Here is a 57,671-nt window from a genome sequence, read left to right as displayed (position 1 = left end):
GTAGCCGGCCCCGGTTTCATCAACATCAGTCTGGACTCGGCTTCGGCCGCCGCTGTGGTCGACACCGTTCTCAGTGAGGGTAGGTCCTATGGGGCCAACAACCATCTACAGGGTCGGACCCTGAACCTGGAATTCGTCTCCGCGAATCCCACCGGCCCCATCCACATCGGTGGAACCCGCTGGGCTGCGGTCGGCGATTCCATGGCCCGGGTCCTGGAGGCCAACGGAGCCAAGGTGGTACGTGAGTATTACTTCAACGACCATGGCACGCAAATCGACCGATTCGCCCGTTCCCTGGTTGCTGCGGCACATCATGAGCCCGTACCTGCCGATGGATACAAGGGTGCCTACATCGATGAGATCGCCCAGAGGGTGGTGGACCAGGCCAAGGCCGATGGACTGGATGTACTGGCTCTGCCCCGGGTCAGGGATGAGGACGGTGCCGAGGGCGACAGCGAGCAGCGCGAGGCCTTCCGCAGTCGGGCCGTTCCGATGATGTTCGACGAGATACGAAGGTCCATGCAGGACTTCCGCGTTGATTTCGACGTCTGGTTCCACGAGAACAGCCTGTATGAGTCGGGTCAGGTTCAGGAGGCCATCGAAGAACTGCGCACCCGTGATGACATCTATGAGAAGGACGGAGCCACCTGGTTCCGGTCGAGCAGGTATGGCGATGACAAGGACCGCGTGGTCGTCAAATCCGACGGGAACGCCGCCTATGTGGCTGCCGACATCGCCTACTATCTGAATAAGCGCCGGCGGGAGAAGGACCCCTGTGATGAGGCCATCTACATGCTTGGGGCGGACCATCATGGCTACATCGGCAGGATGATGGCCATCTGCGCCGCATTCGGCGATACGCCGGGCGTCAACATGCAGATCCTGATTGGACAGCTGGTCAATGTGCTCAAGGACGGTCAGACCGTGCGGATGAGCAAGCGGGCAGGCAACGTGGTCACCATCGATGACCTGGTCGAGGCCGTCGGGGTGGATGCGGCCCGGTACTCCCTGGCCCGTACCGACTACAACCAGACCGTCGACATCGACCTTGACCTCCTGGCCTCCCATACCAATGAGAACCCGGTCTATTATGTCCAGTACGCCCACGCCCGGTCCAAAAACGTCGACCGGAACGCGGCCGATGCGGGCATCGATTCAGCCAAGGCCGATTTGTCCCTCCTGGACACCGAGGCGGACAACGAGGTTCTGGCCACCCTGGCCCTCTATCCAAATGTTGTGCAGACCGCCGGCGATCAGAAGGCTCCCCACCGGGTGGCCCACTACCTTGAGCAACTGGCGGGTGTGTACCATCGCTGGTACAACCTGGAGCGGGTGGTTCCCATGGAGTTGACCGGGGCGGATGATCCGGCCCGGCAGACGGACAAGAATCCCGAACCGGCCCGCGCCGCTGCCAGACTCAGGCTCAACGATGCGGTCCAGCAGGTCATTGCCAACGGTCTCGACCTCCTGGGTGTCTGCGCGCCGGACAGGATGTGATCCGAACGTCCACAGGGAGAACACGCTGCCAAGGAGGGGTGCCGTGAGTCAACGGAAAGAAGAGGGGGCGGCCCTGGGTGATATCTGGCCGTCCGCTGTCAGGCGGGATGATGCCGGTGCAGTGGATGTCCGGAGCATCCCGGTAGAGGATCTGGCTGAGCGGTACGGCACCCCGCTCTATCTGATGGACACCTCCTTCATGGCCGACCGGGCCAGGATTTTCAGGGAGACCGCCAGCCGCAGTCTTCCCACAGCCACCACCCAGGTCAGCTACGCAGGCAAGGCCTTCCTGAGCAAGGAAGTCGTCCGGATCATGCTGGACAGGGGCCTCAACATCGATACCTGTACCCTGGGCGAGATGCTGATTGCCAAGGCAGCCGGTGCCCCCGGACGCCGCCTGGTGCTGCACGGCAACAACAAGTCCGATCGGGAGATATCCCTTGCCATAGAGGAGGGGTATGGGAAGATCGTCATCGATGCGGCCGATGAGCCGGAGCGTATAGCGGCCATAGCCCATGGCCTGGGCAGGCGGGCCCGGGTCATGCTCAGGGTCACGGTGGGGGTCCATGCCGGTGGGCACGAGTACATCTCCACATCGCATGAGGACCAGAAGTTCGGCGTCCCCATGCTGGCCCCAGGGGCTGATGCCAGTCCACTTGATCGATTTGGCGCCGGCGACGGGCAGGAATCAATGTCCCGAACAGCGGAGGTTGGCAACGGGGTCTTGTCCGCGAACTCCTCCGACCTTTTCCAAGCAGGTGCCGATGGGGCTCCGATCAATCCGGTCCTGGCCGCCGCCTTGGATACTCTGGCCAACGGTCCCGCCATCAGGGTTCTGAAGGATATCCAGGCCCATGCAGGCGACCTGGAACTGGTGGGAATCCATACCCACATCGGATCACAGATTCACGGTGACTCGGCCTTCGGGCAGGCAGCCAATCGGATGATGTTGCTCAGACGGACCTTCTGGGAGACCGACGGTTTCCTGCTGCCCGAGGTGGATTTGGGTGGCGGTTTCTCCGTTCCCTACCTGCCGGACGAGGATCGGATGGACCTGTCGGGTGCTCTTGGCGACCTGGGTCTGGCCATCGGCAGGATAAACGACCGGCTTGGTATGCCCATGCCCATCATCTCCTTCGAACCTGGCCGGTGGATTGCAGGCCCCAGCGGCATGACCCTGTATCGGGTGGGGACGGTCAAGCCTGTACCCCTCTCGGACGGGACCGTGCGGACTTACGTGTCAGTGGATGGCGGCATGAGTGACAATATCCGCCCGGCGCTTTACGGGGCGGACTACACGGCTGTTCTGGCCAATAGGAGGGGCAGTTCGGAGACCATTCGCGCCCGGGTGGTCGGCAAGCACTGTGAGTCGGGCGATATCATCGTGCGCGATGTTTCCCTGCCCAAGGACATCCGCCGGGGGGACCTCCTCCTGGTGCCGGTGACCGGGGCCTACGGGCGGACCATGGCCAACAACTACAACCAGGTTCTGATACCGCCGGTCGTGGCGGTGGACGGGGCTGGTGACCACCTGATGCTGCGGGGGCAGGCCATGGACGACCTGCTCGAACTGGATCAGGGCTAGAATCACACGAGCCGGAAGGCAAGGAGAACGATCATGGATGTTCGCCAGGAGTTCCTGAGGATCATGGACACGCAAAAGCTCATGGCCCTGGCCACCAGTGTCGATGGGCAGCCTGATGTGAGGATGATCGGTTTCGTCTACGACAAGGTCAACAAGGTCATCTACTTCGTCACTTATCCGAAATCGGCGAAGGTGGAACAGATCAGGCAGAACGACAAGGTGGCTTTCACCACCCTCCCCGCGGAGCGGATCGAGTGTGTGCGGGGCGAGGGAGTGGCCAGGCCCAGTTCCCGGACCCTTGAGGAGGTGGCGCCGGTCCTTGAGGAGAAGCGGCCGGGATACATGGAGCACATCAAGCGGGTCCGAGACAGGGTGGCCCTCTTTGAAATCGTCGTCGATGAGGTCAGGGTGGTCCTGTCGGATAAGAAAGACCATCTGCTTCGGGTCTGAGGTTCCGTTCATGACCGTTCCGGACCAGCAGGAGGCGGCTCAGGATGGTGGATTCCGGGGGGTGGAATCATCCCCGCAGGTGTCGGATTGATTCTTTAGGATGAGGAATCACAGCACCCGGTGCCTCGGGTGCAAGCTTAAGGAGCGCACATGTCCGCGAAGCCCGAAGTCGAGTCCGATAAACCCATCCGCATAGCCCTTCTGGGGGCCGGAACCGTAGGCTCGCAGACGGCACGCCTGCTGGTAGAAGAATGCGATGACCTGGCCAGAAGGGTCGGGCGCCCACTCGAATTGGTCGGCATTGCCGTGCTGGATCCCTCCAAGGTCACGGCGGATTGGATCGACCGTTCCCTTCTGACCACCGATTCGGAGGGCCTGGTCACCCGGGCCGATATCGTCATCGAGTTGATTGGCGGCATCGAGCCGGCCAGGACCCTCCTTCTCAAGGCCATCGAATCCGGTGCCTCCGTGGTCACGGCCAACAAGGCCCTTCTTGCCCAGCACGGGCCGGAACTCTACCGGGCCGCCCAGGACCATGGTGTGGATATCTACTTCGAGGCGGCCGTTGGTGGTGCCATTCCCATCGTCCGTCCTCTGCGTGAGTCCCTGGTGGGCGACAGGATCACCAGTCTGGTGGGAATCGTCAATGGAACCACCAACTACATTCTCGACGAAATGACCACCAAGGGCCTCCAGTTCGAGGAGGCGCTGAGCGATGCCCAGGCCAAGGGGTTCGCGGAGGCCGATCCCACGGCCGATGTGGACGGTCTGGATGCGGCGGCCAAGGCCGCCATCATGGCCACATTGGCCTTCCATCGGGATGTGAGGATGGATGACGTTCCGGTTGAGGGAATCAGGTCAATCACGGCGGACGACATCGCTGCGGCCAAGGCCGAGCGTCGGGTCATCAAACTTCTTGTCGTGGCGGAGCGGACGGACCAAGGCATCTCCGCCAGGGTCTACCCGGCCCTGATTCCGGACACCCACCCGCTGGCTTCCGTCCGGGGCAGCTTCAATGCGGTCTTCGTCACCGCGGAGGCGGCCGACGACCTGATGCTCTACGGACGTGGTGCCGGTGGTGCCCCTACGGCCTCCGCCGTGGTTGGTGATGTGGTCACCGAGGCAAGGCACATAGCCCAGCAGGGGATGGGACCAATCATTCCCATGTACGCCCGGATTCCCATGGCCCCGCTTGAGGCTTCGCGGGCGGCCTTCGCGGTTCGTTTCCTCATCCATGACAAGCCCGGCGTCCTGGCTGCCATCGCCCAGGTCTTCTCCCGGGAGGGAATATCCATCAACGGGGTCAACCAGGACATCAAACCCACCATGCACGATCCGGGCTACAGCGGGGAGATCCAGCAGCTCAGGGTCGTCACCCACCTCTGTGATGAAGTGACCCTGCGCCGAGTGGTCAAGCAGGTTTCCACCTTCGATTCGGTGACCGGTCAGGCATCCGTCCTGCGTGTCTTTGACCAGGATGCCCTCTGATGGGCGCGGACCGTCCCTGCGCGCGGACCGTCCGGATACGGGTGCCGGCGACCAGCGCCAACCTGGGTTCGGGATTCGATACCGTGGGCCTGGCGCTGGATTATCACGACGAGATCGTTTTCACCCGGTCGGACGACCCGGCCGACACGGGTGTCAAGGTCATCATCGAAGGGGAGGGAGAGGACACCCTTCCCAGGGATGAGACCCACCTGGTCGTCTCCGCATTCCGAAAGGCCTGCCAGGTTTTTGGCCTACCCAGGTTCGGCTTCCTCATGACTGCCCGCAATCGAATCCCGCAGGCCAGGGGCCTCGGATCCAGCGCCGAGGCCATCGTGGCCGGAATCAGCGCGGCTGCAGCCTTCGCCCACCCGGGAGGATTCTCCAGGGATGCGGTCTTCGATCTGGCTGCACAGATCGAGGGGCACCCCGACAATGTGGCGCCGGCGGTCTATGGGGGCTTGACCGTCTCCTACGATCTCACCACTGATGAGGGGGTGGGGTCACTGCCCATAGCGGGAGGGACACCCTTGACCCCCGGTTTCCATAGTCTGCGCTACCAGGTTGACCCTGCCATCAGGGCCACGGTCTTTGTGCCCGACTTCCGACTGTCCACCCAGAAGGCCCGACAGGCCCTGCCCGACCGGGTGCCTTACGCCGATGCCATTCACAACCTGTCCAGGGTCGCCCTGATACCGGGAGCATTGAACCCTTCAGGCATGGCCGACATGGGGAGTGGTCAATTCGATGGCCAGGGGAATCTCGCTGCCAGGGCCAACGCGCTCCTGTTCGCGGCCACGCAGGACCGGCTCCACCAGCCTTACCGGGCGGGACTGATGCCACCTGCGACCGATCTGATCGGCCTTTTCCGCCGGCACGGGTATGCCGCGGCGGTCTCGGGTGCCGGTCCCTGTGTCATCGTCCTTCACTACGGGGATGCTTCGGAGGACTTGAAAACCCTGGCCAAGGGTGAGCTCGAATCGGGGCATTGGCAGGTTCTGCAATTGGATGTGGACCGTAATGGGGTCCAGGTGGAGAGTGACGAGGAAGGTGACCTGATTGGCAGTTGAAACCCGGAAACCAATGGCGGCAGTACGAACCGGAGGCAACGGGGAACACGTCCCCTTCATTCTGGCCTCCCAGTCCCCTTCCCGCCAGGCGCTCCTGGTCAAGGCGGGAATCAGCCCGGTGATTCGCAAGTCCCACCTTGACGAGCCCAGGGCCTTGGAGGACGCTGCCCGGTCGCGGGGATTGAAGGCGACGGACCTGTCCATAGAGGACCGGGTCTCTGTTCTGGCAGCAGGCAAGGCGGATCTGATTCTGCATACCCTGCAGTCGGTTGTCGAAACCGAGCATCGGGTCCAGGGAGACCTGGTTGTGGTTCGGCCCCTTGATGGGCAGGCCGCTTGCCCTGCGCAGGTTCGACCCATGCAGCAGGCCGTCAGGTCCTGGTCGGGTATGGCACAGGCCAAGGTTGGCCCCCTGCTGTTGGGATGCGACTCGCTTTTCACCCTGGACGGGCGAATTCTTGGAAAGCCCCACAGGCCGGAGATTGCCATGGAGCGGCTCATGGCCATGCGGGGCCGCACCGGCACATTGGTCACCGGACACTGTCTGATTGATGTGGCTACAGGGCGTCGGGTTCAGGGTGTCAGCCGGGCCAAGGTCTCATTCGGGCACTATGACCAGGCCGACATGGAGGCCTATATCGCCAGTAGAGAGCCCTTGGAGGTGGCTGGTTCCTTTACCTTGGAGGGCCTTGGGGGTGCTTTCATCACCGGAATCGAGGGTGACCCCAGCGGGGTCATGGGGCTGAGCATGCCCACCCTGCGTTCCATGGTCGAGGAATTGGGATTGCACTGGGCCGACCTCTGGGATCCCGTCCTGGTCGGGGCCGAGGAGCCGGTGGAAACCTGTGCCGATCCGGCCGGTGTAGTCCCACCCGAGGGGAATGTCCACCAACCGGGAGACGGGTGGGTGAAGTGTGCCTGCGGAAAGCAGCATTGGGGGCTGAATGGGGCGGCCGGTGTTCTCCTGGCCAGGCGTGACAAGCAAACCGGTACGGTGACCGATGTCCTCCTTCAGCACCGAGCCAAGTGGAGCGCCGAGGGTGGCACCTGGGGTGTGCCGGGCGGTGCCATATCCGATGGGGAGAACCCCCTGGAGGGTGGCCTGCGTGAGAGCTATGAGGAGGCCGATATCCATCCGGAGGATATCCAGGTGGTCGGTTCCCATTGTGAGGATCACGGTCCGTGGGGGTACACAACCATCCTGGCCTTCGAACGGCCCGGACATTGGGTGAGTCCGCATATGAACGATGACGAGAGCATTGAATTGGCCTGGGTTCCGGTCGACCAGGTCGATTCGCGTCCCCTCCTGGGTGCCTTTGGCCGGGACTGGCCCAACTTCCGTCGCCGACTCGAAGGGCTGGCTGCCCGGAACTGAACCGGTCCAGGACCCTCTACGGACTCCCGGTCGGTCTTAGCCGAGAACGATGGCGATCAGGGCGATGACAACCGGCGAGGTTACCGTGCTGACCAGGATTCCGTCCCGGGCAAAGGTGGTGCCCACGTTATACCTGGCCGCGTAGTTGTAGACGTTCTGACCGGTGGGCAACGCGGCAAGAACCACGCACCCGTAGAGCTCGGCACCGCGGAAGCCCATGACGAACCAGGCCAGGAAAAAGGCGATGAGGGGCATGACCAGGTTCTTGAGGATGACCACGGTCAGAGTGGCCCGACGGTTGGTTTCCTTGCCGAATGGTCTGGAGCCGCGCAGGGACATACCGAAGGCCATCAGGATCATGGGGACGGCCGAGGCGCCGATCATGTCGATGGGCTTGAAAACGAAGTCGGGGATGACGTAGTGCCCGACACCGGCACTGATGGCCGAGACCAGGATGCCTCCCAAAGAACCGATCAGGATTGGTTGTTTCAACGGCTGCTTGGCGATGGTCTTCAGGGAGAGCCTCCCGGTGGTCGACGCGTCCAGCACGGTCAGGCTGATGGGGGTGAAGATGGCCTGCTGCATGACCAGGATGGGGGCGACCAGGGTGGGATTGCCCAGGATGTAGGTGGCAACCGGCAGGCCGATGTTGTTGGAGTTCAGGTACAGCGAATTCAGGACTCCGATTGTGGTGTTCGCCGCATCCATATGAAGGGAGACGGCATTGATGATGACGAAGACGAGTCCCACGGCCGCCGCCGAGAAGAAGGCCACAATGATGCTGGGATGGAAGATGACGCTGATCCGCTGTTTGGAGAGGATGGCGAACATCAGGCAGGGGGTGGAGACGAAGAAGGAGAACTTGTTCAGCACCATCTGAGCCGAGGGGCCTCCGATATGGAAACGAGCCGCCACGTAGCCTACGGCGATGACGACACCGATGATGAAGAAGCCTTCCATGGCGCTGAGCAGACCGGGCATCTTTATCTTTCACCAACTCCCAAAATCGTGGTCGTGCGGACGATGGCAGGCAGAGGCTGCGCCACCGGGCACACCTATTCTGCCACCTGGGCGCCCTGTTCGTTCAGGATGTTCCACGGACCAAAGGCCATCCAAGGCTTGGAAGTTCATTCCGCCCTCGGAGCCATCTGCCTATAGCATGGTCGTATGAATACGATCCCGCAGGATAAGACACCCCACCAGTTCGGTTCACAGGTGGAGGGGCTCCTGGACGGCACCGCAAACCTGCCTCGGCAAGAGGCCCTGGCCCTGATACTGGAGCGGATGGTGGCCACGGCCTCGGTCAGCGATGAGGAGGGCACTCTGGCGGACGCGGTCCAGTCCGCGCTCGCGACCTGCCCTGGTTGGCGGGTCGACAGGCTGGGAGACACGGTAGTGGCGAGGACCGACCTGGGTAGGGACCACAGGATCGTCATGGCCGGGCATCTGGACACGGTCCCCATCAATGCGAATATGCCTCCGCGGTGGCTGGAGCCCGGGGATTCTGAAATCAGACCCGACGTGGCCGAAGCCCACCCGGATTCCCGGGTGCTCTGGGGGAGGGGCACCGCAGATATGAAGGCCTCGGATGCGGTCATGCTCCACCTGGCCGCCACAATCGACAATCCGGACTACGACCTGACCCTGGTCTTCTATGACCATGAAGAGGTGGCGGCCGAGAAGAATGGCCTGGGCAGGGTGGTGTCCGCCCACCCCGACTGGGTTCGAGGAGACTTCGCCATCATCGGTGAGCCGACCAATTGCGGAATCGAAGCGGGATGCAACGGGACCATGCGCTTCGACGTGGTAACCCACGGGGTGGCCGCCCACTCAGCCAGGGCGTGGATGGGCAGCAATGCCATCCATGCCGCGGCCCCCATCCTGGCGAGGCTTGAGTCCTACCGGCCCCGGACCGTCACCGTGGATGGACTGGACTACCGGGAAGGCCTCAACGCCACAATGATCAGCGGGGGGACCGGAACCAACGTCATACCTGACTCATGCCGGGTTCACGTCAATTACAGGTTCGCGCCCGATAAGAGTCTGGCCGAGGCCAAGGCCATGATGATGGGTGCCGCTGCGGGGGCCGAACTGGGCAACGGTGAGCACCGGGCAACCGGAGGGGTCTTTGAGGGGTTCGATATCGAGATGCGCGACGAATCCCCGGCCGCCCGTCCCGGGCTTGCTTCTCCTTGGGCCCGCTCCCTGACGGACCTGATTGCCGGGGCCAATGGATCAACTCCCCGGCCCAAGCTGGGGTGGACCGATGTGGCCAGGTTCTCCGCCCTGGGTATTCCCGCCGTCAACCTGGGTGCCGGGGACCCCCTTCTTGCCCATAAGGCCGATGAGCAGGTTCCCCTCGATGATTTGGTTTCACTGGAGTCAATCCTGGTCTCCTGGCTCAAAGAACGCGATTAGTTTAGTTTTGTGTCATACTAGATAGCGGTGGTTCTGCCTGACCACTTGAAGCGTAGGCGTTGATCCCCCTGCTTGGATCCTTCCGAATCCATGCAGGCGATGGTGTCCGCCCACGCCAGGAAGACTTTTTTCGAAGGCGTACCGACCTGCGCACCCCCGGGGTGGGCGGCCACAGTGAGAGTGTGGCGTGACAGGGTGTCGGAGCCGTGAGCGCGGTTCGAGTCAGCGTGCCGCAAGGAGCATAGTGCCCAGGAACAAGAACGAGGACAGTCAGGAAGACTCCTCAGCAAACTCAATGCAGACCAGTCAGCAGGCGTCCGACCAGCCTCAAGCCGAAAAGGGAACAACTCGGCGCCGCCGCAGTGGCAGGCGCGTGGTGCGCGTGGCCGGTGCGGCCGGTGCCCATGTGCCCGTCCAGGTCGAGGCCGATGAGCATGAGGAGGCGGCCTCCGACAAGGGGCGTCGTCGCCGTGTCAAGGTCCAGGACGATGGTGGGGATACCCGTTCGGAGTCCGTTTCCCGTCGCCGGTCACACAGGAATGATCCGGAACAGGAACCGGGCCTGAGTGAATCGCAGGCTTTGGACAGGGATGTGACCGAAGAGGACGCGGAGGCACCTACCTCCCGGCGCCGTAAGGTGCAGACCAGGTCCCGCAGGTCAAACCGCGCCAAGGCCTCGGAATCGACTGAATCCGGTTCCCGCAGCCGTTCCGGCGCTGGCCGTGATGTCGAAGACGAGCGGGATGACCGCCAGGAACGTGCTCTGGAGGCCGTGGAATCCCTGACCGGTACCGATCCGGGGGATGATGATCAGGACCGCAAGTCCAGGTCGACCAGGTCCCGGTCCCGTTCGTCTCGTTCCGGTTCGTCCCAGTCGGCACCGGCCCGGCCCATGACCTCCCTCCTCTTCCAGGAGCCGGTGATTCCGGTGGTGCAGGATGACGATGACGAGCCCGTCATGGAGGATGACGAAGAACCGGCGCCCACCAGGTCATCCCGCAGATCCAGGAGCCGCCGCTCCCGCAATGCCATCGACCGTGAGTCTCTGGCAGAGGACGAGGAGCGTTCCGAATCGGGATCCCGTCGGTCGCGAAGGCTTAACGCCGAGGAGCGTCGTGCCGCCGATGAGGTGGAGCAGATCGAGGAGGACCTCGACCATGAGGGCATCACCTTCATCAACGATGAGGACGAGAGTGAGGAGGAGGTCACCTCCCGCTCTTCCAGGCGACGTCGTCGCAGCAAGGGTGAGCGCACCCATGAGGACGAAACCGAGAAGTCCGGTTCTCGTCGCAATCGCCGCTCGCGCGACCATGAGAGTGAAGAGGAGGAAGAAGGGGGGCTGACCCGTCGACGCAGGCGGAGGCGCGGCTCCAAGTCTTCCGATTCCGAAAGCGAGGAGACCGGCGGTACGCGGCGCTCCCGCAAGCAGCAGTACATCGACGAAATCACGGATATCGAGGGGTCCACCCGCCTGGAGGCCAAGAAGCAGCGCCGCCGCGACAACCGTCGTGAGCGTTCGCGCCAGTCCCAGCTGGTGGAGCAGGACTTCCTGGCCCGCCGTGAGAGCGTAAACCGGCTCATGGTGGTGCGTGAAAAGGAACAGCACACACAGATCTCGGTCATCGAGGACGACATCCTGGTGGAGCACTATGTCTCCGACATACAGGAGGTCTCCACGGTCGGCAACGTCTACCTGGGGCGGGTTCAGAACGTCCTGCCCAGCATGGAGGCGGCCTTTGTCGATATCGGACAGGCCCGCAACGGCGTTCTCTACGCGGGTGAGGTCAACTGGGACACCACCCGTCTGGAGGGGCAGCCTCGACGTATCGAGCTGGCCTTCAAGTCCGGTGATCCGGTCCTGGTCCAGGTCACCAAGGATCCGATCGGGCATAAGGGTGCCCGTCTGACCTCCCAGGTGACCCTGGCCGGACGTTTCCTGGTCCTGGTGCCCTCCGGGGGCATGACCGGCGTCAGCCGTAAGCTGGCCGACCATGAGCGCTCCCGTCTGAAGGGAATCATCTCACGTATCGCCCCCAAGGACATGGGGGTCATCATCCGCACCGCGGCCGATGGTGCCAGCGAGGAGGCCCTGACCAAGGACCTGGAGAACCTCCAACGCCAGTGGGAGGAGATCGAGTCCAAGCGCAAGGAGTTCCTGCACGGCAAGCGGCCCAAGCTCCTTCAGGGCGAACCCGATGTTGCCATCCGTGTGGTGCGGGATATCTTCAACGATGATTTCGCCAGTCTTGTCGTCCAGGGCGATCGGGTCTATGACCGGGTCGAGAACTACCTGGACACCATGGCCCCCGATCTCAGGGACAAACTGGTGGGGTGGGACCCGTCCGAGCATGAAGGCAAGGACGTGTTCGACAAGTGGGGCATCGACAGCCAGCTGCGCAAGGGAATGGAGCGTCAGGTCTACCTGCCCTCCGGCGGTTCCCTGGTCATCGACCGTACCGAGGCCATGACCACCATCGATGTCAACACAGGACGATTCATCGGCAGGGGCAAGTCCTTGGAAGAGACCGTGACCAGGTGCAACCTGGAGGCCTCCGAGGAGATTGCCCGCCAGCTGCGTCTGCGCGACATCGGCGGCATGATCATGATCGACTACGTGGATATGGTCATGCCGGCCAACCGCGACCTGGTGCTTCGCCGTCTGGTGGAGTGCCTGGCCCGGGATCGCACCAAGCACCAGGTGGCCGAGGTCACCTCTCTGGGTCTGGTCCAGATGACCCGCAAGCGGGTGGGCCAGGGCCTGGTCGAAGCCTTCTCCGAGGAGTGCCCCACCTGCCATGGGCGCGGGTTCATCCTCCATGATGAACCGACCATCTCCGCCTCCTACGACGACCCCTATGCCGTCAAGGGCGGGGATCCCTTCGTCAAGACCAATAAGCACAGCCACAATGCGCCGGCCAAGGAGAGCACGACCACCGGTTCCACCCCCGCTGTCAAGGCCAAGCTGGCCAGGATCGCGGCAGCCGCCCAGGCCGCTGCAGACGAGGACGTGCAGGACGATGACGAGATGGAGGCCACGAATCCGCTGGATGTCGACAAGGAGTCGTAAGCTGAAACCCGTTTTGCGATCGGGTGAACGCATTTGACGATGCAGAGTGTTTGATTATATAGTAGTTAGCTGGTGTTCGGACTGAGGTTGCGGGCACGCTCAGCTTTAGACAAACAGGCAAGGTAGGGTTATGTACGCGATTGTGAAGGCCGGAGGCCATCAGGAGAAGGTCCAGGTCGGTGACCTGATCGAGGTCAACCGTCTGGGCGCCAAGAAGGGCGAGTCGGTCGAGTTCCCGGTCGCGCTGGTCGTCGATGGAGCCAAGGTGACCATGGCCGCCAAGGATCTGGCCAAGATCTCCGTCAAGGGCGAGATTGTGGACGATGAGGCCAAGGGCCCCAAGATCAACATTCAGAAGTTCAAGAACAAGACCGGTGTTGCACGCCGCAAGGGTCACCGTCAGAAGCTGTCCGTGGTCAAGATCACGGCCATTGCCTGATTAGGGTCGAAGAGCTTAGGAAAGGAATCCAGACATGGCACATAAGAAGGGCGCGTCCAGCTCTCGGAACGGGCGCGATTCGAATCCTCAGTACCTGGGTGTCAAGAAGTTCGGCGGCGAGGCCGTCGTGGCGGGCAACATCATCGTCCGTCAGCGTGGCACCAAGTTCCACCCCGGTCAGAATGTGGGTCTGGGCAAGGACCACACCCTCTTCGCACTGGTGGATGGCGAGGTCAGGTTTGCCGAGCGTCGTGACCGCAAGGTCGTTGACGTCGTCACGGCCTGAGCTGGCTTCAAGACTTCAGCCGCGCCCGGTAAGGACGCGGCTTTTTTCATTATTCGGACGGCGACCGCTTGGTCGGAGAGCATAGAGGTTGGTTGGAATGAGTGCATTCGTGGATCGTGTCACCGTCCATGTCAAGGGTGGCGACGGCGGGAATGGGGCGTCCTCCATACGTCGTGAGAAGTACAAGCCACTGGCGGGACCTGACGGTGGCGACGGCGGGCATGGTGGATCGGTCATTCTGGAGGCCGATACCAATGCCACCAGCCTTTTGGACTACCGCTTCCTTCCCCACCGCAAGGCCGACTCGGGCACCATGGGTCTCGGCGGCGACAAGGACGGCAGCCGTGGCCAGGACCTGATTCTGCCGGTTCCGGTGGGCACGGTGGTGTTCACCGCCGAAGGACGCGAGGGTGAAACCAAACTTCCCGGCAAACGACTGGCCGACCTGAATCATCCGGGAGACCGGTTCGTTGCCGCCCAGGGCGGCATCGGCGGCCTGGGTAATCGGTCACTCGCCAATAAGGCCCGGCGCGCACCCGGATTCGCCCTCCTGGGTGAACCTGGTCAGGACAGGGACCTGGTCCTGGAACTCAAGTCGATAGCGGATGTGGCCCTGGTGGGCTTCCCCAGTGCCGGCAAGTCCAGCCTGGTGGCAGCCATGAGCTCGGCAAAGCCCAAAATCGCCGATTACCCCTTCACCACCCTGGTTCCCAATCTGGGTGTGGTCCAGGCCGGGGATGAGCGTTTCACCATGGCCGATGTTCCCGGGCTGATACCCGGTGCCTCGCAGGGCAAGGGTCTGGGCCTGGAGTTCCTTCGCCACATTGAGCGAACCGAGATCATCGCCCATGTGATTGACTGCGCCACCCTGGAGTCGGACAGGGACCCGATCAGCGACTACCGCGCTCTGGAGGACGAGCTTGCCAAGTACGCTGATCAGCTGGAGCTGCCCTTGGGGGTTATCCCTATCGAGAAGCGCCCCCGGGTGGTCATTCTCAACAAGGCCGACCTGCCCGAGGCCCGGGAGTTGGCGGAGTTTGTCCGCCCTGAATTCGAGCGCATGGGGTTGAAGGTCTTCGTGGTCTCCACCGCCTCCCACCAAGGGCTCAACGAACTGGGCTACTACCTGGCCGCCCTGGTGGCCCACCTGCGTGGCAAGCTCAAGGCCCAGGCCGCTGAGGAGGAGGCCAGGGTGGTCATTCGCCCCCTGGAAACCCATAAGGGCCGCAGGGGTGACGCCAACGGTGCATTCACCGTGGAGCGGAAGCAGAACCGCAACGGGGAGCACTGGTTCCAGGTTCGTGGTGAGAAGCCGGAACGCTGGGTCCGTCAGACCAACTTCGACAACGAGGAGGCTGTGGGCTTCCTGGCCGACCGCCTGGCCGGTCTGGGAGTCGAGGACGCACTGCGGCGTGAAGGCGCCCGGCCCGGTGATGAGGTCAGGATTGGACCCGGGGATGACGCCATGGCCTTCGATTGGGACCCGACCATCGCAGCCGGTGCCGAGATGTTGGACGGTACTCCCCAGATCGCCCGAGGCAAGGATATTCGCCTGGAGGAGACCGAGGGGCGCACCCGACGCCGGACCAACAGCCAGCGACGCGAAGAGTACCACCGGATGATGGATGCCCGCCAGGCCGTGCGTGAAGTGATGGATCAGGAGCGCAAGGCCGGTCACTGGGCTGACCCCTCCGTGGCCGACGATCCCCACGATCTGGAAGGGCTCCTGGGTCGGCCTGGAGCCGACGATCGGGCGGACCAGGCCGAGGAAGAGGACTGAGCAGCCATGGCCGCGCCCAGTCAGGATGAAATCCGGGCCAGGGTGGCCCAGGCCTGCACGATAGTGGTCAAGGTGGGTTCCAGCTCCTTGACCACCCCCGATGGGCACCTGGACCCCACCCGCCTGGATGCGCTGGTCGGGGCCCTGGCATCGGCCGCCAATGATGGGGCCAGGCTGGTCCTGGTGACCTCTGGAGCCATCGCAGCCGGGTTCGGGCCCCTGGGTTTCCGCTCGCGGCCCGATGATGTGGCCACCCAGCAGGCCACAGCCTCGGTGGGCCAGGGACTCCTCATGGCCCGGTACGAGGCCGCCTTTGCCAGACGGGGACTGAAGGTCGGTCAGATTCTGATTACGGCCCGCGATACCACCCTGGCCGTTCAATACCGCAACGCCCGGCGGACCCTCTGCCGCCTGCTTGATTTGGGGGTCATCCCCGTAATCAACGAAAACGATGCTCTTGCCAGCAACGAGATCCGATTCGGTGACAATGACCGCCTTTCGGCGTTGATCGCCAACATCGTCAGTGCCGACGCCCTGGTTCTGCTGACCGATGTGGATGCGCTGTATACCGCTCCTCCGAGTCATCCGGAGGCCAGACGGATCGAATTCGTCCCCGATGTGGACGAGGCCATGAATCAGGTTGATGCGGCTGGGTCCTCCTCGGGCCTGGGCACAGGAGGGATGACCACCAAACTGGATGCCGCCAGAATGGCCGCTTCCTCGGGAATCCCCGTGGTCCTGGCCAGGGCCGACCAGGCCGGGCCGGCCCTGGCCGGGGATCGTGTAGGCACCCTCTTCGCTCCGATACATCGACGGGGGTCTTCGAACAGACTCTGGATTAAGTACGCATCCCTCCCTCAGGGGGGGTATGTGGTGGATGCGGGCGCGGCCGAGGCAATTCGTGGTGGTCGTGCCAGTCTCCTGGCAGCGGGAACGGTCAGTATCAGAGGCGGTTTTTCGGCCGGCGACCCGGTCTGGATATGGGACCGGTCCGGTACCCGGCTGGCAAAGGGGCTCTCAGGATACGACTCCGAGGAGGCGGAGGAGATGCTGGGCATGACCACAGCGGACCTTCGAAGAAGGCAGGGGGCGCATTTCGCCCACCCCTTGGTCCACCGGGATTCCCTGGTCCTTATCTGAGGAAACCGCGGCTCCGGCGGTACCATGGGAACCATGAGCATGGCTGAATGGCAGACCCTAAGCAACCGTATCGATTCCGTGGCGCCCAGTGCCACCCTGGCCGTGGACTCCAAGGCCAAGGCCATGAAGGCCCAGGGAATCGATGTAATCAGCTTCGGGGCGGGCGAGCCCGACTTCCCCACTCCGGACTTCATTGCCCGTGCCGCCTCGCAGGCCTGCCTGGACCCGCGCAATCACCGGTACACACCCACGGCAGGCCTGCCTGAACTTCGTCAGGCCATAGCCGACAAGACTGAACGCGACTCGGGTTATGCCGTGACGCCCGACCAGGTGGTGGTCACCAACGGCGGCAAGCAGGCCGTCTACGAGACCTTCCAGATACTGCTCAATCCGGGAGACCAGGTCATCATCCCCGCCCCCTATTGGACCAGCTACCCCGAAATGGTCACCCTGGCCGGTGGGGAGCCGGTACCGGTCCTGAGCGGAGCCGATCAGGGCTACCTTCCCTCCCTGGATGCACTGGAGGCGGCGAGGACCGAGCGAACCAAGGCCATCATCGTCAATACCCCTTCCAACCCCACGGGGGTCGTTTGGGATGATGATCTGGTCAGGGCCATAGGCCAGTGGGCCCTGGAACATCACATATGGGTCGTCAGTGATGAAATCTACGAGCACCTGACCTACGATGGCGCTCACACTCCTTATCCGGGTGCCTTGGTGCCGGAGCTGCGTGACCAGTTGATTGTCCTGAACGGGGTGGCAAAGACCTACGCCATGACCGGATGGCGTGTCGGGTGGATGGTGGCCCCGACCGCGGTATCCAAGGCGGCAGGCAAGCTCCAGGGGCACATGACCTCCAACGTGGCCAATGTCTCCCAGCGAGCCGCCCTGGCAGCCATTCAGGGTCCCATGGACGCGGTGGAGACCATGGGCAGGGCCTTTGCCCACCGCCGGAAGTCCATCATGGTCGCCCTGAATCAGGTGCCGGGGGTCGAGTGCCCTGAGCCCAAGGGCGCCTTCTATGCCTTCCCTGATGTAACAGGTCTCCTGAACCGCCCGCTTGGGCCTCATGGGACCATCAGCCGGACCTCGTCCGACCTGGCCGCCGCAATCCTGGAGGAGACCCATGTGGCCGCAGTGCCTGGAGAGGCTTTCGGGGCCCCGGGCCATCTGCGTTTCTCCTATGCCCTGTCCGACCAGGATCTGGCCGAGGGGATGCGACGGTTCCAGGCGTGGATCGGAGCTTGATTCGGGGTCTTGCCGGTACGATGACGGCACGCGGTTGGACTCAGGCCACCCTTTGGGCTAAACTAGCGATTTGGCGGTTTTTCTCCCAATAGAGGAGGCGGTTTCGTCTCCTTCGAGTACTGTTGAGAGAAGTTCCGATAGGGAAGTGGCGCAATTGGTAGCGCAACGGTCTCCAAAACCGTAGGTTGTGGGTTCGAGTCCCGCCTTCCCTGCTAAGTGTTGCAGCCGGCAGTGCACGACAGTGAAGGACAGTAGACCATGGCAAAGAAAGAAGACAAGCCAAACTTCTTCATGCGTATCGGTCTGTTCATCAAACAGGTCATCGATGAGATTCGCAAGGTGGTCGCGCCTACCGGGAAAGAGCTCCTGGGCTGGTCCGTGGCGGTCTTCATCTTCGTCCTCCTGCTCATGCTCTTCGTGACTGCTCTGGACTTCGGACTGGGTAAACTGGTCTTCCTCATATTCGGCTGAAGCGAAACAAGGTAGAAGGTGGAGTAATCCATGAGTGATGATCTGACGACTGAGGGTCTGGGCGACGATTTGGCCCAGGAACCGCAGGATACGGTCCCGGCCGTTGCCGAGGGGGAGAGTGCTGCCCCGATTCAGGATCAGCCTGTCGACCAGTCGGCTCAGGATGATGCCGCCCCCGCCACCGACCAGGCCCAGGGTGGCCAGGCCGATGAATCGGCGCCGGAGTCCGCGGACGCGGATACCGCCGATCAGGAGGATGCCGGGCAGAAGGCCGTTGATGAGTTCTCCAAGAAGCTGCGCACGCTCGAAGGCAAGTGGTACGTTCTCCACACCTATTCCGGGTATGAGAAGCGGGTAAAGGCCAACGTCGAGTCCCGTATCGTGTCCTTCGGTCTTGAAGACCAGATCTTCCAGGTTGAGATTCCCATGGAAGAGGTCGAGAAGCACACCGACAAGGGCAAGAAGGTCGTCACCCGCGTCAGGGTTCCCGGGTACGTGCTCATCCGTATGTGGCCTGACGAGAACGCCCGCCGCATCATTCGTGATACCGAAGGTGTCACCGGATTCGTCGGCCCCAGCAAGGAGCCTGCGCCTCTGTCCCGCAAGGAAGTCGTGCGTATGATGGCCCCGATGATTGCCTCCGAGGCCCTGAAGGCTGCAGGCGACAAGCCCGAGGCCGCCAAGAAGCGTACCGTGGAGGTCTCCTACGCCGTGGGCGACCAGGTCACCGTCACCGACGGACCCTTCGCCACCATGGCCGCAGTGGTCTCCGATGTGGAGCCGACCACACAGAAGCTGACCGTGCTGGTCTCGATCTTCGGTCGTGACACCCCGGTTGAGTTGGGCTTCGATCAGGTCGAGAAGATCTCCTGACCGCAATGTCGGCCCTGACCGGTTGCGGTCGTCGGTACGTGTCATAATCAACAAGCTTGTGTGCCCCGTAGGGGGTGCATGTGGAAAGAACAAGTTGCGGGAGGAGGCTCAGGCCTCCGACATCACCGCTCCATAGAAAGAAGAACCAGCAATGGCTGCAAAGAAGAAAGTCACCGCGCTGATCAAGGTGCAGATTGAGGCCGGCAAGGCCAATCCTGCTCCGCCGCTGGGTCCTGCACTGGGTTCCCATGGCGTTAATATCATGGACTTCTGCAAGCAGTACAACGATGCCACCAAGGACAAGATGGGTCAGGTCATCCCCTGCATCATCAGCGTCTATGAGGATCGTTCCTTCACCTTCATCACCAAGACCCCGCCGGCTGCGGACCTGCTCCGCAAGGCCGCTGGCGTGGCCAAGGGTGCCGGCAACCCGCTGACCACCAAGGTGGGATCCGTCACCAAGGCCCAGGTCCGCGAGATTGCCGAGACCAAGATGGAGGATCTCTCGGCTCGCGATATCGAGGCCGGTATGAAGATCATCGAAGGCACCGCCCGTTCCATGGGCATCACCGTCACCGACTGAAATTGTTGTGAGCGGTAGGGCATACGCTTGCCCGCACCGCGACTGCTGATAGGAGAAGCAGATGACCAAGCGTTCCAAGAAGTATCGCGAAGCGGCCGAGAAGGTCGATCGTACCAACCTGTACAGCCCCGAAGAGGGTCTGGCCCTGCTCAAGGGCATGCCCAAGCGTGGGTTTGACGAGACCGTCGAGGCCGTCTACCGGCTGAACGTCGATCCCCGTAAGGCCGATCAGCTGGTCCGTGGCACCGTGAGCCTGCCCAACGGCACCGGCAAGACCGTTCGTGTTCTGGTCTTCGCCCGTGGCCCCCAGGCAACTGCTGCCACCGAGGCCGGTGCCGACGTGGTCGGCGATGACGAGTTGGTGACCAAGGTCGCCGGCGGCTTCCTCGACTTTGATGCCGTGGTGGCCACCCCCGACATGATGGGCAAGGTCGGCCGCCTGGGCCGCGTCCTCGGTCCCCGTGGCCTTATGCCCAACCCCAAGACCGGCACCGTCACCATGGATGTGGCCAAGGCCGTCTCCGAGATCAAGGCCGGACGTATCGAGTTCCGCGTCGACAAGAACGGCAACCTGAGCTTCCCCGTGGGCAAGGTCTCCTTCGACGAGAAGGCCCTGGCCGAGAACTTCCACGCCGTTGATGAGGAAGTCAAGCGCATGAAGCCGGCCACCGTCAAGGGCCGCTACATCACCAAGGCCACCCTGACCACGACCATGGGCCCCGGTGTTCCCCTGGACATCGCCCTGCTCTGAGTCGGGTGCTCGGGGCGTGTTCCCGGCATAGATATCGTAAGGACGGAAGGCTGTACGGCCTTCCGTCCTTTTTGTTGCCCGCCGTGTGTTTTCCGGCTCCGACCTCATCTGCTTCCGGTTGCCGACCGTGCTCGGGTGCTGACACCTGCTGTTTTGCCGAGGACTTCAGAAGGTTCACCACGGTCCTGGTGCCAAGGCGGTTAGTTCCTCCGAGTTCCTTCCCGGTCCGGAGAGCAATCGTCCTGATTGGCTCCGGTAAGGACGTGTCGGCGTTCGCAGGACATGGCCAGTATCAGGAATGGTACGACCATGGCCACAGGAAGCATGTGGCGTTCGAAATTGTTGGCCGGTGCCGTGACCATGACCCCCATGATTAGCAGGAGGGGAAGGAACTCGAGGAGGTGGCGCCATCGCCCGGCGCTCAGCCAGGCGGCAATCAGAATCAGAGCCAGAGTCACCCAGAAATTCCCCTGGGCTATCCAGCCCAGTACGGGTATGCTGGCCCAGGTTCTGGCTGCACCAGTGACACCGTTCCTCCAATCGCGGCACCAGTACTGAATCCAGGTGCTGGACTCCTGGACGTAGGAGTTGTTCAGGTAATACGACATGGCCACATAGGCCGAATCGTTGACGTCGAAGTAGCCGTAGCACTCGGCCATGAGGGCATCCAGGTAGGGAACGGCGTGCCCCTTGGCCAGGTTGAGCCAGGCCTTGTTGAACTTCTTCATCTGGTCGTCCGTGACCGTGCGCCACTTGTAGACAATCAGTTTGGGCTGGTTCCCGGATGACTTGACCCGGTCGGCCTCCCAGGGTGTGTAGTTGGAAGCGGCCGAATCCAGGTCAAGGATGGGGTCCAGGTCCTGTCTGGTCTGACTGTCGATGCCAGACGGGTCCACTCTGGCTACTCTGGCCACCTGCTGGAGCTGGATGCTCTTACTCTCTATCGGGTCGCCCTTGATGACGTGCCCGGCCCCTTCCAGGCCACTGACCAGGGCCGTGAAGGCCATGGCGGGCAGGAGGAGGCAGATCAGATAGGTCTTCCAGTACCGGCGGAGCATAATCAAGGCCAGCGCAATCTGGGCGATGACAATGTAGATGCCGTACTTGGCGCTGATCAGCATAATCAGGGTACTGACAGCCAGACCGACAAGTGTTCTGGGGCTGGCGAAGGGGTGGTTGCCGGCCCCGTCCTGTCTGATGGTCTGGTACCAGATGCCGAACCACCAGACGAAGGAGAATGCGAAGAGGGGGGACTTCGTCAGGCTGATTGAGCTGAAGACGTTGAAGGGGCAAACAAGGAAGAAGAGGATGACCAGGGTCCGGGCCAGGGGTCCCGCCCGGTAGGCACCGGGTTCCGTCACTGCCGAGGTCATATGGCAGCTGCTGTCGTCCGGGTGCCCTCCTGTGAAGAACCGGTCGGCTGTGACGGAACAGCAGAAGGCCCCGAAAACGAGTTGCAGGCCTGCCAGGAGAACGATTCCCGCATCATATGAACCAGTGAGTCGCTGGGAGGCCAGGGCCGTCATCCCGTAAAAGAAGGTCAGGACCAGGTTGTGCTGGTCGGTCAGGAAGGTCGGCTCGGACGGCCAAAGGTAGTGGCCGATGGGGTAGACGTCCATCTGGGTGAAGGCGTTGCCACCATATTGGGGCACGTCACCGCGCAACTGCAGAATCCAGTTGGAGCATTCGGCAATCTGGGCATAGAGGTCGGCTCCGTAGGCTGCCAGCAGGGTCACCAGGGCCCAGGACCATCCGATGACCAGGAGGCACATGATGGGTTTCCATCCCCGGGTCTGCCGCATGATAAAAGACCGGTAGGCCCTGCCTGCGGACCGAAGTCGCTTCCGTCCCGAGAGGGAGTCTCGGACTGTTCTGATGGCCTTTCCAACGGCTCCATCCGATCTCCTCAACATGGACAGGGGAGACTCACCGCCGTAGAGAAGGTGTCTGACCAAGGCGACGAGGCCCAGGCAAACGGCCAAAGCGCACAGGAGAATCAGGGCATTCTGCCAGCCGAACTCGGCCATGGATCCGCTGCGGCGGTAGATAGGACCCACCGAGGTGCACCAGGCTATCCAGAGACAGATGAGAAAGGCCAGCACCCGGCCCAGAATGGTGCCGGGAGAATTCCGATGGTCACGCAGAGAGTTGGCGCTGGTGCCTGTGTCTGCTGCCAAGTGGTCCCCCTTGTGGATGGAGCGTGTGGTTTGAACCATGCAATTCTACCTTTGGACCACAATCCTGAGATGGTGGTGTCTCCCGTCGGTACGATTTGCTCAAAAGGACACATGATTTGTGAAAAAAGTATCAAATTGAATGACCGGTTTTGTTGATTCCCGGTTTCCGGTGACCGTGCATGACTTATAGTTAGGGATGCGCCTCATCAGAATACCGAGTGGCAACCATCGGCATCGCTGCGCAGTGGTGTTGTGTCTTTTATCGCGGTGCTCGATACCGTTGATTCGACCAATACCCCTCTGGCCCATGCTCTGGGAACCTGTCTGTATTCAGACGCGCGCCAACGGGTGGAGAAGCCGTTTGGGGACGACACGTCCACAACAGACGCGGGGACGGCGAAGGGGTTTGTAGTTCCTGGCACACGAGGGAAAGCCGAAGATATGCCTCGAAACGATGCCCGCGAGGGCATTGCTACGGCTGAGAGATATGAGGGAAGAGCCGCAAGTAGAGGTACTCGGCGATGGCCCGGCACCGGGCCTTGTAATCCGCCACGTAGTGTGGTTGTTGATGTACAGGTTCGGTGCCGCGGTCGTCTCGACCGTGACAGGGGCAATCGGGCTGGTTATCCTTTTCCCCGTAATCCGTGACTCTCCCTGTCCCTCCAATACTTCTAACCTGGATGCCAGACCATGCGTCTATGTCCATTTCGACAAGGTCTGAACGGTTCAGGAGGTAGGGAAGAAAAACTTGTAGGAGCAGGTACCTCATCTGGTTAAAGGAGAGATACTCCCAATTGCATACCCAGGGAGGTTGATACAATATCCGACGGTGAGAAGGGAAGTGCATATGGTGACAGAATCCGAGGAATCATCCTCTGGCCGGGTTCGAGGTTCATCGGGCGAAGTCCGGAACTCCAGCTTCGAGCTGTTGCGCCTCCTTGCCATGTACATGATAATCCTGCACCATTATGTGGTTCACAACCCCTTTCCCGTATATGACGAGCCCGCTTCGGTCAGCCAGTTCATATATACCTGCTTCTTGCCCTTGGGCAAGGTCGGTGTGGACATCTTCTTCGGCATATCAGCCTGGTTTCTCTGTCAAAACCGTGATTTGAGCCCCAGGAAATCCCTAAAGCGCATTTGGGTGCTGGAGCGGCAGATGCTCTTCTACAGTCTTCTGCTGATGCTTGGGCTCGTCCTGTTCGACCGCAAGGACATCTCCCGGTCGCAGATTGTCTACTCCGTCTTCCCCCTGATTTCGAATCTGTGGTGGTATCCGACCAATTACGCTCTCTTCCTCCTCTTCTATCCGTTTGTGACTGTGGGGCTGCGCAAGATGGGGCAACGTATGCACGGCTACCTGGCGGTGATTCTGCTGGTGGTCTGGGGTCTTATCTATGGACTGACACCCAATGATTACGTTGGTTTCCTGGCTTCTACATTTGTGAGTTTCATCTACCAATACCTGCTTATCTCGTACTATCGGTGGTATTTGAAAAAGGCATCGAAAACACTGGGCTGGTCAATGGTCGGCCTTGGGTCCGCGGCGGTCCTTGGCCTGATTTTGTTTGGTGATTGGATGCGGACGTTCACCCATGGCGGGTTTCCTCCGATGATTTTCGATTACATCAATCGGGAGAGCAAGCTGCCCCTCCTGCTTATCGCTTTTGGGGCGCTTCTGGTTGCGGATCGCATCCACATCAGGAGTCGGTTGATTAACTATCTCGCCAAGGGCACCTTCGGGGTTTACCTCATGCATGACTACCCGCCGGTCAGGGCTCTGCTCTGGGGGCGCTTCGATATTCGGAAGGTATGGGGGCAAGACGCTGCCGTGGTTTACTCCCTGGCTTTGGTTCTTTTGATTTTCATGGTCTGCCTGGCCATCGATCTTATCCGCGACCGCCTATTCGCCCTCACCATCGATCGTCATAAGGGACGCTGGTTCGAGCTCCTTGCCGATCGGATCCAGTCAAGTCATGCCGCACGTAGGTGCAAACAGTATCTGTTGAGCATCCACCGGGGCGCTTTGGAATGAGTGAAACCTGATTCTGCCCCCGCTCGGGTGTGGTAGCACCATCGCCGCCTTTCCTGGTCATATCATGGTGCCTAGATGGGCCGCTCAGACGTTCGGCGGCTCTAGGAGAGAGGGGTAGAACATGAGTGAACAAGATGAAAAAGACCAGGTCAGGAACCCGGAAACGGTGCAGAAGGAGACCGTGGTCGTCAAGGAGGAAACCGAGAAGCACCCCGTCAGTTCCATGGCCATCATCAGTCTGGTGCTGGGCGTGATCAGTCTCCTGGCATCGGTCTTCAAGGAGCTTGACCTGGTGGCCCTGTGTCTTGGTGCCCTGGGTGTGCTCTGTTCCCTGATAGGTTTCTTCACGGCCCGGAGTACAGGGCGGCACCGGGGTAAGTCCCTGGTTATCGTTGGCCTGGTCCTGAGCCTTCTGGCCATTGTCGTCGCCTTCTTCATGCATGGCGGCATCAACCAGCCCTTCGTGGTTCCCAGCATCAAGTTCTGAAGGACCTGATTCGGGGTGTTTCGGTTCTGGGTCGGCGGTCGTCATCTGCATCGCCGAGTGCTCGGTCACCGAACACCCCGACGAAACCGTATACCTGGATACTGGGCGCGTTCACCAAAAAGCCGGCGCATAGGCTTCACTGATGCGGATACGCAGTCTAGGCCCTGCTACGGGCAGTGAGCCGCGCCCACTTCCACGGATACGACTTTTTGCAGGCAGCGGTTGCATTCAGGTGCGTAGTTTGGCCGGAATATGGTTTCTCTCGATAGATGTCAGCGATATCCCTCAGTGAGTAGCCGCCGATGCCATTGGTGCAAAGGAGTCATGTTGCTTCAGGCTTACCTGATATAGGGAACCCAGGGGTATGCAGGTTGCAGAATCACGAGAGACAATTCCCAATACCCACAGGTTGAATCAAAAGGTGGGTCCAAGTGGAGCGGGCGACGGGAATCGAACCCGCGTAATCAGTTTGGAAGACTGAGGCTCTACCATTGAGCTACGCCCGCAAAGCCGTCGGCTCGTTACAGAGCATACCACATGGCCGGACAGGGGAGGACCTTGCCGTGTTCAGCGGGGCGAAGCTGCGGCGGGTGAGAGTGTCTTGATCCTGCTTCTGGTTCGGCCCGTATCCCCGGTCGCGGCTGGGTCCGGCGCCACCCGCTGTACTCGATTGCGCAGGTCGGTATAAGCTGTGTGACAGTGAATCTGTAAATGAGCGGGCTTTGGGATACGGGTGGACATGACGGAGCACAATCGGCGAGATGTTGAGACAACCTCGGGGAAGGCGGACCGATCTTCGGTTTCTTCCGCGTCTTCGACCACCATTCCGACCGCCGAACAGCGTCGCTTGGCTCACCTGGATGGTCCCGAGTCCAGTAATCCGGCTTCGGCCCACCCCGAGGCCACCATCGCCGAGTCGGAGTACTCCCTGGCGGACATCGAGCGGAAAAAGGCGCGGCCCATACGCTGGGTCATTTTCGCGCTGGCCATACTCCTGGCAATCATCCTGCCCTATGGATACGGGCGCTCGCTGGCAATCAACCACACGCAGGGGGTCCTGCACTATGCCTCGGTCATGGATCCGCGCGGCATAGCCCTGATTGCCTGGATGGTCACGGTCCTGGCCTTCATGGGGATCGGCATGTCGATCATCGAATCGCAATCCTGGTTCTGGCGGGTGGTCTTTGTGCTGGGGCTGGCCGCCGAACAGCTCATCGCCGGACTCTGCCTCCTGAAGATGAACTTCTGGTACGGTACCTTCGTCATCTACCAGCACCAGGCCGTCCTGGCCAACGCGGCCAATCTCGGCATCATCGCGGCCGGTCTTGGTGTGGCCGTCTTCGCCATCCTCTTCGTCGCCATCCTGGTCTGTGTCAAGAAGGACTCTCCTTGGAACGCCCTGACCCATAGCTGGTCGGCCCTGTCCATGTTCTTCATCATTGAACTGGTCGCCATAGCCGTCGTTCTCTTCGGGGGTATCATCACCGCGGTCTGAGGCTGCTTCGGTTGCGTCTGCCGTACATCGGTGCCGAGTGCTGCTCCTCATGAGGTCGGCGAAGTGTGTATAATTGCTCTTTGGCGTGTTTCGCCCGCGGATTCAGAGCGCTTCGGCATAGGGCCGGTGCACCGCGTAACGGAAGAAACAGAGGAGGAGCCGTGGCTCTTACGACTGAGCAGAAGCAGGCAATCGTCAAGGAATATGCGACGCACGAGGGCGACACGGGTTCTCCCGAGGTTCAGGTGGCCTTGCTGAGCAAGCGCATTGCCGACCTGACCGAGCATCTCAAGGAGCACAAGCACGACCACCATTCGCGTCGTGGCCTCCTGCTCATGGTTGGTCAGCGTCGCCGGTTGCTGGACTACCTCAAGAAGGTTGATATCAACCGCTATCGCTCCCTGGTGGAGCGTCTTGGACTGCGCCACTGAAATACACTTCCGCCCGGGCCTTGGTGCTCGGGCGCTTTTGCATGTTGGAAATGAGGATTGAAAACCGAGATGTGGATGAAACGGTCCCAGGATGGGATCGTGACCCGGGTAACGGGCTGAGTCCAATCGGGAGCCCCACAGGATGAAACAGTGCTGGACAGGGTCCGGCAGGGGAGTCCCGGTCAGCGCGATCAGGTATATCGCGTACGGCATGCACGAGAATGATGAAGTCAGTTGATAATCAGGTAATAGGAAGTAAACAAAGGAGGAACCCTATGGAGGGTCCCGAAATCACGGCTGTAGAAGCCACGATTGACAATGGTTCATATGGCAGGCGCACGGTGCGCTTCGAGACGGGTCGTCTCGCCCAGCAGGCGGATGGGGCAGTTGCCGCCTACCTCGATGACGATTCGATGGTCCTGTCGACCACCACCGCCGGATCCAGCCCCAAGGAGAACTACGACTTCTTCCCGCTCACCGTCGATGTGGAAGAGAAGATGTACGCCGCGGGCAAGATTCCCGGCTCCTTCTTCCGTCGTGAAGGTCGTCCCTCGACTGAGGCCATCCTGGCCTGCCGGTTGATCGACCGTCCCCTGCGCCCCCTCTTCCCGCATACTCTGCGTAACGAGGTCCAGGTTGTTGAGACCATCCTGGCCCTCAACCCCGAGGATTCATACGATGTGCTGGCTTTGAACGCCGCATCCGCCTCGACCCTGATTTCCGGACTGCCCTTCGAGGGGCCGGTCTCGGGTCTGCGTCTGGCCCTCATCGACGGCCAGTGGGTGGCCTTCCCCCGCTGGAGCGAGCGTGAGCGCGCGGTCTTCGAGCTGGTTGTGGCCGGTCGTGTGGTTGAGGACGGCGATGTCGCCATCGCCATGATCGAGGCTGGTGCCGGCAAGAACGCCTGGACCCTTATCTATGACGAGGGTCAGATCAAGCCTGATGAGGAGGTCGTGGCCCAGGGACTGGAAGCCGCCAAGCCCTTCATCAAGGTCCTGTGCGAGGCGCAGGGTGAGCTCAAGGCCAAGGCGGCCAAGCCCACCAAGGAGTTCCAGCTCTTCCCCGAGTACACCGAAGAGCTCTACACCCGTATCGATCAGATTGCCCACGCTGACCTGGATGAGGCCCTCTCCATCGCGGAGAAGCTGCCCCGTCAGGACCGCATCCATGAAATCAAGGAGAAGGTCCGCGAGGTCCTGGCCAATGAGTTCGTCGAGATGGATGAGGCCGAGAAGGAGAAGGAGCTGGGCAACGCCTTCAAGGAGCTCCAGCGCCAGATCGTCCGTCGTCGTATCCTGACCCAGGATTACCGCATCGACGGCCGCGGCCTGCGCGATATCCGTACCCTGTCCGCCGAGGTGGACGTGGTGCCCCGGGTGCACGGTTCGGCCCTGTTCCAGCGCGGTGAAACCCAGATCCTGGGTGTCACCACCCTGAACATGCTCAAGATGGAGCAGACCATCGACGCCCTGTCGGGTCCCTCCACCAAGCGCTACATGCACAATTACGAGATGCCGCCCTATTCGACCGGTGAGACCGGCCGTGTGGGTTCCCCCAAGCGTCGCGAGGTGGGCCACGGCAACCTGGCCGAGCGTGCCTTGATCCCGGTCCTGCCCAGCCGTGATGACTTCCCCTATGCCATCCGTCAGGTCTCCGAGGCCCTCGGTTCCAACGGATCGACATCCATGGGTTCGGTCTGCGCCTCCACCATGTCCATGCTGGCCGCCGGCGTGCCCCTGAAGGCCCCGGTCGCAGGCATCGCCATGGGTCTGGTCACCGGTGAGGTGGACGGCAGGCCCACCTACAAGACCCTGACCGATATCCTGGGCGCCGAGGATGCCTTCGGCGACATGGACTTCAAGGTTGCTGGCACCTCCGAGTTCATCACCTCCCTCCAGCTCGACACCAAGCTGGACGGTATTCCTGCCGATATCCTGGCCGCCGCCCTGCAGCAGGCCAAGGAGGCCCGCGCCACCATCCTGGACGTGATTGACGAGTGCATCGACGGTCCGGCTGAGATGAGCCCCTACGCACCGCGGATCATCACCACCAAGGTTCCTGTTGACAAGATCGGTGAGGTCATCGGGCCCAAGGGCAAGATGATCAACCAGATCCAGGAGGATACCGGTGCCGATGTCTCCATCGAGGACGACGGTACGGTCTACATCGCCTCCGAGGGTGGCGAGGCAGCGGCCAAGGCCAAGGAGGTCATCGACCAGATCGCCAACCCGCACGTTCCCGAGGCGGGCGAGACCTTCAACGGCAAGGTCGTGAAGACGACCAGCTTTGGCGCCTTTGTCAATCTGACCCCGGGCACGGACGGCCTTCTGCATATCTCGCAGATTCGCAACCTGGCCAATGGTGAGCGCATCGATGCCGTAGAGGACGTGCTCAAGGAGGGCGATACCGTCGAGGTCATCGTCCAGGGAGTGGACGACCGCGGCAAGATCTCTTTGGCCGTTCCAGGATTTGAGGACCAGGAGTCCGGTGCGGGTCGGGACCGCGGTGGCCGTGGAGACCGTCGCGATCGTGGAGGCCGCTCCGACAGGGGAGAGCGCCGTGAGCGTTCCGACCGCGGTGAGCGTCGCGAACGTCGCGATCATCATGACCACGTCGAGCGCCCCGAGCGCGAAGATGACGACCGGTACCCGTCGCGCAGGGCCTCCAGGCCCGAGCGTGAGGACCGTTACTTCGACGAGGACGACCGCGGGGAAGCCCCCCGTCGCCGCCGTCCCCGCCGTGACAGTGGATTCGAGGGTGACGACTGGTCGGAGGACGAGGATGGTGCCTCCCGTTATGACCGTCGCCGCCGCACCGGGCGTGATGACGAGGAGGAGCGTGGTGAGCGTTCCGGACGCCGCCACTCCGATCGCCGTGAGCGTTCCGACCGTGGAGATCGCGGAGACCGTGGCGGTGAGCGCTCCGGTCGTCGTGAGCACCGTTCCTCGGGTCGTGGTGGATACCGTGGCCGCAGGGAGAACCCCCGCTATGCCGCCGATGAGCATTACGACGAGTACCGTGCCGACCGCGAAGAGCGCTCCGAGCGTCCCCGCCGTCGGGTTCGCAGGGACTTCGATCCCTTCGACAGCGAGGACTGATACAGGCGACTACAGGTCGCTGAGCCCTTCCGAGGGCTAATCGCCTTAGGGTCCCGCCTCCGGGCGGGGCCCTTTTCCATGGTCGGGGCGTTAGAATCGTCTGGACAGGAAAACGGAACATCATATTCAAGCAATACCGAGGAGTGGATGATGGCATCATCGATGAGAGTACTGGGGCCTTTTACGACCACGTCGGTCGGTCTGGGCTGCATGGGTCTTTCCATAGAGGGGAAGCCCGATGAGCAGACCGGAATCGAGACCATCCATACCGCTCTTGACGCAGGGTGCCGACAGCTGGATACGGCCTGGGCCTACTATGAGTCGGGCGGCCCGGAGCAAACCAACGAGCGGCTTGTCCGTGCAGCTCTGGAATCCTGGAAGGGACCCCGTGAGGAGGTCCTGGTGGCAACCAAGGTGGGGCACTACCGTAACTTCACCGATGGTAAGCCCACTTGGGCCGTCGATGGCCGCCCCGAGAGCCTGATCAGGCATGCCAAGGAATCGGCCCAGGCGCTGGGTGTCGACACCATCGACCTTCTTTACTTCCACCGTCCCGATCCCCAGGTGCCCTACCGCGAATCCCTGGAGGCCATGGAATCCCTGGTTCAGGAGGGTGTGGCCCGGACACTGGGCGTCTCCAACGCCAACCGTGAGCAGATTGATATGGCCAGGGAAGTGATGGGTGGAGATCTGGTTGCCGTCCAGAACCAGTTCTCTCCCACGTTCACCTCCAGCAGGGATGAGCTGGAGTACGTCTCTGACCTGGGGCTGGCCTTCGTCTGCTGGAGCCCCCTGGGTGGCTTCCGCAAGGCCAAGGATGAAACAAAATACGATCTCTTCCGCAAGGTGGCCGAGGACCGGGGTGTGTCCTACCAGTCAGTGGTCCTCGCCTGGGAACTGGCGAAGAGCGAGCATGTGTTCGTCATTCCGGGGGCCCATAGGGCGTCCACCATCGTGGATTCCCTGACGGCGGCCCGGCTTGAGCTGAGCCCAGAGGAGCTGGCGGTTCTGGGGTAGTCCGGTCTTCAAATCCGGTGTTGGTTTCCAAACCTCCAAACGGTTTGGATGACGATAAAAGGAGTGAATCCAGTATGACCAAAGGGGCGGTGGAACCCGGGTTCGAAACGGCCGATCAGTGGTCCGATACCCACGAGGTGGTGGACAGCTCAGCCATTGCCACCCATGATGTGGACGGGGCACCCATCCCCGTCACCATCCCCGTCAACCTGGCACCGGGTGTCAAGGTGGTGTACACCACCCGTCTGGGTGGAGTCTCGCGAGGCGGCTATGCATCGCTCAACCTGGGGTCCAAGGGCAATGACGATCCCGCTGCGGTGGAAGCGAACCGCCGTGGCCTGGTCCGGGAGCTGGGGAAGCCGCTTCGCCTGGTCTCCCAGGTCCATTCGGCCCAGGTCGTGGATGCGGATGGACCGAACCCCCTCGATGCCGGCATGGAAGCCTCTCCTGGCGATGCCCAGGTGACAACCCGTACCGACCAGGCACTGGGTGTGTTCGCAGCCGACTGCCTGCCCGTCCTTCTCGCCGACCCGGAGGCAGGCGTCATCGGCGCAGCCCATTGTGGAAGGAAGGGGCTGATGGCCGGGGTCATCGCCTCGGTGGTGGATGGCATGGTGTCCAAGGGGGCGGTCCGGAACAGGATCGTGGCCACCCTGGGTCCCTGCATCTGCCCGGATTGCTATCAGGTCGACGAGGAACTTGCCCACTCCTTCGATCAGCGCTTCCCGGGTACGGCAGGGGTGAGCCGGTTCGGAGGGGCATCCATCGATATCGCCATGGCGGCCCGGATGGATCTTCAGGAGGCCGGTGTTTCCGTGGTGGTCGATTCCGGTCCGCGTGTGGCCGCCGCCACACACTATCTGAAGGACGACCAGGAATTGGAAGCCATCCACAAGATGGACGATGGGGCCAAACAGGCCCGCGACATCCGTGTCGACCAGGCGGGGCATTGGCTCTGCACCGTCGAGAATCCACTCTGGTTCTCGCACCGCCGATCCGTCCTGGCAGGTACCGGGGACGAGGGCCGAATGCTGGCCTTGATCATGCGCGAAGGCTGAGCGTGCATAAGTTCAGTGCAGAAATTCTATCCCCGCTGATTTCATCCACAAGGGCCGATAGCGTGTGACTATGAGCGAGATAAGAGAACCTGAGGATGGAGTGCGTGCGGATGCCCCCCGGTCCTCCGCACCGGTCGTGGCAGTGATTTTGGCCGCGGGTCTGGGCGTCCGATTCGATACGGACAATCCCAAGCAGCTGTTCAAGGTGGGCGGCAAGCCGATAGTGGCCTGGTCCATCGAGGCCTTTGAGGCCAATCCGGGCGTCACCGATATCCTGCTGGTTGTCAATGACAAGGTGCGCTCGCCGATTGAAGCGATTGTGGCCGAAAATGCCTACCCCAAGGTCCGGATGGTCATCACGGGGGGTGCGGAGCGCGCTGACAGCACAGAGGCCGCCCTGCAAACCCTGGCCGAGGCCGGTATACCGAGCGATGCCAAGGTGCTGATTCACGATGCGGTCCGTCCCTTCGTCAGCCAGGAGTCCATTACGGGGTGCATCGAGGCCCTGGACGGTTTCAAGGCCGTGACGGTTGCAGTCCCCTCGACCGATACGATCCTCTATGCTCACGACCTGGGTGACCGCAAGGTGGTCCGTGACGTGCCGGACCGGGCTGATATGTTCCGCGCACAGACCCCACAGGCCTTCCGTTTCGATACCCTCCGCCTCGCCTATGCCAAGGCTGCCAGCGATCCTGAGTTCCATCCGACCGATGACACCCGCGTGGTGGTGGACTACCTGCCTGACGTGCCGGTGGCCATCGTGGCCGGCAGTGAGACCAACCTCAAGATCACCCTTGCCTCGGATATCCCCATCGCCGAGTGGATGGCACGCTCCTTCCAAGGGAAGTGAGGGGAGACCAACCCTACCTGACCTGTGTACCATGGATGGCATGGAGCAGATCAAGGTCATCGTCACCGGATACGACCGTTATCAGGGGGTTGACGTCAACCCCTCCTATCTGGTTCCCCAGGCCCTGGCGGACCGTGGCGTGGGTGGGCTGAACCGAGGCGGCACCCGGCTGGAGGATCCCCTTCTGGGAGTGGATCTGGACATCACAGCCGTCACCCTGCCCGTCAGCTTTGCCAAGGCATGGCCCATACTCCACCAGGCCATTGAGCGGGTGGAGCCCGACCTGGTCATCTCCACCGGACTGAAACGTCACGCCCGTGGCATATCCATGGAGAGGTGTGCGGTCAACGTCAAGGCGGTTGGCGATGACCGTGCCCGCCAGGAGGGAAGCGGACATGGGCTTACCGAGCCCGTCGATCCGGATGGGCCTGCCGCCTATTGGACCCGGCTTCCCCTCCGTGCCATCCTTCAGGAATTCGGCCACTGCGGGATTCCCGCCACGCTGAGCTCGGACGCCGGCACCTACGTCTGCAACGCCCTTTTCTACAACCTGCTGGGGTGGGCCACCAAGCATCCGGAAGTGCTGGCCGGGTTCGTCAGCCTGCCCCTGGCCAATGAAAACGACCGCCAGGGGCTGGGTCTGCCCATCGAACAGCAGATCCGGGCCGTCCAGGAGGTGGTGAGGGAGACCGTGCGGTACTATCGCCAGCCCTCGTCCAGTCCCATCCTTATCGCCTGACCACAGGATCGATGTCCTTGGCGAAAGAGCCAAGCCTGCAGTGAATGCGGCGCCGACCATGCACGGAATGCGGCCGGAACAGAGTAAAGTCAAAAGGGTCCGCCCTTGGCTTCAGCCTGGGCGGGTGCAGGTACGTTTTGGTGGCAAAGAGGAGTGAATCCATGGCCGAAGATCAGTTTCCGGTGGTTCTGCGCGGGTATGACAAGGAACGGGTCGACCAGGCCCTGGCGGTCTCGCGAGAGAACCTTGGCCGCCTCCGTCAGCAAATCAAAGCTGATGATGACCGCATACTGAAGCTTGAGGCCGAGCTTCAGGAGGTCAAGGCCCGCAAGGCCGCAGTCCCTGCGGGAAACTCCTTCGCCTCCCTGGGAGCCAATGCCCAGCAGCTCCTGGCCTCGGCCGAACAGACCAGCACCGAGCTGCTGAACCGGGCCAAGCAGGATGCTGCTTCCACCAGGACCTCTGCCCAGGAGAAGGCCACGACACTGGTCAATGAGGCCAAAATCGACGCCCAGCACATTGTGGATGATGCCGAAGCCAAGGCCAAGGCCATCATCGAAGCCGCCAATGACGAGGCACGGACCGTGGCTACCACGGCCAAGCAGCAGACGGAGCAGGACAAGTCCTCCTCTGCCAGGGTGATCGCGGAGCGCAGGCAGGCTCTGGACCTGGAGCTGCAGAACTCGCGCGAGGAGCATGAGAAGCGCCTTGCGACGGAGAAGGCCGCCCATGAGCGTGAGCTGGCCGATGCGAAGGCTGCGGCAACCGAGGAGATTGCCGACAAGCGCCGGAAGAACGACCAGGAGATGGCCAAGCTCAAGGCCGAAGCCAACGACCAGATTCAACAGGCCCTGGCCGAGGCCAACAAGAAATTGGCCGATGTGCGTGAGCAGGTCTCCCAGACCCTGAATGGTGCCCGTCGCCAGGCCGGGGAGATTACCGACAAGGCCAAGGCGGAAGCCCAGCGAATCGTCGATGAGGCCAACGTGACCAGCGCTCAGACCATGGCGAAGGTCCAGTCAGAGGCCGAGCAGATTCGTGCCGATATCTCCAACCAGCAGGATGAGGCCACAGCCAAGGTGAGTGCCTTGTTGAAGAGCCTGGAAGACCGGCGCGAGCAGACCGAGAGGGAATCCCAGGAACTGATAGAACAGGCCAAGGCCGCCCGGAAGGATGCCGACTCCTTCGCCTCCTTCAAGCGGGAGGAGTCCGAGCGGAAGGCCGCCGAGATTTTGGAAGAAGGCAAGGAGCGGGCCCGGGCCGAGGTGGAGAAGCGCCGTGAGGCGGCGCAGTCCGAGCTGGACGGCCTTAAGGAGCAGATAACCAAGCTCCAGCATCGTGAAGCCGCCATTACGGCCCGTGTCGATGAGCTACGGTCCATCTTTGCCAAGTCCTTCGGCCAGTTCGACGGATTCCACGATGAAGATGCCATCCGGGACCGGGATGACACCCCGGCTCCAAGTGTGCCCGTGGTCAACGCGGTGCCGGTGGAGACGGTTGAACCGCCGGTGATGGATCCGGTCACCCCTGTCGCCCAGTCTGTAACGGAACTGATGGGAGGCAATGAGTCGGCTACCGTCACCCCCGAGACGAAGCCGGAGGTCCAGTCCGTCGACGATTCAGCCGAAGAGCCAATTCCGTCCCAGGTGACGGATGGGGCAACGACTGTCGAAAGCGGACACGAGGGCGACTCCGACGCCGTCCTTGAAGGCGACGGGGTGACTGATGGCTTGCCGTCTGTAACGGCCTCGTCCCCGAGTATCGATGACCAGGAAACAACCGTGATTCCCCCGATTTCGCAAGCAGGTCCATCTTCCGGGGTTGACCGGTAAGGAACTGGGGATACGGCTTTTCGACCGGCCCGGCAGGAGGGATTCCTGCCGGGCCGGTTTTCTTTTGCCGGGTCCGGGTTTCGCTGCGGTCCCTCACCCTGTTCCAGGCATAGAGTCAGTGGTACTACAGGCAAGAGAGGTGGGGCGAAATGAGCAGGGAATCAGTGCAGGACGATTCATCCGGGAAGGAGTCGGTCCATTCTGATGGATGGTCCGAGTCGGGTGGCGGGTCTCAATCGGGTGCGTATCTGCATTCGAGGAGACGGTATCGGTCGGGAGCGGAGTCCCGGCCGGAAACGTCGGACCGGTCAGGAGGTCAGGTCGGTTCCGGTTCCTGGGCCACCCGGGTCAGGAGAGCCGTCAACGAGCAGGGGTTCTATGCCCTGGTCTATCTGATTCTGGCCAACCTGATCATCTTCGTTCTGAACCTTCCGCAGGTTTCGCGATTCCTGGGGACTGCCGGTGTTCCCGGGCTCAATGATGCAATCAGTGAAGTGCTTCTGTTCCTCTTCCTCCTTGCCACCAGGTTCGACGAGGTGACCGGCAGGCGGGAGGATGGCGTTGGCTACCATTCATCCAAGGCGCCGGGGGTCCTCTTCCTGGTGGGTGCCTTCATCCTGATGATCTTCTTCGGGAGCCTGGAGACCGGACTGACCGGTCTGGTCGACCGGGGTTCGCATGCACTGGGGTTGGTCTACAGATCCACCACAGCCCAGATAGAGGCCACCCAGTTCGGCATCTGGGCCCCGCTCGACACGGCCATACTGGTTCCGATCGTCGAAGAGCTTCTCCTTCGCGGCGTGGTCATGGCCAGGCTTAAGCCCTATGGGCGAACCTTTGCCATCATCACCTCAGCTTTCATCTTCGCCTGTATGCATGGCGACCTGACCCAGGGTGTCTTCACCTTCCTCCTGGGACTCCTCCTGGGCTATGTGGCCATGGAGTACTCCCTGACCTGGTCCATCATTCTCCACGTTGCCAATAACCTGATTCTGGCGGACGGAGTGATGTGGCTGACCCAGGCTCTCTCGACACCAACGGGGGATATGGTCAACCGGATTATCGCAATATTCGGTCTGGTTGCCGGTCTGGTCGTCCTCCTCATCTGGAGGCGCCCCCTGGTCGAATATGTCAGGACCCACCGCGCAGCGAAGGGATCCTATAAGGGCTGGCTGGCCCTTGGACTGATTCTCCTCGTTCTCCTGGCCCTGGTCAGTGCGGCACAACGCTTCTCTATGGCATGATCCCCGGTCGTTCCTGCCTGAGTCCGGGCCGAATCAGGAGGTGGACCGGATTTCGGCCTGGGCTGACCGGTCCTGTCATGCAGGCTTCCCACTATGCTGGAAAATGGTGAACGTACATATCGATGAAAGGAATCAGGGATACCCCGTATGACATCAGCATTGACACCCCTTGATCAGTCGCAGTTGAACGACCTGGGCACCGCCTTCGACCAGCGCGAGGCCAACCGTATCGCCATGAACGCCGTCACCCAGGCCGGCATCGACCAGGTGGCCCACAACTATGACCGGTCCCGTCTGGTCCAGCACCGCTTCTCCGTCAGTGTCGACAACGGCAAGGTGACCTCCCAGGCCCACTCCGGTCGCTGCTGGCTCTTCAGCTCCCTGAATGTGGCCCGGTTCGTGGCACGCAAGGCCCTGAACATCGATGCCTCCAGCCCGGCCAACCCCATGGGCGACTTCGAGTTCTCGCAGAACTACGCCATGTACTACGACAAGCTTGAGCGGGTCAACTACTTCCTCCGCGACATGGCCGCCCTGGTCCGTGCCGGGGAGCCGACCGATTCCCAGCTCATGCAGTTCCTCCTGGGTGATGTCATGGGAGATGGCGGCCAGTGGATCATGGCCATGAACATCTACAAGAAGTACGGTGCCGTCCCCAAGCAGTTCTACCCGGAGACCGCCTCCTCCCAGAACACGGGAGAGATGGATCACCAGCTGCGTCGTCTTCTCCATCAGGCTGTGGCCCATATGGTGGCTGACCCCTCCAAGATTGATCAGATCATCGCCGAGACCACCCAGGCCGGGCACCGCATCCTGACCATCCACCTGGGCACCCCGCCCACCAGCTTCGACTGGGAGTGGACCGACAAGGACGGTGTCTTCCACCGCGATGGACGGATCACCCCCCAGGAGTTCTGGAAGAAGTACGTCGATGCCGGGCTCGAGGACTACGTCTGCCTGGTCGACGATCCCCGCCGCGAACACCCCAAGGGGACCAAGATCGGTATCGAGCATCTGGGCAACGTGGCCGGTGGCGACCCCACCGAGTACCTGAACGTGCCCATGGACTTCATGAAGGACTGCGCTCGCAGGCTCATGGCCGAGCAGGGTCTGCCGGTCTGGTTCGGCGCCGACTGCCATCCGATGATGGACCGCAAGGCCGGACAGTGGGCCACCGACCTCTTCGAGTACGGCAGGGTCTACGATGTGGACTTCGACATGGACAAGGAGGAGCGCGTGCGCTTCGGCGATTCCGCCCAGAACCACGCCATGGCCTTCGTGGGTGTCGATGTGGCCGACGACGGCACCACCACCAACCGGTGGAGGGTCGAGAACTCCTGGGGTGGCGATATCGCCAACAAGGGCTACTTCACGATGAGTGATGACTGGTTCACCGAGTACGTGTACGAGGTGGCCGTACCCAAGTCCATGCTGCCTGAGGAGTACCGCAAGGCCTTCGACCAGCCGGCCCTCATGCTGCCGGCCTGGGATCCGATGGGCGCCCTGGCCTGAGCCGATAGAGAACGGCATCCGCCGCCTTCCTGCCCACATAGGGACATGGGGGCGGCGGATTCGTACCTGCCCGGGTACAGTGTGACCAATAGAGAGAAGCCCGATATGTGGTCGGGGAGGAGAACGCGATGGCAGTGATCAAGGGGCCTGGTAGCGGTCAGGACAAGGAGAGGCACAGGCTGGGGGATGAGGCCGTCTATCCAGAGACCGTCGATGTCAACATCAGCCAACTTGATCCCATCCCGGCTCCGCGTCACTTCATCAAATCCCTGCCCCTGAATGCCGAACAGACGAGGTTGGTACTTGAGTCGCGCCAGGCCATCAAGGATGTTCTCCATGGCCGTGACGACCGGCTCCTGGTGATTGTGGGGCCCTGCTCCATTCATGACCCCAAGGCGGCCCAGGAGTATGCCCGACGTCTGGCGGCAGTGAATCGGGAGCTCAATGACCGTCTGGTCATCGTCATGCGGGTCTACTTCGAGAAGCCGCGTACCACAGTGGGATGGAAGGGTCTCATCAACGACCCCGACCTGGATGGCTCCTTCGATATACGAAAAGGTATCTGGCAGGCGCGGAAGGTCTTGACCGACGTACTGTCCGCCGGTGTTCCCGCGGCCACCGAGTGGCTGGACCCCATCACCCCGCAGTATCTCTGTGATGCGGTGAGCTGGGGGGCCATAGGGGCCAGGAACACGGAAAGCCAGGTCCATCGCGAGCTCGCCTCGGGCATGTCCATGCCAATCGGCTTCAAGAACTCCACGGACGGGAATGTGGATGTGGCCGCGGACTCTTGCTATGCCGCCGCTTTTGACCACCATTTCCTCTCCATCAACCTGGACGGGCATGTCATTTCGGCTGAGACCAAGGGGAACCCGGACTGCCATCTGATTATGCGGGGGTCCTCCAAGGGCCCCAACTATGATCGGGATTCGATTCGCCAGGCCCTGGAAGAGCTGGCCAAGTCCAAGGCAGGTCCCGATGCCTGCCCCGGACTTATGGTTGACGCCGCCCACGGCAACTGCGGCAAGGACCCGGATCGGGAGGTCGGAGTGGTCGAGGATCTGGCTGCCCGCATCGGCGGGGGAGAACGCGGCATCCTGGGCATCATGATGGAGAGTTTCATCGAAGGCGGTCGGCAGGATCCCGCCCCATTGAACCAGCTGGTCTTCGGCAAGTCCGTGACCGATGCCTGCATCGCCTGGGACAGGACCGAGGAGCTTCTGCATACCCTGGCTGATGCCATCGACCGCCGCCGTTCGTCCCGGGAAGGTGGCGTGCATCGTGAGCGGTAAGGACAGGGAAACAAGGGAAATTCCCGCGGATTCACTCAACGGGTTGCAGGATCCACCTCTGCGTAAACCGCGCAAGGCATACGAGGTGGAGCTCCTCCACAAGGCCATTGCTGAGGGGGTGGATCCCCTCAAGTCCGGGGCCGTGCCCCGGTGGGAGGATGAGGTCGGCATCGGGCGCATCGTCAATCGTCGCGTCTTTGAGCTGGACAGATTGCCCTCACCGGCCGAGGTCCTGACCAGGTACCCCCTGGATCGGGACGCCAGGAACCTGGTCATCCGTTCCAGACAGGAGATCAGAGCCTGCCTTCAGGGCGAGGACGACCGTTTCCTGGTCATCATCGGTCCCTGCTCCATTCACGACCCCAAGGCCGCCCTGGACTATGCCAGGCGCTTGGCGGCCATGAAGAACGAGCTCTCCGACCGTCTTCTGATCGTCATGCGCGTCTACTTCGAGAAGCCCAGGACCACCATCGGCTGGAAGGGGCTGATCAACGACCCCGATCTGGACGGGTCCCATCACATTCAGAAGGGACTACTCCTGGCCAGGAAGACGCTCTTGGGTGTCCTCGGGGCCGGTCTGCCCGCAGCTACGGAGTTCCTGGAACCCACGTCGCCCCAGTACATCGCAGATGCGGTGAGTTGGGGAGCCATAGGGGCCAGGAACACCGAGAGCCAGGTGCACCGTCAACTGGCTTCAGGCATGTCCATGCCCATCGGTTTCAAGAACGCCACCGACGGCAGCGTGGATGTTGCCGTTGATTCCTGCTATGCAGCGGCCCAGCGGCACACCTTCTTCGGCATCGACCACGAGGGGCAGGCCGCGGCCGTGGAGACCCTGGGCAACCCCGACTGCCACCTGGTCCTGCGAGGGTCCAAGCACGGACCGAACTATGACAAGGAATCGGTGCGGCTGGCCCTGGAAGCGAGCCGTCGGAAGATGCCTGCCGACAGTGCGGCCACCCACGGTCTGATTATCGATGCATCGCATGGCAACTCAGGCAAGGACGAACATCGTCAGATTGGTGTGATTGAAGAGCTGACCGACCGCATTGCCGCCGGGGAAGAGGGCATCACCGGGCTGATGGCCGAGAGTTTCATCAAGGGAGGCAACCAGCCTGCGGCTCCACTGGACCAGCTGGTGTATGGGCAGTCCGTTACGGACCGGTGCATCTCCTGGCCTGATACCGAGACCCTGCTCAGGCGACTGGCCCGGGCGGTGGATGAACGACGCAGCCGATAGGGCTGAGAAGTCATACAAGGCGGCCCCTGCGGACCGTCTTGCTGTAGGCTGGACGGGCAGAGACAGTCGTGTAGCAGTGAGGAGACCCAGGATGAGCGAAGAGAACCAGCGGCAGGGTCGCGACCAGGTGGTCGCAATCATTGGTGCCATGGATGAAGAGGTGGCCCTGATTGCCAAGGGGTTGGAGGATCCGATCCATGATGAACGGTCGGCCCAGGCCAGCCTGGACGTGGTCAGGGGGAGTCTGCAGGGTGCCTCGGGCCCCATCCAGGTCGTGGCGACCGTCGGCGGAATGGGCACGGTCAACATCGCGGCCACCACCCAGTACCTGATGGACACCTATCGTCCGGATGCCGTCATCTTCTCCGGCATTGCCGGCAACCTCAACAAGGACCTGCACATCAATGACGTGGTCCTGGGGGGAACCCTGCGGTACCTGGACACCGATATGCGGATGGTGGCCCAGTTCGCTCCCGGGACGGATGAATTCCATTCCGATCCCCACCTCCTGGATCTGGCACAGCGGACACTCGATACGATGGGAATCAAGCACCTGGTCGGCACCATCGCCACCGGGAACTACTTCGTTGATTCGGCTGAAAAGATCGCCCAGGTCAAGGAGGCGACCGGAGCCGATGCCGTGGAGATGGAGGGGGCCGCTGTCTGCCATGTGGCTGCCCGTAACCATGTGCCGGCACTGGTGATTCGTGCACTGAGCGATAATGCCGATACCGACTATGAGGTCTTCAGGGATTTCGATATCTCGGAGTATGCGGACACCGCTGCCAAGCTGGTCCTGAACATAGCCAAGGGCCTTTGAGTCAGGATTCCCGATGCGGACGGGTCACCGACCCCCGGTCTATCAGCCGGGGGTCGATGTATACGTGCTCGGTCTGCCGCGCCCTGTCGCCCATCCGCTTGGTCAGGAGACGCAGGGCGGACTGGGCCAGATCGAACTCGGATGATCTCAATACGGTCAGGGGCCTGGTGCTGGGTGTGGTATACCCGTCGATGGAGATCAGGGAGACATCCTGGGGCACATGTTTGCCGCGCTGTTGCAGCGCCTGGGCCACGGCAATCGATAGGTAATCGGGATGGACCAGGACCGCTGTGGCCCCTGTGCGGATGATGGCGTCGGCAATGTCATTGACGTCGTCCGCTTCATAGGCCTCTCGTCCGGTCAGGAGGAAGGCCTCTTCCATCGTGTCTTCCCGGTCCTGCATCATCAGGCGCCAGCCCAGTTCTATATCACCGGAGGTGGGGGTGTACCCCAGAGCCAGCCCTATACGGGTATGACCGTGGTCCCTGAAGTGGAGCAGCGCCTTGCGCACACCTACGGGATGGTTGGTATGGACGGAATCGATGAAGTGGTCGCTCCAGAGTGGGGGTTCGCGCTCCAGTACGGTGACGGGGAGTGGGGAGTCGGCCAGCCACCGCCAGGTGGCCTCGGCGATTGCCGGGTTGATGCTGGGCGCCACGATGATGCCGCGCAGATGATCCGTCTTGGACAGTTCGTCCAGAATGCCGGTTTCCGGGTAGTCCTCGTAGGAGGTCTCCCTGGCCACAATATCCATGTTGTACAGGTCACGCGCAATCTGCCTGATGTGCTCGGTCACCGCAGGCCAGAAGAAGCTGGGCTCGGGGAGCACCACACCGATGGTTCCCCGGCTGGTCTGGCCGGAGCCGATGGCGGGGGCTCCGGAAGAGACCGACATGAGCGATCCAACGCTATACAGATCGTTATCAGGATTGCTCTCCAGCATGGAGTGGGTCGATGCTCCTCCCACCGAGGCGCCGGGTCCTTCCCGTATCGGTTTTTCCTCGGCCTCTGGTGCGGCTTCGGTGGAATTGAGTGAGAGCGCACCTCCGCGGACCCGCCTGATGAGACCGGCCTTGCTGAGTGCATCCAGGTCCCGCCGGATGGTGATTTCCGTAGTCGACATCATCCGGGCAAGGTCGGGCACCCTGACCACGTCATCGCGGAGGAGGAGGTTCAGAATCATGTCCCGGCGCTGGGCCGGCAGCCAACCCTGGGGTGGCGGCGTAGGCAGGCCTGGTTGATTCCCCGGGTTGTCTTGTTGCACGTCGCTGTGTTTGGTCATGTCTGTATACCCACCCTATGGAATCGGCAATACGCCGTCCTCTTCTGGGAGAGTTCTCCTACATGTGAGAGTACACCCGGTAACTAACTGAAACAAACTGCAACAAACCAATAGAGGCACTTTTGTCGCCCATATACTTAAAAACAACTGTTGGAAGTGATGCTAAATCAATGGGGAGTGTTCTTTCCGTTATATTTACGGTCATTTGATAGCAGTAAGGAACCGGTGGGCAGTGCTCGCCTGATTCCTCGGCGGTGTAGCCGAAGGAAAGGAAAAACAATGAAGTTCAATTCAGCATGCAAGGCCTTGGCTGTAGCATCAGCGGCCGCCATGCTCTTGGCCGGTTGTGGTGGGGGATCCGGCACGGATGCCTCCGACAAGAGCGGCGCTGGCTTCGACGAGAACGCCAAAACCACCATCTCCCTTGCGGGTTGGTCACTCGACATGACCCCCGAATTCAAGACACTGGCCGATGGGTTCCACAAGGCCCATCCCAATGTGACAATCAACATCAAGCAGTATTCCGCAGACGATTACGACAAGCAGCTGACCGCTGACATTTCGTCGGGCGCCCAGCCCGATGTATTCCCCGTCAAGACCATGGTCAAGTATGTCACCTATGCGGACTCCCAGGGTCTGGCGGACATCTCCGACATCGCCAAGGGTTTCCAGGGCGACAAGCACATCGACCTGAACGGGTACGACCACGATGGCAAGTACTTTGCCCTGCCGTATCGCAGCGATACCTGGGTGCTCTTCTACAACAAGGACATGTTCCACAAGGCCGGGGTGGAGGAGCCCAGCGCCAAGTGGACCTGGGACGATTACACCAAGGCCGCCAAGGAACTCAAGGAGAAGCTCCCGGAGGCGGGCTATGACGGCAACAGCGTCTACCCCATGTACATGCACAACTGGCAGTCCGTCGTGCAGTCCTTCGCTCTGGCCCAGTCCGGCAAGTCGGCGGACGACACCTTCCTCAAAGGCGATTTCTCCTACATGGAGCCCTACTACAAGAGGGCCTTGGAGTGGCAGGACGAGAAGTACACGATCGACTGGAACACCTCCTTTACCAACAAGGTCCAGTATCAGCCGCAGTTCGGTACTCAGAAGGCTGCCATGATGCCTATGGGCACCTGGTATGCCGCCGTCCTGGTGAATCAGCAGCAGACAGGCGAGGCCGATAAGTTCAGCTGGGGCATGGCCCCTGCTCCGCAGAACCCTGACAAGAAGCTGCCTTCGACCCCGATTACCTATGGCAGCCCCACCAGTCTGGCAATCTCCTCCAAGATTTCCGGGCAGAAACTGGCCGCAGCCAAGGAGTTCGTCAAGTGGGCCGTCGGCCAGGGCGGAGCCGTCGAGTTGGCCAAGATCTCCACCACTCCGGCCTACATCGACGACAAGGTGACCGAGACCTTCTTCTCTCCTGAGGGCATGGCCTCTGACCAGGCCTCCAAGGATGCCTGGAGCAAGCACGACAGGAAGATGGAAGTCCCGGTAAGTGCCGCATCCGACACCATCAACTCCATCCTCAAGGACACCCACTCATCGATTATGACCGGGGCAAAATCCCCGTCCGATGGGCTTAAGGAAGCAAGGCAGAACGTCAAGGATCAGGGCGTATTGGACGAGTAGCGCCCGCGGTGGTGGGGAGGCTCCGGGGAAGCAACAGGCCCTGGAGTCTCCCCGCCATCGGCCTTGTGGTTTGGCCTGGTGAGGGCACGGATGGAATGAGCGTGGCAGGTGATTTTCAAACCCATGACACGGTGACGGCAGTAAGGAGCAGGGACAGATGACGGAAGAAACCGGAGTAATCGGCAGCCGACAGGCGGTTGCGGATCGCAAAACCGGGTCCCAGGGACCCGGCGATGGGCGGCGAGCCCCAAAATCCAGACAGGGCAGGTTCAACGCCAAGGCGATTTCACGAAGGAATCTGCGCAATGGACTGATTTTCATTTCACCGAACTTCATCGGCTTCATCTGCCTGACCCTCCTGCCCACATTGACCCTTTTCTATATAGCCTTCACCAAGTGGTCGGCCTTCGGCAAACCCGTCTTCAACGGGGTAAAGAATTGGGTCAGGCTCTCCCATGACAAGATTTTCATGACCTCGGTATGGAACACCTTCTACTACTCGATAGTCCACATCCCCCTGACCCTGATTCTGGCCTTCGCCCTGGCTGTCCTGCTCAATTCCAAGCTGCGTGGTCGAGCCTTCTTCAGGACGGTGGCATTCTTCCCTTACATCACCTCCCTGGTGGCTGCTGCGCAGGTATGGGGCATGCTCTTCGACCCCAAGTCCGGCCCCATAAATTCCTTCCTCAGGCTGTTCATCAGCAACCCTCCCGGGTGGTTGGGTTCGACGGCCTGGGCCATGCCCGCCGTCATCATTGTGGGCACCTGGCGTGAGGTCGGCTATTATATGATCCTGCTTCTGGCTGGGTTGCAGACCATTCCCTCCGAGCTTTATGAGGCGGCCGAGCTTGACGGTACCAGCGGATGGCAACGCTTCTGGCACGTGACCGTCCCCATGATGCGCCCCACGCTCTTCTTCGTCATGATCACCCTGACCATCGGATCCTTCAAGATTCTCGATCTGACACTGGTCATGACCGATGGCGGTCCCGGCACCAGCACCCTGGTGCTGGCCCAGTACATCTACCGTGTGGCCTTCGAGCGTGGCGACTTCGGTTACGCCTCGGCCGTCTCCCTGGTTCTTTTGGCCATCTGCATGGTGGTCACACTGATTCAGTTCTGGTACAACAACCTGAAGGAGGACTGAGACCATGTCCACCAACACAGTGTCTTCGGCCCTTGCCTCGCCTGCCGTCGAGGAGATTCCCTGGAACAGGAAGAAGGCCTCTCCGGCCAAGATCGCCGGGACCATCATCGGGTATCTGTCCATGGTCGTCGTCTCGGCCTTCGTCCTTCTGCCCTTCTTCTGGATGGTGCTTTCCTCACTGAAGCCCAACAACGAGGTGTATGCCATTCCCATCAAATGGTTCCCATCGGTCTGGCATTGGGAGAACTACGCAACCATCTGGACCAAGTCGGATATGACGACCTGGTTGCTCAACACCGTTTTCTTCGCTGTGATTGTGACCCTCCTGCAGGTCTTTACCGGGTCCTTCGCGGCCTATGGTTTTTCGAAGATTCCCTTCAGAGGGCGCACCACTCTTTTCTTGATTTACATCGCCACCATGGCGGTGCCCTGGCAGGCCTACATGATTCCGCAGTTCAAGCTGGTCTCAGCCGTCGGCCTCTCCGATACCAGGTGGTCCATCATCCTTCTGCAGGCCTTCGGAGCCTTCGGTGTCTTCATGATGAAACAGTTCTACGACACCATACCCGAGGACTTGTCCGAAGCGGCCAGACTGGATGGTCTGAGTGAGTTCGGCATCTACTGGAGGGTCGTCCTGCCCCTGTCCGGCCCATCCCTGGCGGCCCTGGCCATCATCACCTTCACCAACACCTGGAACGACTACATGGGTCCGCTGATCTACCTGCGCTCCCAGAAGCTCTATACGATCCAGCTGGGTCTGAAGCTCTTCATTTCCCAGTACAACGCTGATTTCGCAATGATCATGACGGGTTCGGTCATTTCGGTCCTGCCCATCCTGATTGTCTTCCTCCTTGGACAGAAACAGTTCATAGCCGGTATCGCCACTTCCGGCATGAAGGGCTGAGCTTCATACGCGGAGACAGCGAATCAAGCAAGGGCGGACCAGAGATTGGGGCATGGCGTGAGCGTTCGTGATAACCGTGACAGTGAGACCGCAGGTTCGAAGGGGCATGCCATGCGTGCCCTCCTGGGGGTGACCAATTCCGTTGCGGTTGTACTGGGTTCGGGGTTCTGCACCCTCATCGGCATGCTCCCCCTGGTTCTGGTCCTGGTGTTCATGCAGAGTCCGGAGTATTACCCTGCCTGCATTCTGGCCTGTGTCCTGAGTGCGCCTGGGCTGGCGGCACTCTTTGCGGTTTTCCGGGATCATCCCGGTCTGGCCTCGTCCTCCACGGCCATCCGGTTTCATGTTCTGGAGACCATGGAAGAGGAGGGGCGGAAGTTGCCCGATTGGATTGCCCGGCCATACGTGGACCAGTCGGTTACATCAGGGTTCTTCACCTATTACTTCAAGGCGTACGCCCGACTGGCCGTCCGTTCCTGGATGGCGTGGCTTCCTCTTGGCATCATCGCCTTCGCCCTGGTATATGATCTGCAGATTGCCGCGGTGGTCTCATGGGGAGGGCTGCTCTGGCCTTTGATTGTGGTCTGCCTGGTCCTTCTGGTGCAGACGGCCTTCGTCTCCCTGGTTCTGGTCGTGGAGTATCCCAAGGCCGTAATTCGGCGCCTCCTGGTCAACGCCCTACTCCTTTCGGTCAGGCGTTTCTACATGTTGCTGGTCTCCATCCTGGCTCTCGCCGGATATGTCTGGGGATTGCTCAGGTCGCCGATTCTGGTTGCCCTCCTGGGTACCGGGCTGATCTGGTATCTGATTTGGGCGGCCGCCCGTTGGCAGGCGCAGCCCTTCTTCCTGCAGATGGCCAAGGAAAGCCGAGACCCCGTAATCGAGTCCATGTACCGGCAGGGTTCCGGGTCCCCGTCCTTCTCTCCCTTGTCCGACTACCGGCAGTAGAGGGGCATCATGCTGTCAGATTCGAATCATGGAGGCGGGGCCGCCCCGGTACCTGACGGTCGAATTCGGATTCTTGTCAATGACCGGGTGAGCCCGGTTGCCTTGGAACCCTATGAGGTTCCCCGGGTCAGATGGCGCCTTGACCCCATGTTGGCTGCGGATGATTCCGCTTGCTCGGCACGGGTCATCGTGGCCGACAGGCCGAATCCCGACATGGGGAACGGCTTTTCCCGAGATTCCGTTTTTACCTGGGAGAGCGGCATCCGTCCGATTGACGAACTCAACGGGGCTGCACTGCCTGAGGTTCCCATGGGACCCTCGGAGCGGTACTGGCTGAGGGTGGAACTGCTGGATGCCCAGGAGCAGGTGGTGTTTCGGTCCAGGGCCGCCACCCTCGGAACCGGCCCCGGTTCCAGATGGTCGGCCCAGGCCATCTGGACCGAGAGAGACGAATCCCCCCAGGCCCAGAACCGGACCCAGAACGAAGGTGGAAACGCTTGGGGTTGGGCCTTTCTGCGTGGCGTGGTCGCATTGCCTGCCAAACCGGTACGGTGGGCGACCCTGAACGCCACGGCCTCGTCGACCAGGCCGGCCAGGCAATTCGTCTACCGACTCTGGATGAACGGTGCCTTCCAGGGGTGTGGACCGGTCTTCCCCCTGGGCGACGAGGCCCGCTACGACGGGTATGACGTAGGCGGGATCCTGCAGCCGGGCGGAGACAACTTCATCGGCGTCATCGCCTATGCAACGTCGGATCAGAGGTTCGCCGCCCAGCTCGATGTCTGTTTCGAAGACGGACAGGTGGAGCACTACGGCACGGACGCCTCCTGGAAGGCCCTGCCGGGTGGTGCCGCCTTCCCGGACAGCGCCTCCATCGGTACCAGGTACTACCGGGCTCCTGCCGAGGATATCGACCTGTCGTTCTATCCCGGGGGTCTTTCGGCGGCCGGCTTCGACGACAGGGACTGGCCGCCCGCCAGGGTGAAGGAGCCATTCGACCACTGCCTGGCTTCACCTGTTGATTCTTTGCAGACCTCCTACCTGCATCCGAAGAATATCCGCCGCACCACGCCGAAAAGCGTGCTTCTGGATTTCGGCTCCGTGGTGATGGGGGGTATACGGTTGCGGGCGACCCTTTCGGGTGGTATGGATCTTCTGATCCGGTATGGGGAGGTTGTTCAGGACGATGACCGGGTCAGATACCAGCTCTCCGCAGGCAATGTGTATGAGGATCGCTGGCGGATGGAGGCGGGGGAGAATGCGGCCGAGACCTGGGGGATTCGCGTCTTCCGGTATGCGGAGCTGGTCTGTGAGGAGTCGGGGCAGGCTTGGGAAGAGCTGGTCTCGGCCGTCGCCGCCGGGCAGGTGGAGGCCGCCGCTCTTCTGACACCGGCGATTGACACCCATGCCGACTTCCGATCCTCCCGGCCTGTCCTTGACAGGGTCTGGAAATTGGGGCGGGACACCGTCACGAGACTCAATGCCAACATATATGTGGACTCTTGGACCAGGGAGCGGGCTCCCTATGAGGCAGATGCTTGGATTCAGCAGCGGGCTCATCAGGCCCTGGATGACGCCCCGTCCATCGGCCGCTACACGGTGGATTATCTGGTGGGAAATCGAACCTGGCCCACCGAGTGGCCCCTGTATTCCATCCTGGCCGTGCACGATGCCTGGATGTCGACCGGCGACCTCGGTCAGATGCGCAGTCGATACCGGCGGCTCTGTAGTCTCCTGCCCTTCAGGTACCTCGACCGGGAGAGCGGCCTGGTGGTCAAGGAACCGGGCCGGTCAAGCCAAATGGACGGGGATCTGGTCGACTGGCCTGAGAGCGAGCGTGACGGGTATCTCTTCGGCAGGGTCAATACGGTGGTCAATGCCCTATCCTCCCGTGCCTTCGCCGATATGGCCGATATGGCCAAGGCCCTGGGCCGCCATGGTGATGCCGTCCTCTTTGCCCGCGTGGCCTCCAGGATGCGTGCCGCCATCAACGATCGTCTCTATGACCCCTCTGCCGGTGCCTACTGGGATGGACTGGATCACGGACCCTCCGGACGTCCCCTGGCCCACCACTCCCTCCACGCCTCGGCCTTCGCCCTGGCCTTTGCGGAACCACCCAGGGGGAGAATCGAACGGGTGGGGGACTTCCTGCGCGGTCGGGGTATGGCGTGCAGCGTTTACGTGGCGGCCGTCTATCTGGATGGCCTTTACCGGTCGGGCCTGGGGGCGGATGCCACTGCTCTGATCAGTGCAACCACAGGCTTACGGACATGGAATCACATGCTCGATCAGGGCAGTGGTGGAACCATGGAGGCCTGGGATCCCTGTCTTAAGCCCAATACCACCTACTCCCACCCCTGGGCCGCATCGCCTGTCTACCTCCTGCCCTCTGGCCTGATTGGGAATTCGTCCCTTGGAGCCTGGGTGCCGCTCCCTCGCCTGCATCCCGCAACCCGGTGATCTTGAACAGGCGGCTGTGGTCCTGCCCCTGCCCAGGGGTGACCTGTCGGTGGGTTACCGGACTTCAGGACCGGTACGGACCGCTGGTGGTCGGACCAGCCTCTCCGGCATCCGAATGGAACTCGATCTGCCGCAGGGGTGCCGTGCCCATCTGGTTCTTCCCCCGATGATTGGGGTCGGCGCGGGGCAGGAGGTCGCCGTCACCGTTGATGGGGTCGATACGGTGGTCAAGGCCGAGGGGGATGGAATGGTGCTTGGCCGCACCGTATGCCCGAGGGGTTCCCTTCCCCTGGAGCCGCTGGGGGCGGGAGCCCATACGGTCAGTGCCTGCTCGCCCTTGACTTGACCTGGTCCACCCGGGTGTGTACAGTTTCACTCCGTACACCAAAGACTGTTGGTCGGGGCCGTAAGGTCCCCGAAGTTCGGTGCGCCGAGCCAGCACAGGTTGAGTTTATCGGGTTGTTCTATCCGATTCGTTTATGCTCCGCCTGTGAGTGGGGTATTCCCCTTTCTTCTGCTGGTTCCTTGTGCTGGGCTATGCCATGGTCTACTCAGGAAGGAACGCCATGAAAAGGCCCGAAAAGGAAGAGGTCGTCGCCAGGCTGACGGACAAGTTCCGTGACGCCGACGCGGTGATCCTCACCGAGTACCGCGGGCTCAGTGTTCCGCAGGTCGCCGACCTGCGAAGCAAGCTAGGCCGCGATACTTCCTACTCAGTGGCGAAGAACACGCTCGCCCGTATTGCAGCCGGGGAGGCTGGCATTGAGGGTCTCGATGAGATGCTCGCCGGTCCCTGCGCCATCACCTTCGTCAAGGGTGATTACGTCGAGGCTGCCAAGACGCTGCGTGATTTCGCCAAGGAGAACAAGGCACTGGTCGTCAAGGGTGGTTTCATTGATGGAACCGTCGTCGATGCCGATGCCGTGAAGAAGATCGCGGATCTGGAGTCTCGCGAGGTCCTGCTTTCCAAGATGGCGGGCGCGCTCAAGGGCACCATGTCCAAGGCCGCCAACCTCTTCGTCGCTGTGCCTACCAAGGCCGTGCGCACCTTCGATGCGCTGCGCGAGAAGCAGGAAAAGGCCGCTTGAGTTCAAGGCCCTCGGCCCTGATTCAAGCTGCTGTAAACAAAAGAATGTTCGGTGGCCGGTCAACCAAATACACCGGTTGCCACAAATGAAAGGAAGCCATCATGGCTAAGCTCTCTGCTGATGAGCTCATCGACGCGTTCAAGGAAATGACCCTGGTCGAGCTGTCCGACTTCGTCAAGAAGTTCGAGGATGAGTTCGACGTTGAGGCCGCCGCTCCCGTGGCAGCCGTTGCCGCCGCCCCCGGTGCAGCCGCACCGGCCGAGGAGGAGAAGTCCGAGTTCGACGTCATCCTCTCCAGCGTTGGCGACAAGAAGATCCAGGTCATCAAGGCCGTTCGCGCCATCACCAACCTGGGCCTGGCCGACGCCAAGGCTCTGGTCGACGACACCCCCAAGCCCGTTCTGGAAGGTGCCAAGAAGGAAGACGCCGACAAGGCGAAGTCCCAGCTGGAAGAAGCCGGCGCCACCGTCGAGCTCAAGTGATTGCAGGCTCCTGAAGGAGCTGCTTGAACTGCAAGCCCCGCACCATGGTTCTCCATGGAGCGGGGTTTTTCATATCGCAATGAGGTTTGGCCGGGTCGGAGCGGAGCCGACGAGGGGGAACCTTCATCGATGTAGATGGGGCGTTCGCGACCGTCGTGATGATCTATATCAGCAGTTGATTGTTTCTGACTCAAGTTGAGCAATAGTGATTAAATATGTTACTATGCCTCTGTATCTTGGTTTACTGCCCTGATTCTTCCCGTTCGAGGTCGACGTTAAGAGGAATGCAATGACGCACATGTTCAGCAACCAGTATTGGACCGTGACATCGGGAGACCTGTCGGACCGGCGGCGCCCCCTGGATTCGCCGGGGTTCGCCGATACCCCTGATGGTGCCACGCCGATAGTCATCGACCCGAGTCAACAGCATCAGCCCTGGTTGGGTGCCGGAGCCGCCATCACCGATGCCGCAGCCTCGCTGATCTGGGGATGCCAGTCCAAGGAACAACGCCATGCCATGTTGGACGACATGTTCAATCCCGACAAGGCCGGGTTCTCCTGCATCCGCATTCCCCTGGGGTCCTGCGAACCGTCCTCCCAGCCGTATTACACCTATGACGACATTCCCTACGGGGACCATGACAAGGACCTGAAACACTTCTCCCTGGGTGAAGGGGAACCGGGCGCGCCCGATGCCACCAAGGACTTCAAGTACATCATCCCGGTCGTCAGGGAAATCCTCTCCATCAATCCGGCCGTGCGAATCATCGCCTCCCCCTGGAGCGCCCCGGCCTGGATGAAGAACACGGGGCATCTCTGCCAGGGTGGTCACCTCCGGTTCAATGAGTGGACAGGCAATGGGTATGACCCACTGGAGGATTCGTTTGAGGGGGTCTATGCACGCTACTTCGCCAGGTACGTGGACGAGATGGAGGCCCTGGGCATCCCCATCTGGGCGGTCACGGTCCAGAACGAACCTTCCAACGCGGCTCCCTGGCCCGCCATGACATGGACCCTGGCCCAGCAGGCGGACTTCGCCCACAGATTCCTGCGCCCGGCTCTCGATAGGAGCCACCCTCAGGTCAAAATCTTCATCAACGATGATTCCGCGCACAGCCTGACCGGTCCGGTCGACCGGGACGTCAGCCCGGCCCAGGCTGGATCGATTGACGGCCTGACGCTCCATGTGTATGACGACGACTACGCCAAGCTGCCCAACGCCACCAGGGTCTACCCCCAGTGGATCTATGGGATGACCGAGCGCAGGTGCATGCTCAACGAGACGGTCGAGGACGCGGCCCACATCATGTCGGGCGTGATTGGAAACTGGCTTGTCCGGAACGGGGAATCCTTCATCACCCTCTGGAACATGGCACTGGACGAACGGGGCCTGCCCAACCAGATCGGAGCGGATGGCCGCCGTGGCGTCGTCACCATCGACCGTGCCACCGGGCGGGTTCGCCGCAACCTCGAGTACTTCATGCTCAGGGCCTTCGGTCAGGATGTGGAACCGGGGTCCAGGGTCATCGAGTCCAGTAACTACACCCCCAACGGATGGAGCGGAGGCCTGGGGTCGGTGGCTTTCATGGCCCCGGACGGGTCCATCAGCGCCCACATCTACAACCCGACAGGTACCCCGATAAGGGCGGCCGTCACTGTGAACGGGTGGGGGAATCGCTGGCAGCTGGTGTCGGTGCCCGCCTGGGGAACGGTGACCATGCACCAGTCGGATGATTCAAGGATCAACAGGTCGTCGGTTCCGGATGATGGGGAGTTCGTCCTGGATATTCCCGCTTCGGGTCTTATGGATGACAAGGCCCCGGGCAAGTCCTGAACGTGACAGAGCGGCAGGGTGGGCCCGGGCAAACCCCAATGGCGGTAGTCGTGGAAATTCGTGAAACGAGGCAAGCATGAAAGAACTATGGACAATCACATCGGGTGACCTCTTCCAAAGGCGTCGGCCAATGGACTCTCCGGCCACGGTGTCAGATCCGGGTCAGGCCGTCCCGATTCAGGTTGATCCGACCCGGCAGTATCAGCTTTGGGAGGGTGCCGGAGCGGCCCTGACCGATTCCAGTGCCTACCTGTTCATGACCAGTATGGACGCGGGTCAGCGCAGCAGGATACTGACCGAGATGTTCGATCCGGCCCAGGGTGGATTCTCTACCCTCCGCATCTGCATCGGGTCCTGTGACTTTTCGAGCCAGCGTTACTACTCGTATGACGACCTGCCCGATGGCGTGGTGACGGATGCGGCCCTGGATCACTTCTCCATCGGCGAGGGGGAGCCCGGCTCTCCCGATGCCACCAGGGACATGAAGTATGTGGTACCGGTCCTTCAGGAGATCATGGCCATCAACCCCGGCATCCGTATCCTGGCCTCTCCCTGGACGGCTCCGGCGTGGATGAAGACCAGCAACCGACTTGAAGGGTCGGGCCGGTTGCGGCTGGGTGAGTACTGTGGCAACGGGTACCGGAACAAGGACAAAATCGATTACGTCTACGCCCAGTACTTCGTCAGGTTCATCCAGGCCTACCGCGACTTGGGCATCCCGATTGCAGCCGTGACCATGCAGAACGAACCCTCCAACAATCCCTCCTGGCCCATGACCGTCTGGACCCCGGAGGAGCTGACACGTTGGGGCGTTGACTATCTGCGCCCGGCCCTGGACCACAGTTTCCCCGAGGTCGAGATATTCTTCGGGGATGATGGACTTCGGTTCTTCACCCGGCCTGTCAGTGAGTACATGACCCCGACCGAGTCCCTCAGCTTTGCCGGCTTCGCCCTCCATACCTATTCCGGTCTGCCGAAGTGGGTCTTCAACGCAAGCCGTCAGTTCCCCCAGTGGAGGGGCATCATGAGCGAGCGTCGTTGCATGCTGGATGAGACCGTTGAAGAGGCCAGCCATGTCATGTTCGGCGAAATCGGCACGGGCCTGGTCCGCCAGGGCGTGGGCATGATCGATCTGTGGAACCTGGCCTTGGACGAGCGTGGTCTACCCAGTTGGGCCAAGACCGTGGGCCGCCGTGGCGTCATCACGATTGACTCAGGGACCGGCAAGGTGAAGCGGAACATGGAGTACTTCATGCTGCGCAACTATGGCCAGGACGTGCCGGTGGGGGCGCGCAGGGTTGCCTCCACCTCCTATACCCCTGATGGCCGCAGGGGTGGCCTTGGCTCGGTGGCCTTCGTCCGAGGGTGTGGAGAAATCAGTCTCATCCTCTATAACCCGACCGGAACCCCCGTTCAGGCGGCGGTCGGCATCAATGGTGAGGGGGCCAGGTGGCGACTGGTTGAGGTTCCGGCCTACGGCACGGTTTCCTACCATCGGGTTCCCGGCGAACGGATCAATGACTCCACTGTTCCCGATGATGAGGAGTTCGAGGTCTACATGACTCCCCACCCCGAGGATGACAGGGATGAGACCGATGTCTGACGGCACTCGGCACTCTTGACCGGCAGTGATCTGCTGCACGGTCGTATCGGTTCCGGCCGACGCCTTTCGGGGTGTCGGCCGGAACCGATTGTACTTTTGATCGTCCTTGCCGCCGGGCGTCCCCGGCGTTTGCGGATAAGTCCTGATTTCGTGTAATGGGGCTCTGGGATGGGTGCCCGACCTGTCGATGATGTGGATGATGTGCCGGTTATCGGTCGATTCATATCGCGGGCGGACCTATTTCAGGATTTCATGACACAATAGCCTTATTACTGTGTGAAGGCGGCTGCAGATTGGGAGGTCCATAGCGTGAGTGACGGTCAGAGACCAAAGCTGGAGTGGATGATTAAGGTCAATGGGGTCGAAGAGACCAGACTGGAACCCGGTCAGAGCTTGGAGATTGGGCGTAAGCCCCTGAGGCCTCTCGGCGATGATGGCAGACGACGCCTTGAGGTTCCCGATGGGACCAAGTCCATGTCCAAACGCCATGCCGTTTTCACCTATGGCGAGGATGGTTCCGCTGTCCTGCGTGACATGGGATCCACCAATGGCTCCTATCTGGTTCAGGGCGATGGTTCCCTGGTCCGTCTGCCCAGCCAGGCCGACTTCCTTCTGCCGGGATCTTCCGTGCGTTTCCAGTTCGGGGATGTGCCGGTGGACTTCGTTCAGGTCGAGGCACAGGTCCGGGCGGAGGACAGCCAGGCCCGCCAGGTGCCTGATCTCTTCTCCTACGCGAATGAGCGGAGGGAACCAGTGGAACCGGATGCCTCCGGTATGTCGGTGGACGACATCCTTGACATGAGGGCGGGCGAACCGACGGGTATTTTCCGTGCCGACGGGGTCCGGAACCGGGTCAGTGCCCTGCATGACATGGCCTTGGGTGCAGGTGATGCCGCAGCCACCCAGTCGCAGATTCCCTCCCAGGGTGACCAGGTGCCAGCACAAAATGTACAGTCTGCAGGAGCCCCATCACAGCCACGGCCCGATGTTGAACCCCAGGCACAGACTCGGCAGCAGCCCCCGGCCCAAAACCTGCCAGAAACGTCTGAGCAGCAGGTGCCCGCCCAATCCGCGCAGGGCAATCAGCAGGTGGATGGTCTGCCGGTCCTGGCCCAGCCTGTAGGACAGGAGGGGAAGCCTCCGGTCCAGCGCAATCTGTTCGACGATGCCAGAAACGCCCAGGCAGGCGAGGCGGGTACTCCTGCCCCGGCTGAGCAGGGTCAGCCCCAGCCTCAGGTTCGGCCGTATGCAGGTGCTATGCCCCAGTCGCAGGCCCAATCACAGCCTCAGGTCCAGCCCCAGCCTCAGGCTCAGCCGCAGGTTCAAGCCCGACAGCCGTTGCCAGTCCAGACCCAGACCGGTATGCAGCCGGCTATCCAGCCGCAGCAGCACGCTGCCCAGGTCCAGCACGAAACCTCAGCCCAGCAGCCCACACAGGAGGGGGCCTTCCAGCCACTCGGCGCAGTCGAACTGGCCCGTATGGCCCAGCAGGAACAGGAAATGGCCGGGGAGCGCCAGGAGATTGAGGTCAGTTCGGCAGATGCTGAGCAGACCTACCGGCCTGCATTCGAGCCGGGTTCCGTCTTTGATCGGGTTGCCAAGGGGGAGTATGGCAATCAGGAGGAAGTCATCGAAGTGGATGGGATGAGTTCGGACGACGCCAAGCGCACCTCCGATTTCGCCCTCCAGTTCGAGATGGCCAAACACACCCAGTTGCTGCCCTTCCTGGCCATGAATCCTGCCCTTTATGATGACCTTTACGCCTGGTTGTCCGCCCAGGGCAACGAGGATATCGATGAGGCCCTTCAGGCCAATGAGGGCTATCGCGAGTATCTGAATGCCACCGGGAAGTGAGTCAGGAATGAGCGAACAGATAGTGAACAGTGACGAGATGGCCCAGGAGCAGGGAAGCGTAGGAATGAGCCAGGAAGATCGAAACGGGTCCGCCCGCGAACCTGAGCGGGAAGAGACCGGCATGTCTGCCTTGGACCGCATCCGGTCGTGGAGGCAGGACTACCAGAACCAGGCCGGGGTCACCCCCCTGGAAAACGTTGGGCAACTGGCTGCGCAAATGGATCTGACCCATGCCCATCCCTCGGGAATCGCCCAGCTGTTCGCCAGCGGGCAGGTGCACCTGAATGCCCTCTTCAGGGACAGGGGGATGCTTCGCGCCGCCCATCGACGTCTGGAGCGGGTACTCGACGACCAGGCGGCAAAAGAGCGTATAAGCGGTTGCGCCCAGCTCTCCCTGGTGGTGGGTGTGGCAGCCTGGCAGGGCAAGGCCATGCCCGTCCTCCTTTACCCGGTCTGCATCGAGGAAGGACGGGAAGGGGCATCCCGGGCCTCCATCCGCTTCACGGGAAAGGTCGACCTGAATCCGGTCTTTATCTCCGCCATGCGGGAGAGGGGGGTCAATCTGGACACCTCCAGGCTCTTCTCCGCCTCG

General features: G+C 61.6%; 47 protein-coding genes and 2 tRNA genes (2 of these 49 cut by a window edge). 45 read left to right on the top strand and 4 right to left on the bottom strand.

The features are described from left to right. The 6 genes from argS to BINDI_RS06040 all read left to right on the top strand — a co-directional run. Positions 1 to 1,497, top strand: the 3' portion of a protein-coding gene (gene argS, locus BINDI_RS06065) for an arginine--tRNA ligase (RefSeq protein WP_033490739.1). Its footprint begins 261 nt before the window's first position; 1,497 of the gene's 1,758 nt are visible here — the last part of the coding sequence; its start codon lies off the left edge, out of view; its stop codon occupies positions 1,495 to 1,497. A gap of 43 nt (positions 1,498 to 1,540) precedes the next feature. Further along, on the top strand, positions 1,541 to 3,082 hold the full coding sequence (locus BINDI_RS06060; protein ID WP_437123900.1) for a diaminopimelate decarboxylase family protein: 1,542 nt from the start codon (positions 1,541 to 1,543) through the stop codon (positions 3,080 to 3,082). Positions 3,083 to 3,115: 33 nt separating this feature from the next. After that, positions 3,116 to 3,532 (top strand): pyridoxamine 5'-phosphate oxidase family protein, encoded by a 417-nt coding sequence (locus BINDI_RS06055; RefSeq protein ID WP_033490738.1) that lies wholly within the window; start codon positions 3,116 to 3,118, stop codon positions 3,530 to 3,532. 150 nt (positions 3,533 to 3,682) lie between these two features. Continuing rightward, complete coding sequence (locus BINDI_RS06050; protein ID WP_033490736.1) at positions 3,683 to 5,020, top strand: homoserine dehydrogenase; 1,338 nt, start codon at positions 3,683 to 3,685, stop codon at positions 5,018 to 5,020. Continuing rightward, on the top strand, positions 5,020 to 6,087 hold the full coding sequence (locus BINDI_RS06045) for a homoserine kinase (protein ID WP_033490735.1): 1,068 nt from the start codon (positions 5,020 to 5,022) through the stop codon (positions 6,085 to 6,087). Before BINDI_RS06050 ends, BINDI_RS06045 begins: the two co-directional genes overlap by 1 nt. A gap of 13 nt (positions 6,088 to 6,100) precedes the next feature. After that, a complete protein-coding gene (locus tag BINDI_RS06040; protein ID WP_052108869.1) occupies positions 6,101 to 7,462 on the top strand; it encodes a Maf family nucleotide pyrophosphatase in 1,362 nt (453 codons plus the stop codon). Positions 7,463 to 7,498: 36 nt separating this feature from the next. Here the strand turns inward: BINDI_RS06040 and BINDI_RS06035 are convergent, their stop codons facing one another. After that, complete coding sequence (locus BINDI_RS06035; RefSeq protein ID WP_033490733.1) at positions 7,499 to 8,443, bottom strand: AEC family transporter; 945 nt, start codon at positions 8,441 to 8,443, stop codon at positions 7,499 to 7,501. Between the two features lie 186 nt (positions 8,444 to 8,629). Between BINDI_RS06035 and dapE the strand changes: the two genes are divergently transcribed. The 12 genes from dapE to rplA all read left to right on the top strand — a co-directional run bounded on the left by dapE (position 8,630) and on the right by rplA (position 20,518). Further along, positions 8,630 to 9,880: a succinyl-diaminopimelate desuccinylase gene (gene dapE / locus BINDI_RS06030; protein WP_081830827.1), complete on the top strand. Its 1,251-nt coding sequence runs from the start codon at positions 8,630 to 8,632 to the stop codon at positions 9,878 to 9,880. A gap of 295 nt (positions 9,881 to 10,175) precedes the next feature. After that, positions 10,176 to 12,947 carry an Rne/Rng family ribonuclease gene (locus BINDI_RS06025; RefSeq protein ID WP_081830883.1) on the top strand — a complete coding sequence of 924 codons (2,772 nt, stop codon included), beginning with the start codon at positions 10,176 to 10,178 and terminating at the stop codon, positions 12,945 to 12,947. A gap of 130 nt (positions 12,948 to 13,077) precedes the next feature. After that, positions 13,078 to 13,386 (top strand): 50S ribosomal protein L21, encoded by a 309-nt coding sequence (gene rplU, locus BINDI_RS06020; protein ID WP_033490732.1) that lies wholly within the window; start codon positions 13,078 to 13,080, stop codon positions 13,384 to 13,386. 34 nt (positions 13,387 to 13,420) lie between these two features. Next, positions 13,421 to 13,672, top strand: a complete 252-nt coding sequence (gene rpmA, locus BINDI_RS06015) for a 50S ribosomal protein L27 (protein ID WP_033490730.1) — start codon at positions 13,421 to 13,423, stop codon at positions 13,670 to 13,672. Positions 13,673 to 13,769: 97 nt separating this feature from the next. After that, positions 13,770 to 15,452 carry a GTPase ObgE gene (gene obgE / locus BINDI_RS06010; RefSeq protein ID WP_033490728.1) on the top strand — a complete coding sequence of 561 codons (1,683 nt, stop codon included), beginning with the start codon at positions 13,770 to 13,772 and terminating at the stop codon, positions 15,450 to 15,452. A 6-nt stretch (positions 15,453 to 15,458) separates the two neighbouring features. Continuing rightward, on the top strand, positions 15,459 to 16,592 hold the full coding sequence (proB, locus tag BINDI_RS06005; protein WP_033490726.1) for a glutamate 5-kinase: 1,134 nt from the start codon (positions 15,459 to 15,461) through the stop codon (positions 16,590 to 16,592). A gap of 39 nt (positions 16,593 to 16,631) precedes the next feature. Next, positions 16,632 to 17,840 (top strand): pyridoxal phosphate-dependent aminotransferase, encoded by a 1,209-nt coding sequence (locus tag BINDI_RS06000; RefSeq protein ID WP_033491015.1) that lies wholly within the window; start codon positions 16,632 to 16,634, stop codon positions 17,838 to 17,840. 139 nt (positions 17,841 to 17,979) lie between these two features. After that, a tRNA-Trp gene (locus tag BINDI_RS05995) sits at positions 17,980 to 18,052 on the top strand. Positions 18,053 to 18,098: 46 nt separating this feature from the next. Beyond that, complete coding sequence (secE, locus tag BINDI_RS05990) at positions 18,099 to 18,311, top strand: preprotein translocase subunit SecE (RefSeq protein WP_033490724.1); 213 nt, start codon at positions 18,099 to 18,101, stop codon at positions 18,309 to 18,311. Positions 18,312 to 18,341: 30 nt separating this feature from the next. Next, entirely contained in the window at positions 18,342 to 19,184 is an 843-nt protein-coding gene (nusG, locus tag BINDI_RS05985; protein ID WP_033490723.1) for a transcription termination/antitermination protein NusG, read from the top strand. Between the two features lie 151 nt (positions 19,185 to 19,335). Further along, complete coding sequence (rplK, locus tag BINDI_RS05980; protein ID WP_033490721.1) at positions 19,336 to 19,767, top strand: 50S ribosomal protein L11; 432 nt, start codon at positions 19,336 to 19,338, stop codon at positions 19,765 to 19,767. 61 nt (positions 19,768 to 19,828) lie between these two features. After that, positions 19,829 to 20,518, top strand: coding sequence for a 50S ribosomal protein L1 (gene rplA, locus BINDI_RS05975; RefSeq protein ID WP_033490719.1), 690 nt, complete (start codon positions 19,829 to 19,831; stop codon positions 20,516 to 20,518). A gap of 200 nt (positions 20,519 to 20,718) precedes the next feature. On the opposite strand, the gene BINDI_RS05970 is transcribed toward rplA, so the two are convergent. Next, entirely contained in the window at positions 20,719 to 22,734 is a 2,016-nt protein-coding gene (locus BINDI_RS05970; protein WP_052108868.1) for a DUF6020 family protein, read from the bottom strand. An 808-nt stretch (positions 22,735 to 23,542) separates the two neighbouring features. Between BINDI_RS05970 and BINDI_RS07200 the strand changes: the two genes are divergently transcribed. Beyond that, complete coding sequence (locus BINDI_RS07200; protein ID WP_052108866.1) at positions 23,543 to 24,730, top strand: acyltransferase family protein; 1,188 nt, start codon at positions 23,543 to 23,545, stop codon at positions 24,728 to 24,730. A gap of 121 nt (positions 24,731 to 24,851) precedes the next feature. Further along, entirely contained in the window at positions 24,852 to 25,217 is a 366-nt protein-coding gene (locus BINDI_RS05955; RefSeq protein WP_033490715.1) for a hypothetical protein, read from the top strand. 432 nt (positions 25,218 to 25,649) lie between these two features. Here BINDI_RS05955 and BINDI_RS05950 read toward each other — a convergent pair. Next, positions 25,650 to 25,723 (bottom strand) — tRNA-Gly (locus tag BINDI_RS05950). Between the two features lie 233 nt (positions 25,724 to 25,956). On the opposite strand from BINDI_RS05950, the gene BINDI_RS05945 reads away from it, so the two are divergent. The 13 genes from BINDI_RS05945 (at position 25,957) to mtnN (ending at position 41,845) form a co-directional block, all read left to right on the top strand. After that, positions 25,957 to 26,712 carry a hypothetical protein gene (locus BINDI_RS05945; RefSeq protein WP_193345719.1) on the top strand — a complete coding sequence of 252 codons (756 nt, stop codon included), beginning with the start codon at positions 25,957 to 25,959 and terminating at the stop codon, positions 26,710 to 26,712. 161 nt (positions 26,713 to 26,873) lie between these two features. Beyond that, on the top strand, positions 26,874 to 27,143 hold the full coding sequence (rpsO, locus tag BINDI_RS05940; RefSeq protein ID WP_033490713.1) for a 30S ribosomal protein S15: 270 nt from the start codon (positions 26,874 to 26,876) through the stop codon (positions 27,141 to 27,143). Positions 27,144 to 27,418: 275 nt separating this feature from the next. Further along, entirely contained in the window at positions 27,419 to 30,241 is a 2,823-nt protein-coding gene (locus BINDI_RS05935) for a polyribonucleotide nucleotidyltransferase (RefSeq protein WP_033490712.1), read from the top strand. A gap of 150 nt (positions 30,242 to 30,391) precedes the next feature. Continuing rightward, positions 30,392 to 31,258, top strand: a complete 867-nt coding sequence (locus tag BINDI_RS05930) for an aldo/keto reductase (protein ID WP_081830882.1) — start codon at positions 30,392 to 30,394, stop codon at positions 31,256 to 31,258. A 74-nt stretch (positions 31,259 to 31,332) separates the two neighbouring features. Continuing rightward, positions 31,333 to 32,316 (top strand): purine nucleoside phosphorylase YfiH/LACC1 family protein, encoded by a 984-nt coding sequence (locus tag BINDI_RS05925; RefSeq protein ID WP_052108864.1) that lies wholly within the window; start codon positions 31,333 to 31,335, stop codon positions 32,314 to 32,316. Positions 32,317 to 32,386: 70 nt separating this feature from the next. Then, complete coding sequence (locus tag BINDI_RS05920) at positions 32,387 to 33,166, top strand: IspD/TarI family cytidylyltransferase (RefSeq protein WP_051875724.1); 780 nt, start codon at positions 32,387 to 32,389, stop codon at positions 33,164 to 33,166. 40 nt (positions 33,167 to 33,206) lie between these two features. After that, entirely contained in the window at positions 33,207 to 33,905 is a 699-nt protein-coding gene (locus tag BINDI_RS05915; RefSeq protein ID WP_033491008.1) for a pyroglutamyl-peptidase I, read from the top strand. 161 nt (positions 33,906 to 34,066) lie between these two features. Then, complete coding sequence (locus BINDI_RS05910; protein ID WP_193345718.1) at positions 34,067 to 35,737, top strand: coiled-coil domain-containing protein; 1,671 nt, start codon at positions 34,067 to 34,069, stop codon at positions 35,735 to 35,737. 149 nt (positions 35,738 to 35,886) lie between these two features. Next, complete coding sequence (locus BINDI_RS07195; RefSeq protein WP_081830826.1) at positions 35,887 to 36,981, top strand: CPBP family intramembrane glutamic endopeptidase; 1,095 nt, start codon at positions 35,887 to 35,889, stop codon at positions 36,979 to 36,981. A gap of 147 nt (positions 36,982 to 37,128) precedes the next feature. Next, positions 37,129 to 38,493, top strand: a complete 1,365-nt coding sequence (locus tag BINDI_RS05900; protein ID WP_033490711.1) for a C1 family peptidase — start codon at positions 37,129 to 37,131, stop codon at positions 38,491 to 38,493. A 128-nt stretch (positions 38,494 to 38,621) separates the two neighbouring features. After that, the gene (locus tag BINDI_RS05895; protein WP_033490710.1) at positions 38,622 to 39,785 is read left to right on the top strand and encodes a 3-deoxy-7-phosphoheptulonate synthase; all 1,164 of its coding nucleotides are present in this window, start codon (positions 38,622 to 38,624) and stop codon (positions 39,783 to 39,785) included. 43 nt (positions 39,786 to 39,828) lie between these two features. Next, positions 39,829 to 41,025: a 3-deoxy-7-phosphoheptulonate synthase gene (locus BINDI_RS05890; protein ID WP_052108977.1), complete on the top strand. Its 1,197-nt coding sequence runs from the start codon at positions 39,829 to 39,831 to the stop codon at positions 41,023 to 41,025. A gap of 91 nt (positions 41,026 to 41,116) precedes the next feature. Continuing rightward, complete coding sequence (gene mtnN, locus BINDI_RS05885; RefSeq protein WP_052108861.1) at positions 41,117 to 41,845, top strand: 5'-methylthioadenosine/S-adenosylhomocysteine nucleosidase; 729 nt, start codon at positions 41,117 to 41,119, stop codon at positions 41,843 to 41,845. A gap of 1 nt (position 41,846) precedes the next feature. Here mtnN and BINDI_RS05880 read toward each other — a convergent pair whose 3' ends face one another. After that, a complete protein-coding gene (locus tag BINDI_RS05880; RefSeq protein ID WP_081830824.1) occupies positions 41,847 to 43,127 on the bottom strand; it encodes a substrate-binding domain-containing protein in 1,281 nt (426 codons plus the stop codon). 279 nt (positions 43,128 to 43,406) lie between these two features. Here BINDI_RS05880 and BINDI_RS05875 point away from each other — a divergent pair, with 279 nt between their 5' ends. From BINDI_RS05875 to BINDI_RS05825, 12 genes are all read left to right on the top strand, one after another. Continuing rightward, complete coding sequence (locus tag BINDI_RS05875) at positions 43,407 to 44,759, top strand: ABC transporter substrate-binding protein (protein WP_033490707.1); 1,353 nt, start codon at positions 43,407 to 43,409, stop codon at positions 44,757 to 44,759. A gap of 157 nt (positions 44,760 to 44,916) precedes the next feature. Next, positions 44,917 to 45,906, top strand: coding sequence for a carbohydrate ABC transporter permease (locus BINDI_RS05870; RefSeq protein ID WP_033490706.1), 990 nt, complete (start codon positions 44,917 to 44,919; stop codon positions 45,904 to 45,906). Positions 45,907 to 45,910: 4 nt separating this feature from the next. After that, positions 45,911 to 46,810, top strand: coding sequence for a carbohydrate ABC transporter permease (locus BINDI_RS05865; protein ID WP_033490705.1), 900 nt, complete (start codon positions 45,911 to 45,913; stop codon positions 46,808 to 46,810). A 57-nt stretch (positions 46,811 to 46,867) separates the two neighbouring features. Then, positions 46,868 to 47,758: a YesL family protein gene (locus BINDI_RS05860; RefSeq protein ID WP_148301992.1), complete on the top strand. Its 891-nt coding sequence runs from the start codon at positions 46,868 to 46,870 to the stop codon at positions 47,756 to 47,758. A 9-nt stretch (positions 47,759 to 47,767) separates the two neighbouring features. Continuing rightward, positions 47,768 to 50,218, top strand: coding sequence for a family 78 glycoside hydrolase catalytic domain (locus BINDI_RS05855; protein WP_052357162.1), 2,451 nt, complete (start codon positions 47,768 to 47,770; stop codon positions 50,216 to 50,218). Next, positions 50,157 to 50,564 (top strand): alpha-L-rhamnosidase C-terminal domain-containing protein, encoded by a 408-nt coding sequence (locus BINDI_RS07790; protein WP_437123899.1) that lies wholly within the window; start codon positions 50,157 to 50,159, stop codon positions 50,562 to 50,564. Before BINDI_RS05855 ends, BINDI_RS07790 begins: the two co-directional genes overlap by 62 nt. 220 nt (positions 50,565 to 50,784) lie before the next feature. Then, entirely contained in the window at positions 50,785 to 51,306 is a 522-nt protein-coding gene (gene rplJ / locus BINDI_RS05850) for a 50S ribosomal protein L10 (RefSeq protein WP_033490702.1), read from the top strand. 101 nt (positions 51,307 to 51,407) lie between these two features. Next, positions 51,408 to 51,788, top strand: coding sequence for a 50S ribosomal protein L7/L12 (gene rplL, locus BINDI_RS05845; protein ID WP_033490701.1), 381 nt, complete (start codon positions 51,408 to 51,410; stop codon positions 51,786 to 51,788). Between the two features lie 298 nt (positions 51,789 to 52,086). Next, positions 52,087 to 53,622, top strand: a complete 1,536-nt coding sequence (locus BINDI_RS05840) for a glycoside hydrolase family 30 protein (protein ID WP_237742936.1) — start codon at positions 52,087 to 52,089, stop codon at positions 53,620 to 53,622. 130 nt (positions 53,623 to 53,752) lie between these two features. Then, positions 53,753 to 55,225, top strand: a complete 1,473-nt coding sequence (locus BINDI_RS05835; protein WP_237742935.1) for a glycoside hydrolase family 30 protein — start codon at positions 53,753 to 53,755, stop codon at positions 55,223 to 55,225. A gap of 342 nt (positions 55,226 to 55,567) precedes the next feature. Beyond that, positions 55,568 to 57,079 (top strand): FHA domain-containing protein, encoded by a 1,512-nt coding sequence (locus BINDI_RS05830; protein ID WP_033490698.1) that lies wholly within the window; start codon positions 55,568 to 55,570, stop codon positions 57,077 to 57,079. A 64-nt stretch (positions 57,080 to 57,143) separates the two neighbouring features. Then, positions 57,144 to 57,671, top strand: partial view of a PDDEXK-like endonuclease domain-containing protein gene (locus BINDI_RS05825; protein ID WP_437123913.1) — the 5' portion only. 3,123 nt of this gene lie beyond the right edge of the window; the window shows 528 of its 3,651 coding nt (coding positions 1–528); the start codon lies at positions 57,144 to 57,146; the stop codon falls past the right edge of the window.

Origin of the sequence: Bifidobacterium [indicum] DSM 20214 = LMG 11587, from assembly GCF_000706765.1 — a bacterium.
Lineage (GTDB): Bacteria > Actinomycetota > Actinomycetes > Actinomycetales > Bifidobacteriaceae > Bombiscardovia > Bombiscardovia coryneformis.
The sequence above is the reverse complement of the archived record's forward strand: the minus strand, read 5'-3'. Positions and strand labels throughout refer to the sequence as shown.

Excerpts from the sequence above, each read along its gene's own strand:
- BINDI_RS06035 (WP_033490733.1), bottom strand. The coding sequence starts at position 8,443 with ATGCCCGGTCTGCTCAGCGCCATGGAAGGCTTCTTCATCATCGGTGTC.
- BINDI_RS05910 (WP_193345718.1), top strand. The coding sequence starts at position 34,067 with ATGGCCGAAGATCAGTTTCCGGTGGTTCTGCGCGGGTATGACAAGGAA.
- BINDI_RS06050 (WP_033490736.1), top strand. The coding sequence starts at position 3,683 with ATGTCCGCGAAGCCCGAAGTCGAGTCCGATAAACCCATCCGCATAGCC.
- obgE (WP_033490728.1), top strand. The coding sequence starts at position 13,770 with ATGAGTGCATTCGTGGATCGTGTCACCGTCCATGTCAAGGGTGGCGAC.
- BINDI_RS05840 (WP_237742936.1), top strand. The coding sequence starts at position 52,087 with ATGTTCAGCAACCAGTATTGGACCGTGACATCGGGAGACCTGTCGGAC.
- BINDI_RS05930 (WP_081830882.1), top strand. The coding sequence starts at position 30,392 with ATGGCATCATCGATGAGAGTACTGGGGCCTTTTACGACCACGTCGGTC.
- dapE (WP_081830827.1), top strand. The coding sequence starts at position 8,630 with ATGAATACGATCCCGCAGGATAAGACACCCCACCAGTTCGGTTCACAG.
- BINDI_RS05865 (WP_033490705.1), top strand. The coding sequence starts at position 45,911 with ATGTCCACCAACACAGTGTCTTCGGCCCTTGCCTCGCCTGCCGTCGAG.
- BINDI_RS05855 (WP_052357162.1), top strand. The coding sequence starts at position 47,768 with ATGCTGTCAGATTCGAATCATGGAGGCGGGGCCGCCCCGGTACCTGAC.
- BINDI_RS05880 (WP_081830824.1), bottom strand. The coding sequence starts at position 43,127 with ATGACCAAACACAGCGACGTGCAACAAGACAACCCGGGGAATCAACCA.
- BINDI_RS05935 (WP_033490712.1), top strand. The coding sequence starts at position 27,419 with ATGGAGGGTCCCGAAATCACGGCTGTAGAAGCCACGATTGACAATGGT.
- rplL (WP_033490701.1), top strand. The coding sequence starts at position 51,408 with ATGGCTAAGCTCTCTGCTGATGAGCTCATCGACGCGTTCAAGGAAATG.
- BINDI_RS06040 (WP_052108869.1), top strand. The coding sequence starts at position 6,101 with ATGGCGGCAGTACGAACCGGAGGCAACGGGGAACACGTCCCCTTCATT.
- BINDI_RS06045 (WP_033490735.1), top strand. The coding sequence starts at position 5,020 with ATGGGCGCGGACCGTCCCTGCGCGCGGACCGTCCGGATACGGGTGCCG.
- BINDI_RS05900 (WP_033490711.1), top strand. The coding sequence starts at position 37,129 with ATGACATCAGCATTGACACCCCTTGATCAGTCGCAGTTGAACGACCTG.
- BINDI_RS05955 (WP_033490715.1), top strand. The coding sequence starts at position 24,852 with ATGAGTGAACAAGATGAAAAAGACCAGGTCAGGAACCCGGAAACGGTG.
- BINDI_RS05920 (WP_051875724.1), top strand. The coding sequence starts at position 32,387 with ATGAGCGAGATAAGAGAACCTGAGGATGGAGTGCGTGCGGATGCCCCC.
- rplJ (WP_033490702.1), top strand. The coding sequence starts at position 50,785 with ATGAAAAGGCCCGAAAAGGAAGAGGTCGTCGCCAGGCTGACGGACAAG.
- nusG (WP_033490723.1), top strand. The coding sequence starts at position 18,342 with ATGAGTGATGATCTGACGACTGAGGGTCTGGGCGACGATTTGGCCCAG.
- BINDI_RS05945 (WP_193345719.1), top strand. The coding sequence starts at position 25,957 with ATGACGGAGCACAATCGGCGAGATGTTGAGACAACCTCGGGGAAGGCG.
- BINDI_RS05895 (WP_033490710.1), top strand. The coding sequence starts at position 38,622 with ATGGCAGTGATCAAGGGGCCTGGTAGCGGTCAGGACAAGGAGAGGCAC.
- BINDI_RS05830 (WP_033490698.1), top strand. The coding sequence starts at position 55,568 with ATGATTAAGGTCAATGGGGTCGAAGAGACCAGACTGGAACCCGGTCAG.
- BINDI_RS05875 (WP_033490707.1), top strand. The coding sequence starts at position 43,407 with ATGAAGTTCAATTCAGCATGCAAGGCCTTGGCTGTAGCATCAGCGGCC.
- rplK (WP_033490721.1), top strand. The coding sequence starts at position 19,336 with ATGGCTGCAAAGAAGAAAGTCACCGCGCTGATCAAGGTGCAGATTGAG.
- BINDI_RS06025 (WP_081830883.1), top strand. The coding sequence starts at position 10,176 with ATGCAGACCAGTCAGCAGGCGTCCGACCAGCCTCAAGCCGAAAAGGGA.
- BINDI_RS05970 (WP_052108868.1), bottom strand. The coding sequence starts at position 22,734 with ATGGTTCAAACCACACGCTCCATCCACAAGGGGGACCACTTGGCAGCA.
- rplU (WP_033490732.1), top strand. The coding sequence starts at position 13,078 with ATGTACGCGATTGTGAAGGCCGGAGGCCATCAGGAGAAGGTCCAGGTC.
- BINDI_RS06000 (WP_033491015.1), top strand. The coding sequence starts at position 16,632 with ATGGCTGAATGGCAGACCCTAAGCAACCGTATCGATTCCGTGGCGCCC.
- mtnN (WP_052108861.1), top strand. The coding sequence starts at position 41,117 with ATGAGCGAAGAGAACCAGCGGCAGGGTCGCGACCAGGTGGTCGCAATC.
- BINDI_RS05870 (WP_033490706.1), top strand. The coding sequence starts at position 44,917 with ATGACGGAAGAAACCGGAGTAATCGGCAGCCGACAGGCGGTTGCGGAT.
- rpmA (WP_033490730.1), top strand. The coding sequence starts at position 13,421 with ATGGCACATAAGAAGGGCGCGTCCAGCTCTCGGAACGGGCGCGATTCG.
- BINDI_RS07200 (WP_052108866.1), top strand. The coding sequence starts at position 23,543 with ATGGTGACAGAATCCGAGGAATCATCCTCTGGCCGGGTTCGAGGTTCA.
- BINDI_RS05925 (WP_052108864.1), top strand. The coding sequence starts at position 31,333 with ATGACCAAAGGGGCGGTGGAACCCGGGTTCGAAACGGCCGATCAGTGG.
- BINDI_RS05915 (WP_033491008.1), top strand. The coding sequence starts at position 33,207 with ATGGAGCAGATCAAGGTCATCGTCACCGGATACGACCGTTATCAGGGG.
- secE (WP_033490724.1), top strand. The coding sequence starts at position 18,099 with ATGGCAAAGAAAGAAGACAAGCCAAACTTCTTCATGCGTATCGGTCTG.
- BINDI_RS05835 (WP_237742935.1), top strand. The coding sequence starts at position 53,753 with ATGGACTCTCCGGCCACGGTGTCAGATCCGGGTCAGGCCGTCCCGATT.
- proB (WP_033490726.1), top strand. The coding sequence starts at position 15,459 with ATGGCCGCGCCCAGTCAGGATGAAATCCGGGCCAGGGTGGCCCAGGCC.
- BINDI_RS06055 (WP_033490738.1), top strand. The coding sequence starts at position 3,116 with ATGGATGTTCGCCAGGAGTTCCTGAGGATCATGGACACGCAAAAGCTC.
- BINDI_RS07195 (WP_081830826.1), top strand. The coding sequence starts at position 35,887 with ATGAGCAGGGAATCAGTGCAGGACGATTCATCCGGGAAGGAGTCGGTC.
- rplA (WP_033490719.1), top strand. The coding sequence starts at position 19,829 with ATGACCAAGCGTTCCAAGAAGTATCGCGAAGCGGCCGAGAAGGTCGAT.